Source organism: Serratia sp. JSRIV002 (genome assembly GCF_019968725.1).
In the GTDB taxonomy this organism is placed as follows: domain Bacteria; phylum Pseudomonadota; class Gammaproteobacteria; order Enterobacterales; family Enterobacteriaceae; genus Chania; species Chania fonticola_B.
Genome location: NZ_CP074143.1, coordinates 1,439,919 through 1,497,589, shown reverse-complemented (window position 1 = coordinate 1,497,589; position 57,671 = coordinate 1,439,919). Strand labels below are relative to the sequence as shown.

General features: G+C 54.5%; 50 protein-coding genes and 1 other annotated feature (1 of these 51 only partly in view). Of the genes, 20 read left to right on the top strand and 30 right to left on the bottom strand.

Annotated elements, in window-relative coordinates:
- Positions 1-25: 25 nt before the first annotated feature.
- Positions 26-1,291, bottom strand: a complete 1,266-nt coding sequence (locus KGP26_RS06790) for a DUF1116 domain-containing protein (protein ID WP_223499058.1) — start codon at positions 1,289-1,291, stop codon at positions 26-28.
- A gap of 9 nt (positions 1,292-1,300) precedes the next feature.
- Positions 1,301-2,968 (bottom strand): acyl-CoA synthetase FdrA, encoded by a 1,668-nt coding sequence (locus KGP26_RS06785; RefSeq protein ID WP_223665181.1) that lies wholly within the window; start codon positions 2,966-2,968, stop codon positions 1,301-1,303.
- A 364-nt stretch (positions 2,969-3,332) separates the two neighbouring features.
- On the opposite strand from KGP26_RS06785, the gene allD reads away from it, so the two are divergent.
- The 4 genes from allD to allE all read left to right on the top strand — a co-directional run bounded on the left by allD (position 3,333) and on the right by allE (position 7,854).
- Positions 3,333-4,382 (top strand): ureidoglycolate dehydrogenase, encoded by a 1,050-nt coding sequence (allD, locus tag KGP26_RS06780; RefSeq protein ID WP_021805428.1) that lies wholly within the window; start codon positions 3,333-3,335, stop codon positions 4,380-4,382.
- Between the two features lie 120 nt (positions 4,383-4,502).
- A complete protein-coding gene (allC, locus tag KGP26_RS06775) occupies positions 4,503-5,750 on the top strand; it encodes an allantoate deiminase (protein ID WP_021805429.1) in 1,248 nt (415 codons plus the stop codon).
- Positions 5,747-7,024 carry an MFS transporter gene (locus KGP26_RS06770; RefSeq protein WP_059200049.1) on the top strand — a complete coding sequence of 426 codons (1,278 nt, stop codon included), beginning with the start codon at positions 5,747-5,749 and terminating at the stop codon, positions 7,022-7,024. The genes allC and KGP26_RS06770 overlap by 4 nt, the downstream gene beginning before the upstream one ends.
- A 44-nt stretch (positions 7,025-7,068) precedes the next feature.
- Complete coding sequence (gene allE, locus KGP26_RS06765) at positions 7,069-7,854, top strand: (S)-ureidoglycine aminohydrolase (protein WP_024486475.1); 786 nt, start codon at positions 7,069-7,071, stop codon at positions 7,852-7,854.
- Positions 7,855-8,120: 266 nt separating this feature from the next.
- Here the strand turns inward: allE and KGP26_RS06760 are convergent, their stop codons facing one another.
- The 9 genes from KGP26_RS06760 to KGP26_RS06720 form a co-directional block, all read right to left on the bottom strand.
- On the bottom strand, positions 8,121-9,467 hold the full coding sequence (locus tag KGP26_RS06760; protein WP_021805432.1) for an MFS transporter: 1,347 nt from the start codon (positions 9,465-9,467) through the stop codon (positions 8,121-8,123).
- A 131-nt stretch (positions 9,468-9,598) separates the two neighbouring features.
- Entirely contained in the window at positions 9,599-10,906 is a 1,308-nt protein-coding gene (locus KGP26_RS06755) for a uracil/xanthine transporter (RefSeq protein ID WP_059200047.1), read from the bottom strand.
- Between the two features lie 71 nt (positions 10,907-10,977).
- Positions 10,978-12,339, bottom strand: coding sequence for an allantoinase AllB (allB, locus tag KGP26_RS06750; RefSeq protein WP_223665180.1), 1,362 nt, complete (start codon positions 12,337-12,339; stop codon positions 10,978-10,980).
- Positions 12,340-12,413: 74 nt separating this feature from the next.
- On the bottom strand, positions 12,414-13,868 hold the full coding sequence (locus KGP26_RS06745; RefSeq protein WP_223499056.1) for a putative allantoin permease: 1,455 nt from the start codon (positions 13,866-13,868) through the stop codon (positions 12,414-12,416).
- Between the two features lie 205 nt (positions 13,869-14,073).
- A complete protein-coding gene (gene glxR / locus KGP26_RS06740) occupies positions 14,074-14,955 on the bottom strand; it encodes a 2-hydroxy-3-oxopropionate reductase (protein ID WP_021180090.1) in 882 nt (293 codons plus the stop codon).
- A 10-nt stretch (positions 14,956-14,965) separates the two neighbouring features.
- Positions 14,966-15,745 carry a hydroxypyruvate isomerase gene (gene hyi / locus KGP26_RS06735; protein ID WP_021805436.1) on the bottom strand — a complete coding sequence of 260 codons (780 nt, stop codon included), beginning with the start codon at positions 15,743-15,745 and terminating at the stop codon, positions 14,966-14,968.
- 11 nt (positions 15,746-15,756) lie between these two features.
- A complete protein-coding gene (gene gcl / locus KGP26_RS06730) occupies positions 15,757-17,538 on the bottom strand; it encodes a glyoxylate carboligase (protein ID WP_223665179.1) in 1,782 nt (593 codons plus the stop codon).
- A 134-nt stretch (positions 17,539-17,672) separates the two neighbouring features.
- A complete protein-coding gene (gene allR, locus KGP26_RS06725) occupies positions 17,673-18,488 on the bottom strand; it encodes an HTH-type transcriptional repressor AllR (RefSeq protein ID WP_021805438.1) in 816 nt (271 codons plus the stop codon).
- Between the two features lie 69 nt (positions 18,489-18,557).
- Entirely contained in the window at positions 18,558-19,049 is a 492-nt protein-coding gene (locus tag KGP26_RS06720) for an ureidoglycolate lyase (RefSeq protein ID WP_037375311.1), read from the bottom strand.
- A 352-nt stretch (positions 19,050-19,401) separates the two neighbouring features.
- On the opposite strand from KGP26_RS06720, the gene allS reads away from it, so the two are divergent.
- From allS to KGP26_RS06705, 3 genes are all read left to right on the top strand, one after another.
- A complete protein-coding gene (gene allS, locus KGP26_RS06715) occupies positions 19,402-20,325 on the top strand; it encodes an HTH-type transcriptional activator AllS (RefSeq protein WP_021180095.1) in 924 nt (307 codons plus the stop codon).
- A 183-nt stretch (positions 20,326-20,508) separates the two neighbouring features.
- Positions 20,509-21,414, top strand: a complete 906-nt coding sequence (locus KGP26_RS06710) for an SPFH domain-containing protein (RefSeq protein ID WP_021180096.1) — start codon at positions 20,509-20,511, stop codon at positions 21,412-21,414.
- Between the two features lie 2 nt (positions 21,415-21,416).
- Positions 21,417-21,875, top strand: a complete 459-nt coding sequence (locus KGP26_RS06705) for an NfeD family protein (RefSeq protein WP_223500987.1) — start codon at positions 21,417-21,419, stop codon at positions 21,873-21,875.
- On the opposite strand, the gene cueR is transcribed toward KGP26_RS06705, so the two are convergent.
- Positions 21,872-22,273, bottom strand: coding sequence for a Cu(I)-responsive transcriptional regulator (cueR, locus tag KGP26_RS06700; RefSeq protein WP_223665178.1), 402 nt, complete (start codon positions 22,271-22,273; stop codon positions 21,872-21,874). The two genes, KGP26_RS06705 and cueR, sit on opposite strands and share 4 nt — an antisense overlap.
- 224 nt (positions 22,274-22,497) lie before the next feature.
- Between cueR and KGP26_RS06695 the strand changes: the two genes are divergently transcribed.
- The 5 genes from KGP26_RS06695 (at position 22,498) to ybaK (ending at position 27,775) form a co-directional block, all read left to right on the top strand.
- Positions 22,498-22,701 (top strand): type II toxin-antitoxin system HicA family toxin, encoded by a 204-nt coding sequence (locus KGP26_RS06695; protein WP_094981177.1) that lies wholly within the window; start codon positions 22,498-22,500, stop codon positions 22,699-22,701.
- A 37-nt stretch (positions 22,702-22,738) separates the two neighbouring features.
- Entirely contained in the window at positions 22,739-23,146 is a 408-nt protein-coding gene (locus KGP26_RS06690) for a type II toxin-antitoxin system HicB family antitoxin (RefSeq protein WP_021180099.1), read from the top strand.
- A gap of 263 nt (positions 23,147-23,409) precedes the next feature.
- On the top strand, positions 23,410-26,121 hold the full coding sequence (gene copA, locus KGP26_RS06685; RefSeq protein ID WP_094981178.1) for a copper-exporting P-type ATPase CopA: 2,712 nt from the start codon (positions 23,410-23,412) through the stop codon (positions 26,119-26,121).
- A 149-nt stretch (positions 26,122-26,270) separates the two neighbouring features.
- A complete protein-coding gene (locus KGP26_RS06680; protein WP_071682995.1) occupies positions 26,271-27,074 on the top strand; it encodes a TraB/GumN family protein in 804 nt (267 codons plus the stop codon).
- 221 nt (positions 27,075-27,295) lie between these two features.
- Positions 27,296-27,775: a Cys-tRNA(Pro)/Cys-tRNA(Cys) deacylase YbaK gene (ybaK, locus tag KGP26_RS06675; protein WP_094981179.1), complete on the top strand. Its 480-nt coding sequence runs from the start codon at positions 27,296-27,298 to the stop codon at positions 27,773-27,775.
- Between the two features lie 40 nt (positions 27,776-27,815).
- On the opposite strand, the gene ushA is transcribed toward ybaK, so the two are convergent.
- Positions 27,816-29,468 (bottom strand): bifunctional UDP-sugar hydrolase/5'-nucleotidase UshA, encoded by a 1,653-nt coding sequence (gene ushA, locus KGP26_RS06670; protein WP_223665177.1) that lies wholly within the window; start codon positions 29,466-29,468, stop codon positions 27,816-27,818.
- Between the two features lie 252 nt (positions 29,469-29,720).
- On the opposite strand from ushA, the gene KGP26_RS06665 reads away from it, so the two are divergent.
- Positions 29,721-30,941, top strand: coding sequence for an MFS transporter (locus KGP26_RS06665; protein WP_223665176.1), 1,221 nt, complete (start codon positions 29,721-29,723; stop codon positions 30,939-30,941).
- A gap of 225 nt (positions 30,942-31,166) precedes the next feature.
- Positions 31,167-32,858: a YbaL family putative K(+) efflux transporter gene (ybaL, locus tag KGP26_RS06660; RefSeq protein ID WP_024484415.1), complete on the top strand. Its 1,692-nt coding sequence runs from the start codon at positions 31,167-31,169 to the stop codon at positions 32,856-32,858.
- 50 nt (positions 32,859-32,908) lie between these two features.
- Here the strand turns inward: ybaL and KGP26_RS06655 are convergent, their stop codons facing one another.
- From KGP26_RS06655 to KGP26_RS06605, 11 genes are all read right to left on the bottom strand, one after another.
- Entirely contained in the window at positions 32,909-34,213 is a 1,305-nt protein-coding gene (locus KGP26_RS06655) for an inosine/guanosine kinase (protein ID WP_059200036.1), read from the bottom strand.
- 111 nt (positions 34,214-34,324) lie between these two features.
- Positions 34,325-35,287, bottom strand: a complete 963-nt coding sequence (gene hemH / locus KGP26_RS06650; RefSeq protein WP_024484413.1) for a ferrochelatase — start codon at positions 35,285-35,287, stop codon at positions 34,325-34,327.
- A gap of 127 nt (positions 35,288-35,414) precedes the next feature.
- Positions 35,415-36,563, bottom strand: a complete 1,149-nt coding sequence (locus KGP26_RS06645) for a glycerate kinase (RefSeq protein WP_223665627.1) — start codon at positions 36,561-36,563, stop codon at positions 35,415-35,417.
- 135 nt (positions 36,564-36,698) lie between these two features.
- The gene (locus tag KGP26_RS06640) at positions 36,699-37,832 is read right to left on the bottom strand and encodes a sugar diacid recognition domain-containing protein (RefSeq protein ID WP_021805451.1); all 1,134 of its coding nucleotides are present in this window, start codon (positions 37,830-37,832) and stop codon (positions 36,699-36,701) included.
- A 112-nt stretch (positions 37,833-37,944) separates the two neighbouring features.
- Positions 37,945-38,589, bottom strand: a complete 645-nt coding sequence (gene adk / locus KGP26_RS06635) for an adenylate kinase (RefSeq protein WP_021805452.1) — start codon at positions 38,587-38,589, stop codon at positions 37,945-37,947.
- Positions 38,590-38,836: 247 nt separating this feature from the next.
- Positions 38,837-40,702, bottom strand: coding sequence for a molecular chaperone HtpG (gene htpG / locus KGP26_RS06630; protein ID WP_037375256.1), 1,866 nt, complete (start codon positions 40,700-40,702; stop codon positions 38,837-38,839).
- Between the two features lie 142 nt (positions 40,703-40,844).
- Complete coding sequence (gene recR, locus KGP26_RS06625) at positions 40,845-41,450, bottom strand: recombination mediator RecR (RefSeq protein WP_024484410.1); 606 nt, start codon at positions 41,448-41,450, stop codon at positions 40,845-40,847.
- A complete protein-coding gene (locus KGP26_RS06620; RefSeq protein WP_021180123.1) occupies positions 41,450-41,779 on the bottom strand; it encodes a YbaB/EbfC family nucleoid-associated protein in 330 nt (109 codons plus the stop codon). The genes recR and KGP26_RS06620 overlap by 1 nt, the downstream gene beginning before the upstream one ends.
- Positions 41,780-41,819: 40 nt before the next feature.
- Positions 41,820-43,772 carry a DNA polymerase III subunit gamma/tau gene (dnaX, locus tag KGP26_RS06615; RefSeq protein ID WP_059200033.1) on the bottom strand — a complete coding sequence of 651 codons (1,953 nt, stop codon included), beginning with the start codon at positions 43,770-43,772 and terminating at the stop codon, positions 41,820-41,822.
- Positions 42,423-42,487, bottom strand: a sequence feature (DnaX frameshifting element). Its footprint overlaps the gene before it by 65 nt.
- Positions 43,773-44,124: 352 nt before the next feature.
- Complete coding sequence (gene apt, locus KGP26_RS06610) at positions 44,125-44,676, bottom strand: adenine phosphoribosyltransferase (RefSeq protein ID WP_021180126.1); 552 nt, start codon at positions 44,674-44,676, stop codon at positions 44,125-44,127.
- Between the two features lie 147 nt (positions 44,677-44,823).
- On the bottom strand, positions 44,824-45,204 hold the full coding sequence (locus KGP26_RS06605; RefSeq protein WP_059200032.1) for a DUF454 family protein: 381 nt from the start codon (positions 45,202-45,204) through the stop codon (positions 44,824-44,826).
- A gap of 147 nt (positions 45,205-45,351) precedes the next feature.
- Here KGP26_RS06605 and priC point away from each other — a divergent pair, with 147 nt between their 5' ends.
- Both priC and rsmS read left to right on the top strand, forming a co-directional pair.
- Positions 45,352-45,888 carry a primosomal replication protein PriC gene (gene priC, locus KGP26_RS06600; protein ID WP_024484404.1) on the top strand — a complete coding sequence of 179 codons (537 nt, stop codon included), beginning with the start codon at positions 45,352-45,354 and terminating at the stop codon, positions 45,886-45,888.
- Positions 45,889-46,020: 132 nt separating this feature from the next.
- Positions 46,021-46,200 (top strand): pleiotropic regulatory protein RsmS, encoded by a 180-nt coding sequence (rsmS, locus tag KGP26_RS06595; RefSeq protein ID WP_021180129.1) that lies wholly within the window; start codon positions 46,021-46,023, stop codon positions 46,198-46,200.
- A gap of 30 nt (positions 46,201-46,230) precedes the next feature.
- On the opposite strand, the gene mscK is transcribed toward rsmS, so the two are convergent.
- From mscK to acrR, 3 genes are all read right to left on the bottom strand, one after another.
- Positions 46,231-49,623: a mechanosensitive channel MscK gene (gene mscK, locus KGP26_RS06590; RefSeq protein ID WP_223665175.1), complete on the bottom strand. Its 3,393-nt coding sequence runs from the start codon at positions 49,621-49,623 to the stop codon at positions 46,231-46,233.
- 97 nt (positions 49,624-49,720) lie between these two features.
- The gene (locus KGP26_RS06585; protein ID WP_223665174.1) at positions 49,721-50,074 is read right to left on the bottom strand and encodes a DsrE/DsrF/TusD sulfur relay family protein; all 354 of its coding nucleotides are present in this window, start codon (positions 50,072-50,074) and stop codon (positions 49,721-49,723) included.
- Between the two features lie 21 nt (positions 50,075-50,095).
- On the bottom strand, positions 50,096-50,743 hold the full coding sequence (acrR, locus tag KGP26_RS06580) for a multidrug efflux transporter transcriptional repressor AcrR (protein ID WP_021180132.1): 648 nt from the start codon (positions 50,741-50,743) through the stop codon (positions 50,096-50,098).
- 142 nt (positions 50,744-50,885) lie between these two features.
- On the opposite strand from acrR, the gene sdeX reads away from it, so the two are divergent.
- The 4 genes from sdeX (at position 50,886) to ykgO (ending at position 55,800) form a co-directional block, all read left to right on the top strand.
- Positions 50,886-52,067, top strand: coding sequence for a multidrug efflux RND transporter periplasmic adaptor subunit SdeX (gene sdeX / locus KGP26_RS06575; RefSeq protein WP_021180133.1), 1,182 nt, complete (start codon positions 50,886-50,888; stop codon positions 52,065-52,067).
- 17 nt (positions 52,068-52,084) lie between these two features.
- Positions 52,085-55,231, top strand: a complete 3,147-nt coding sequence (gene acrB / locus KGP26_RS06570; RefSeq protein ID WP_094981187.1) for a multidrug efflux RND transporter permease subunit AcrB — start codon at positions 52,085-52,087, stop codon at positions 55,229-55,231.
- Positions 55,232-55,389: 158 nt separating this feature from the next.
- Positions 55,390-55,647 (top strand): type B 50S ribosomal protein L31, encoded by a 258-nt coding sequence (locus tag KGP26_RS06565; protein ID WP_223665173.1) that lies wholly within the window; start codon positions 55,390-55,392, stop codon positions 55,645-55,647.
- 12 nt (positions 55,648-55,659) lie between these two features.
- Positions 55,660-55,800 carry a type B 50S ribosomal protein L36 gene (ykgO, locus tag KGP26_RS06560; protein WP_021805462.1) on the top strand — a complete coding sequence of 47 codons (141 nt, stop codon included), beginning with the start codon at positions 55,660-55,662 and terminating at the stop codon, positions 55,798-55,800.
- A 107-nt stretch (positions 55,801-55,907) separates the two neighbouring features.
- On the opposite strand, the gene KGP26_RS06555 is transcribed toward ykgO, so the two are convergent.
- The 3 genes in view from KGP26_RS06555 to KGP26_RS06545 are tightly spaced (at most 25 nt apart) and all read right to left on the bottom strand, a layout consistent with a single transcriptional unit that may run on beyond the window.
- The gene (locus tag KGP26_RS06555) at positions 55,908-56,786 is read right to left on the bottom strand and encodes a metal ABC transporter solute-binding protein, Zn/Mn family (protein ID WP_059200029.1); all 879 of its coding nucleotides are present in this window, start codon (positions 56,784-56,786) and stop codon (positions 55,908-55,910) included.
- Between the two features lie 25 nt (positions 56,787-56,811).
- Complete coding sequence (locus KGP26_RS06550; RefSeq protein ID WP_094981189.1) at positions 56,812-57,669, bottom strand: metal ABC transporter permease; 858 nt, start codon at positions 57,667-57,669, stop codon at positions 56,812-56,814.
- On the bottom strand, positions 57,669-57,671 hold the end of the coding sequence (locus KGP26_RS06545) for a metal ABC transporter ATP-binding protein (protein ID WP_223665172.1). It continues 690 nt past the right edge of the window; 3 of the gene's 693 nt are visible here — the last part of the coding sequence; the start codon falls outside the window, past its right edge — the gene reads right to left on this strand; it ends in the stop codon at positions 57,669-57,671. The genes KGP26_RS06550 and KGP26_RS06545 overlap by 1 nt, the downstream gene beginning before the upstream one ends.

Sequence of the window (57,671 nt, the reverse complement as noted above, 5' to 3'; positions counted from 1 at the left end):
GAGTTACCTCCGGGCGAACCGGTTGTTACGCGCTGATGCCCAGCTTTTCTGCCAGCGCTTCGATGGCTTTTTCAAAGCAGCCTAATGGAGCACGCACGGTACCGGCACCAATCTGCCCAACCCCGGCTTCACGGTGGGCAATCCCGGTGTTGATCAACGGCGTAATACCGGTTTCCACCACCCGACGGGCATCCAGCCCCAAGCAGGCGCCTTGGAAGTCCCAGGTTGGGATTTGCAGCATCATGTTGCGTTCCAGGTAAATCTCGGCCATCTCTTCGGAGATATCGGTCGCGGCACTCATGCCACCGGCAGCACCGACAAAGCGGGTCACGCCTGGTGCAGCGACCATGGCCGCGCCGCCAATGCCGAAGGTCTCGGTAATGGCGCTATCGCCAATATCCGGGTTGGCGTCGGCCTGGCTATAGCCGGAGAAGAACAGGCCTTCCGGCGTATTGACCGGCGCGGTAAACCATTGGTCGCCCATGCCGCTGATCTTGATGCCAAAGTTTTTGCCGTTACGGGTCATCACCGTCACGATGGTGCCTTGTTTAATCTCGGCCCCGGCATCCATGGCCGCCTTGCAATAGGCCATCGCCAGGTTGAGGAAGAACTGATCGGTGATGCTGAGGAATTGCATGACCTTGGCCAGTTCAACGTTGTCCCGCTCAAGCAGGCTGATTTTCGGGGCCAGCAGACGCATCAGCAGCGCCGACGCTGCGATATTACGCTGGTGGAACTCGTCCCCCATGGTGATGGCCTGAGCCATGACGGCGGTGAGGTCAATCCCCTCATCGAAGGTGGCCAGCACTTCTTTCAGTACCGGTGCCAGTGAGTCACGCATCCAGCGCAGGCGCGCCTGCACGTCTGGCCCATAGGCACCAAAGCGCATCACCTTACCGATCCCTTCGTTCAGGTTGCAGTAGGCATGGTTGCCATGAACGGTGTTTTTTACCACCACCAGCGGCATATGCGCCGAGGTGATCCCCCCCATCGGGCCAACGGCACTGACGTTATGGCAAGGGATAAACTCAATTTCGCCGTTCTCCAGCAGCGCCAGCGCCTGTTGCTCGCTGTCAGCCCATTGCTCAAACAGGCAGGCCCCAATGCAGGCACCGCGTACCGGGCCACTCATTTCCGCCCAGGTGACCGGCGGCCCGGCATGCAGCAGTTTTCTCCCCTGCGCCAACTGCGGGATCAGGTTTTTCGCTAAATCAACATCCTGCCAATGTGGGCGGGCTTCACGGATCCTGGCGATAACGGCAGCGTTTGCTTGTTCAATAGTTGCGGTCATATCAATCCCTTACTTTAAATTTTTCAGTATGTTAGCCAATCGTTGATTACCACCGGCCACCGGAGCCCATTGGTAATGCACCACTGAAATTTCGTTGGTTTGCAGATCGTCGGCAAAGCTACGCAAGCCTGCATTGATCACGGAAACACCGGCCAGCATGGCGGGTGCGGGTTCGTTAGTACCCTGCGCTGGAGGGGCGATTAACTGGCAGGCAAGCGCTACCGCTTCAGGCAGCGAATTCATCACGGCAATGCCCGCCTCGTTGAGCGTGGCAATCTGTTTGGAACGCTGCTGGGGATCTTGTTCGGTGCCTGTCACCGTGGCGATAACTGCCAGCGGATGGGCCGTACCACGCTGTTCGCGTACGCGTTTGACTTCAATAGCCAAAGAATCTGCGGGATCTTCCTGGGCGCCATAGCCAATCACCACATCCAGCAGCAACACGCCAATCTGCGGCTGCTGAGCAAGGCGAGCGATTTCCTGATTACGGGTAGATGGGTCGATCATCGGGTGCGGTTTACCCTGGGTGTAGAAATCGTCCCCCATATCGATAATGCGGTGTCCATCGGCGTTGAGCATTGAGCCATGCTGGTGCTTGCTGTCGGCCTCCACGCCCAACCGATCGGCAAGCAACATGGCGCATTCCGCCGCCAGCGTGCCACCGGCATACAGACCGGAGATTTTGCCACCGCATACCGCAGGTTGCTGTGCGGCCATTTGCTGCACGTTTGCCAACATCGCTGCCAGGCGGGCGGCTTCATCCAACGTCGCGGCAAAGGTGATGTTATCTTCCTGCTTCAGTGCGTTCTTGGCACCAAGGAACAACGCGATAACCGGCTTGCCAAGGGTCTTCATCTCATTGATAACCCGTTGGCGTACCGCTTCGGCCGGAGGCTTGGAGACAAACGCCAACACCTGGCTTTGCGGATCGGCCGCCAACATACGCAGTGCGCTGATAGCGCTGATGCCACCGATTTCGGCGGTTAAATCACGCCCACCCAAGCCAATGGCGTGAGAGACACCCTGCCCGGCCAGGGTAATTTGTGAGGTCAGCTCCTGGATACCCGTTCCCGAAGCGCCAATGATGCCGATCATGCCTTTAGGAGCGACGTTGGCAAAGGCCAGCGGTGCCCCGGCAATATTGGCCGTGCCGCAGTCTGGCCCCATCACGATCAGGCCCTTGTCACGCGCCTTGGTTTTTAGCGCCACTTCCTGCTCAACGCTGACGTTGTCGGAAAACATCATCACGTTGCAGCCATCGTCCAGTGCCTGATCGGCCAGTTGCGCGGCATATTCCCCGGCAATGGAGATCAGCACCATATTGGCATCCGGCAGCTTCTGCCGCGCCATGCGCCAACTGCGTGCCTTGAGCAGGCGTTTACCCCCCTGCTGCCCCTGGGCGATGGCTTTCAACGCCAGGTCTAACGCTTCACCGATTTGTGCGGTGATGCTGTCATCGGCAGATTCCGCCTTGATCGCCACGCAAATATCATTGGGAGTCGCTTCACTAAATTGCGGATGCCAGAAGCCGGTCGCTTCAAGTAAGGATTTATTGGCCGGCGTCCCCATCATGACCGATATTTCTTCGACGTTGGGTGATTCACTGAGCTTACGGGAAATTAGCATCAGGCTGACGGAATCCTGAAAGCTCCCTTTTTTTATAAAAGCATGGATCATAGTGATATCCTTAAAACAGCATGTGAACTTCGCAATGGGCGTTCTCAGATATTTTTAGTCACCTAGTTATTTCAAACCCCATATTCTTATTGGCCAAGCTACAAATAAAACCCGTTGACGAAGGTGAGTCTCATCACACTTTGCCCATTGTTAGAAAAAATCATCAAGTCCGGCGGGGATTAATTGAATTCAATCGTCAGAAAGACGGCGCTTTGTTAAAAATAATCTAACAATGGTAATGCCATTCAACGAAAATTTAAGCCAATAAAATAATAGCCGTCTGGATCACATTATTACAGCCCCAGGTTTATACAGTAGGCGTTAGAGATAGTTTAAATAAACCGTAGTAATGAAAGGACTGTCTATGAAAGTCTCTAAGCAGCAACTGCATCAACTGATTCAAAATAAAATTCATTCTGCAGGCCTAAGCCAGGAACACGCCGGGATTGTCGCGGACGTTTTGGTCCATGCGGATGCGCGCGGGATCCATTCCCACGGCGCGGTGAGGGTAGAATATTATTCTGAACGCATCAGCAAAGGCGGCACCAATAACAACCCGCATTTCACCTTTGAAAAAACCGGCCCTTGCAGCGCAGTTTTTGATGGCGACAACGGTGCCGGGCACGTCGCGGCCAAACTGAGTATGGATCGCGCCATCGAAATGGCGAAAGAGAACGGCGTAGCGGTGGTAGGCGTTCGCCGCATCGGCCACAGTGGTGCGCTGTCTTACTTTGTGCAACAGGCCGCCCATGCGGGCATGATTGGCATCTCAGTGTGTCAGTCGGATCCGATGGTCGTCCCTTATGGCGGCGCAGAGGTCTATTACGGCACCAATCCCATCGCTTTCTCGGCACCGGCCGAAGGCGACGACATCATGACCTTCGATATGGCCACCACGGTTCAGGCCTGGGGCAAGGTGCTGGACGCCCGCTCACGCAACGTGCCAATCCCGGATACCTGGGCGGTAGATAGCGAAGGCAATAACACCACCGATCCTTTCGCCGTCAGCGGGCTGTTGCCTATCGCCGGGCCAAAAGGTTACGGCCTGATGATGATGGTCGATATTCTATCCGGCGTGTTGCTTGGCCTGCCGTTCGGTAAACACGTCAGCTCGATGTATCACGATTTAAGCGCAGGCCGGGAGTTGGGCCAGCTGCATATCGTACTCAACCCAAGCTATTTCACCAATGAAGTGACCTTCCGCAAACATATCAGCCAGGTAATGAGAGAACTGAACGAAATCAAACCGGCACCTGGCGTGAAACAAGTGCTCTATCCTGGCCAGGGTAGCCATATGCGTGAAATAGAAAATGAAAAGAATGGCATCGATATTGTTGACGACATTTATCAATATCTGATTTCTGACGATATTTACCAGCGTTCCTACGACCATAAAGATCCGTTTGCCAGTTAATCGTCAGATTAATTAAATCAGGCGGAGAAAAGCTATTTTCACCGCCATTTTCCTTATCAACCCTCACGACAAAGCTGAATTGGCGCATGTCTCAGGGACGTTACAAGCAGGCAGATAAATATGAAGAATTTCCAACAAGAAATTAGTGAAACTTCTGGCTGGTTATCCAAGATCGGGGCAGATCCCAGCGGTGGCATGACGCGCTTGCTGTATACCCCTGAGTGGGTGGAAGCCCAACGGGCGCTGAAGCAGGCTTTTGAAACCGCCGGTCTGACAACCTCTTTTGATGCCGTCGGCAATTTATCCGGCCGCCTGCAGGGCAGCAAATATCCCGATCAGGTGATCCTTTCTGGCTCGCATATCGATACGGTCGTCAACGGCGGCAACCTTGATGGTCAGTTTGGCATCGAAGCCGCCTATCTGGCGATCAAACATCTGAAAGAGACCTACGGCGCGCCGTTGCGCACGCTGGAAGTCATCTCGCTGGCCGAGGAGGAAGGCAGCCGTTTCCCTTACGTTTTCTGGGGCAGTAAAAACATTATCGGCTCCGCTCGCCCGGAAGAAGTCAAAAGCATCTGTGATGCCAAAGGCGTGAATTTCGTTGACGCCATGCATAGCGCAGGCTTTGACTTCCGCCCGCAAGACCAGCCGCTGCGCAAAGATATCGCCGCCTTCGTTGAACTGCATATCGAGCAGGGCAAAGTGTTGGAGACCGAAGGAAAAACCATTGGTGTGGTCACCAGTATCGTCGGCCAGCGCCGCTACGATATCAAACTCAAGGGCGAGGCCAACCACGCGGGCACCACGCCGATGGGCTACCGTAAGGACACCGTTTATGCCTTCAGCCGGATCTGCTGCGAATCCATCGCCAAGGCCAAAGCGGAAGGCGACCCGCTGGTGCTGACCTTTGGCAAGGTCGAGCCCAAGCCTAACACCGTCAACGTCGTGCCTGGTTTCACTCATTTCACCCTGGATTGCCGCCACACCGACAAAGCGACGCTGCTGCGTTTTACCCAAGAAATCGAAGCCGATATTCAGCGCATCTGTGCCGAAATGGGCATTGAGGTCGAGATCGACCTGTGGATGGATGAAACGCCGATCCCAATGGACAAACAGCTGCTGGCCTGCGTCAGCCATCTGTGTGAAAGCCATAAGATGAACTACCGCATGATCCACAGCGGTGCAGGTCACGACTCACAGATTTTTGCCCCACACGTGCCGACGGTGATGATGTTTGTGCCAAGCATTGCCGGTATCAGCCATAACCCGGCGGAAAAAACCGAACTGTCCGATCTGGCCGAAGGGGTGAAAATTCTGGCGCATACCTTATATCAACTGGCCTATACCGAGCAGGGAGCCCGCCTATGAGCAACAGCAAAACCGCCTCCAACACCGGGTTTGATCCGCTGTACTGGAAAAAAATCGTGGTGGTCCTGTGCCTGGGCTGGGCGGTGATCTGGATTTACCGCACGGTGCTGACACCGATCTTCCCTGAGATCCAGGCGACCATCGGCTCGCATTCCAACGCCGAGATGGGCCTGATCGCCAGCTTCTACTTCTTTGCCTATACCGGGATGCAGATCCCGGCCGGGATCCTGGTGGATAAGTTCGGCAAAAAGGTGGTGCTGATCCCAGGCTTTTGCCTGTTCATCATCGCCACCTTGCTGATCGGCAACGCCACCAGCCTGACTATGATCTACGCCGGTAGCCTGCTGGCCGGCATGGGCTGTGGCTCTTACTATGGCTCGGCTTACTCGCTGTCATCAGAAAACATTCCGTTGGAACGCCGTGGTTTAGCCACCGCCATTATCAACAGCGGTTCTGCGCTGGGGATGGCCATTGGCCTGATCGCCTCCAGCCTGCTGGTGAAAAGCATGGGGATGGACTGGCAAATCATGCTGTTTATCATCACCGGCCTGCTGGTGGTAATGACGGTAGTGTTCTTCCTGGTGATCAAGGGGGGCTCCTACACCGCTTCTCTGGCCGCCAGCCCGGCGGCCTCTGCGGCCACGCCAGTGGAAGAGACCGAAGAAGCCAGCGGGTTGTTCAGCCTGCGGATGATTTCCGCCTACGTGATGTATTTCGCCACCTGCTATGGCTACTACATGATCGTGACCTGGCTACCTTCCTTCCTGCAACAGGAACGGGGGTTCGAAGGCGTGGCCATCGGCTTCTCTGCCGCACTGGTGGCCTTTGCCTCCGTGCCCGGGGCGCTGTTCTTCAGCCGTATGTCTGACCGTTTCCGCGCCAAGAAAGTGCAGTTGATCATCTTCTTGCAAATCTGTGCCGCCGTGACGCTGGTCTGCACCGTGATCTCACCGGACTCCACTACCCTGCTGGTCAGCCTGATCCTTTACGGCCTGCTCGGCAAGCTGGCGGTGGATCCGATCATGATCTCCTTCGTGGCAGATAACGCTCCGAAGAAAGGCTACGGCACCAGCTTTGGCGTGTTTAACTTTTTCGGCATGTCCTCTTCGGTGATTGCTCCATTCCTCACCGGGGTGATCTCCGACAGCACCGGCTCCAAGGTGATGGGCTTCTATATCTCGGCCGCCATCCTGCTGATCGGCACCGTGATCTTCTTTACTGTCAACGTATTGATGAAACAGAAAAACAATCGCCAAACGGCGGCACAAGCATAATTTTTGTTGTAGGGCTGCGGCCCTGACTAATCAGGAGAATTAACGTGGGTTATATCAATAATCAGATTGGCTATCCAAAAGATATCCTGGCTTCGCGCTCCATTATCAAACGCGACAACTATGCCGTGATCCCACCCGATGGCCTGGTGCGTAACATCATTCCTGGCTTCGAGAATTGCGACGTCACCATTCTTGCCACCCCGAAACTGGGCGCCACTTTTGTCGATTATCTGGTGACGCTGCATGATGGCGGCCGTAACCAGCAAGGCTTTGGCGGTGAGAATATTGAAACCTTGGTCTACGTTATCGAAGGTAACATCACCGCGTCAGCCGACAGCACCGATTATCCACTCACCACCGGCGGCTATCTGTATTGTCCTGCCGGCGTGATGCTGCGCCTGGAGAATACCAACGGCGGCAAGCCAAGCCAGCTGTTCCTCTACAAACGTGTCTACAACCGTATCAAGGGCTATGAAGCCCATGTGGTGAGCAACAACGTCAACAAGCTGGAAAGAATTCACTATGAAGGGATGAGCGATGTGATCCTGCAAGATCTGCTGCCTAAGGATCTGGGGTTCGATATGAACATCCACATTCTTTCCTTCAAACCAGGTGCCAGCCATGGCTACATCGAGACCCACGTGCAGGAACATGGGGCATATATTCTCAGCGGTGCTGGGGTGTATAACCTGGATAACGAGTGGATCCCGGTCAAGAAAGGGGATTACATCTTTATGGCTGCCTACGTTCCGCAAGCCGGTTATGCGGTGGGCCAGGAAGAGTTTAGCTATATCTACTCGAAAGACTGCAACCGCGACGTCGATTTCTAACCCCGCTTCAAGGCCACGTTGAGTTTCGCGTGGCCTATTTGATTGAATCAGAGTCTTATTGTTCATTCAGCAATCAATCTTCCCAACACCGGGTCACCTATTACTCATCCCACTTTTAATATCACCACCATAACATTATCCTCTTCACCATTAGGCAATAAAAAAACCATACCCATCTGCCAATGAAATAGATCACCACATAGGCAGAGAGAGCATGGTTTTTTATCAATCGGAGCGACTATCAGTAACCGATATTCTATCGGCTATTATTTATTAACCAGTTTTGCCGGAACGCTATAGGTCAGTATTGCCCCCAGTATCATCATACTGGATAGCACACACATCGCGACCAGATTACTTTCCGTAGTATTTTTAAAGTAACCAATAATATAAGGAGAAATAAAGCCCCCTATATTGGCAATCGAGTTAATTAACGCTATCCCAGCGGCAGCGCAGGTACCGGTAAAGATAGCATTTGGCAAACTCCAGAAAAGGGGCGAAGGCACCAGGCTGGAGGCGACGGCAATACATAATGCCACCATTACGATGACTTTATTATCTGGGAACAGGCCGATAAAGATCAACGAAACCGCAGCAATACAGAAAGGAACAATAATATGCCAACGCCTTTCTCGATGTTTGTCAGAGCTGCGCGCAGCCATTAGCATAGCGACAACGGCCAGCATATACGGCAGCATGGTCAGCAAACCGATATCCAACACCGAGCTTACCCCCGTATCACGGATCATGGTTGGCACCCAGAAGGCCAATCCCCCTTGCCCCATCACCGTGCAGAAACAGATCAACCACATTTTCGTGAAGGCGGAAGACTTCAGCATGGTCTTCATTGTCCACTCCTGTGCAGTACCATCAGCACCCACTTTTTTCGATGTTCCCTGCGCCATATCTTGAGTGATCATCTCTTTTTCTTGTGGACTGAGCCACTTAGCACTCTGATAGGTATTATCCAGGAAGAAGAAAATGACGACCGCAATCAGTAATGCACGCGGCCCACTGATAAAGAATAACCATTGCCAACCGGACAGCTCAAACATGCCATTCATGTTTTCAATAATCCAACCGCAAAGTGGCCCACCAATGATGTTACTTACCGGTATCCCGCAAACAAACAACGCCGTCATTTTTGCCCGCTGGCTTGAAGGGAACCACAGTGTCAGATAGAGGATCACCCCCGGATAAAAGCCGGCTTCGGCTAACCCCAGCAGGAATCGTGCCAGATAAAACTGTGTGGGATTGGTAATAAAAATACTCAGCATTGAGATCGTGCCCCATACCAACATCAACAGGGCAATGACCTTCCGCGCACCATACTTACTCAGTAAGATATTACTGGGTACACCGGCGATAATATAACCAATAAAAAATACGCCGGCACCGAGGCCATAAACCGCCTCCGCCATCGACACATTACCTTGCAGAATATCCGGCATCATTTGGAACTTTGAAAATGATATCCCCACGCGATCAAGATAACCGACGATATAGCTAATCAGTAATATCGGCATAATTCGCCAGGCTATTTTACGGTAGAGTTTAGCCTTGTCGGGACTGGCCAGAATAGCTTGATCAATCGCAGCATTATTGGTCGCCATATCGGATCTCCTTGGTTGGCATCCTGCTATTTCAGATTTTATTTCACTGTCATTGGATTAACTCGCCCTGGTTATTAAAGACAGGGCGGTGGGAATTTAAACAATATTGATTAATTGCTGTATTATAAATGCTAACGTGGTTTTACCTTATCCCACGGAATACTATTCTCAACCAACACCGCCAGCAGCACACCAACCAACAGGCCATTGCTGAATAGCGGCCTGATGGTGATCGGTACCCCCTGCCAGAAGGAGGAAGGCATACTCATCAGGAATACGCCCAAAAACAGCGGTAGCGCCAGCCGATAAATGTTGCGGCTATTCAATTCGATCTTGTTGATAAACAGCACCGAGGAGAACAGCAGAGGCAGATAAGAGGCCAACATAACGGCACTGCTGACCGTGAGCGGAATACTGCAAAAAAATTGCGCTAGCGGCGTCAACATCCCCACCAACAGGAATACCACGCTGCCAATAATAAACGAGCGCTGGCTGCTGTCTTGTGTCTGGGTCAGCAGGCCAATGGAAGAGACAAAAGGCGAGAAAGGCACCACGCCCAGTGGAGCAGCCAGGCAAGTCAGTCCGCCTGAAACCATAAAGCTACGCCGGAACAGGCTTCTGCCCGCCGGGCCGTCCGCATAAAAAATATCGGTGCCGCGAATGGCGGCAAAGTTATTCGACACGTTGACCAAACCGGTCAGGACGGCGCTGATCACAATTCCCCCATGTAATTCCTGCGGCCACCCGAGTGGGAACAGCACCCAATCGCTGCCCGTGATAGGCGTTCCGGTAGGTGCAAACCACCAGCTGTAAACGCCCCAGCCAACCAGGGTGCCGATTAACAGCGCATATTTGCCGATGGCCCGCGGTAAAAAGGCAATAATGGCGATAATCAGCAGCAACACCGTCAACGCCCAGTAAAAGGCCGGGTAGTTAATGGTCACGACGCCGGTATAAACGCCAAAAGGTAACCCCAGCATCCCTTTCATAAAGATGGTGATTAACTGCGCCCCCAGCAAAAACATAAACGTAGCCATCACCGCCGGACGGAACAGGCGTGCCAGGTGAAACCCCAAGCCGCTAACCCCAATCAGGATGGTCAAAATGCCAGAGATCAGGATCCCCACCGCAAGGCTGCCACCAATTTCTGGCAGCGGCGTGCCGTTGGCCGCTTCCGCCAGGGTCAGAGTTAAAATGGTCACCCACCATAACCCCGTTGGCCCTTCCATAATGGCTCGCCGATGGCCCAAAAACACCTGCGCCAGGCAGGCCAGCGCCGTTGAGATAAAGGTATATTGGGTAATACAAAAGGTCACGCCGGCGGAGAGGTTGAATGCCGATTGCAGGGTCGGCGGGATCACCACCGTATTGCAGAAAATGAAAAAGAACCACTGCAAGCCCGATAACCAACTGCTACGACTGGCACATAACCCGTTCATGGGTGCTTCCTTCATATCCAATATCTCATCATTCATGCGCCCGCCCGGTGACGGGCGCTGATTAACATCTGTTATTGCTGATGTTTAAGCACAAATTTACCGATCGGACGAACGCCAAAGCCCGCCTTGATATCGTAAATCACTTCGCCACGCAGGAGGGTTTTGGCCACCCGGGCGTTGATTTTCCGCCCCACATACGGGCTGACCTTATGGCGATACTCGAGATCGCCGCTAGCCAGTACGTAGCTACTGTTGGGTTGAATGAACACCAGATCGGCATCTTTCCCTACAGCAATGCGCCCCTTATGCTTCAAACCAAAAATATCGGCGGCGTTGGTCGCCATCAATTTGGCAAACACCGGCAGTGACATGCCCCTTTTCTGCACCGCTTCATCGAACATGATATCGACGCAGTTTTGTATCCCGGCGATCCCGCCCCAGGCCTGCATGATATTGCCCGCTTTCATATCCGGTGGGCATGGCGAGTGGTCGGACACCAGGCAATCGATCTCACTGTTAAACAGCTTATCCCACAGCCCTTTTTGGTTCTGCGCATCGCGGATCGGCGGTGAACACTTGGCCAGGGTGCCAATTTCCTCAAACTGGTCGGTATCCAGCACGAAGTAGTGCGGACAGGACTCACAGGTGACCTGTTGCCCTTCCAGACGAGCGCGAGTCACTTCCGCCACCCCTTCCGGGCTACTGACGTGGCATATATGCAAGCGGCAACCCGCGACCTTGGCCAGATACAGCACCCGGCGGATCGCTTCAACTTCGGTAAATACCGGGCGAGAGGCAACATAATCGTGTGCCGTTACGCGTCCTTCCGCCTTGGCCTCTTCCCCCAACGCATCGCAAATCAGGGCGTTTTCGGCGTGTACCGCCACCAACTGATCCAGCTTGGCCAAGGTCTGCAAACCTTTGAAGTATTCAAAGTCGTTCACGTCGCGGAAGTCATTGCTGACGCTGCGATCGCCACAGGTCGCTACAAAGCATTTATAGGCCACCACGCCAATCTCATCGAGTTCATGCAGCCGATCCAGGTTGTAGGAAACCAGGCCACCAAACTGGGCCGCATCGATGGTGAGCTTGCCTTCTGCGGCCGAGAACTTCATTTCTATCGAGGCTCTGTCCACCGTGGCTGGCAGCTGGTTGAGCGGCATTTCGACCATGGTGGTGATACCACCCTTGGCCGCAGCACGCGTACCGGTTTCATACCCTTCCCAATGGGTACGGCCCGGTTCGGACATATGCGCATGGGCGTCGATCATGCCCGGTGCCACCACCATTCCGCTGGCATCAATCTCCGTTTTAGCGCCGGTAAGACCATTGCCGATGGCAGCAATCTTACCTTCTTTAACCGCGATATCGGTAATGATGGCATCATGTTCTAAAACAACCTTACCGTTCTTGATAATTAAATCGTATGACATAATCATGCTCCTTCGTGAAATTAAAGTATCATATTATTACGCTTAGGGTTATTGACTTCTTTCTCATATTCACTTCAGGTATATTCTTGCCGATTAACTACTGTTCTACTTTTGAGTAGCGCATATAAACAGAATGCGCTGATAACGCCAACAAACCAGGAAACCCGTGATAAAGGTTCGAGTATCTCAATGAACTTACCGCCCAACGACAGCAACACGGCAAACAGCGTTACAATAAACGCCACGCTGTTAAAGCCGTTATCGTAGTATTTATAATTACCGGGTTCGATATATAAGGTGTCTAGGTCGATCTCGCTGCGCATCACGATGAAATAATGCGCCATCATCACGCCAATCACCGGCCCTAAAATTCCGCCGATCACATCCAGGAACAGGTAAATACTTTCCTGATTCTCCATCAGTTTCCACGGGCAGATAATCAGGCTGATGATGCTGGCAATCACCACGCCATTTTTGTAGGTGAGTTTTTTCGGTGCGATGGCGGCAATCTGGTAGCCCGCAGGAATGATGTTACCGGTCGCGTTGGTTGAGATGGTCGTCATCAGGATCACCAGCACCGCAAACACCGAGGCGAAAATACTGTCCCATTTCTGCACGATATCCAGCACGTTCCAGGTATCAACCCCGTAATGAATACTGGCCCCGGCCAGGATACAGACGCTGGCGACGGCAAATAATAGATATCCCACAACCAGACCCAGCGTTTGCCCCCAAGCCTGCTGGCGGAAGCTGCTGGCATTCTGGGTAAAGTCCGAGGCGCTGACCGCCGGAGCGGCCCATACCGCCACCACCGCATTGATCACCACCAGGAACATGAAGCCGCCGTTGTTAGTCGTTATAGCATTGGCTGGAACATAGGCGATGATGTTGTCCAGGCCAGCGATGGAGATAGCCCAAATGGCCATGCCGCCAAACACCACGTAGATGCAGGGGTTGAGGATCGCGGTAAACTTGTTAAGAATGCTGCCACCACCCAGGCCGATAGCCACGTTCACCGCCCAGAAAATCAGGAAGGCAATCAGCCCAGGCAGGCCGATCCCCAACAGGTTGAAATCCCCACCCAAGGTCAGAAACTGTGGCCACAGTTTGCCAATCAGGATCAGGAAGGCCAGCGAGCCTGCGTAACACTGCAAGCCAAACCACATGATGGCGGCCACGCAGCCTCTGAGGATCCCTGGAAACAACGCGCCACGCACGCCATAAGAGGCACGTAGGATCATGGCAAAAGGAATACCGTATTTCGAACCGGCAACGCCGTTCATCACCATCACAAAGGCAATAATAAAGGCGCTGAGAATAATGGCGGCCATAATGCTTAAGGTGGAAAGCCCAAGAATAAAGAAGCCCCCGACGGCCACATAGTTGGGAACGTTATGTACCGAACCCATCCACAAGGTAAAATAGTTAATTCCCTTCCAGGTTTTTTTATCCGCTTCTTTGGGTAATAGATCCTCATGATAGCCGCGCCGTTGGTAAATCTCTCTCTGCTTATTGCTAATAGATTCCATGACAGGTCCTTCTTATATTATATAAGAAAATAGCGTAGGTAATTTTTTGCTTATTATCATTGCAACAAACTGATGTTCTAATCTTTATATTAGTCAAATACCAATACGGCCAAGACAGACAGGAATATAACCATTAAACAAATATACGATAGCCAGAATTCAAGTTGCAGGCGGAAGGCACCTGCAACTTGTTAAGCCTTACTCTTTAGCCAGCCACTTTATGGTTAGCCATAATTTCCAACGCCTGTACCAACGCGGAATGGTCGAGATCTTTGGCCCCATTGGCCGCACAGAGATTGAACAGTTCCTGGCAAGTGGCGGTATTTGGCAAACTGAGCGCCAACGACTTCGCACCCTGTAGCGCCAGATTGAGATCCTTTTGATGCAGGGAGATACGGAAGCCCGGCTCAAAGGTCCGTTTAATCATCCGCTCACCGTGCACTTCCAGAATGCGCGATGAGGCAAAGCCGCCCATCAGCGCTTCACGGACCCGTGCCGGATCGGCACCCGCTTTGGCAGCAAATATCAGCGCTTCGGATACCGCTTCGATCGTCAGGGCCACAATAATCTGGTTGGCGACCTTGCAGGTCTGGCCGTCGCCATTGCCGCCGACCAGCGTAATGTTTTTCCCCATCAGGGCCAGCAACGGTTTTACCCGCCCAAATACGCCTTCGTCACCGCCGACCATAATGGTCAAGCTGCCCTGCTTGGCCCCGACTTCGCCACCGGAGACCGGCGCATCCAGGTAATCGGCGCCCAGTTGGTTGATGCGTTTGGCAAACTCCTTGGTCTCCAGCGGCGAGATAGAACTCATATCCACCAGGATCTTGTTTTTGAGCGGCGCTTCGGCACAGCCATTGGCCGCAAATAACACCTCTTCCACCTGAGGCGTATCGGGCACCATAATGAAAATGACGTCAGCCTGCTCGGCCACCTGCTTGGGAGTAGCACAGGCGATGGCCCCTTTTTCCACCAGCTCCGGCGGAACCTGATGCAAGGTGTTGGCATACAGCTGATGGCCGCCTGCGATCAGCTTATCCGCCATTGGCGTGCCCATGATCCCTAAACCAATAAAGCCTACTTTCATGATGTGTCCCTCAATGTTGATATTGCTTAATCCATGACAGGCCGGCAGCGGTCGTTGTCGCAGGTTTGTATTCGCAGCCAATCCAACCGCGATAGCCCATCTTGTCCAGCGCGCGGAACAGATAGTCGTAATTGATTTCCCCGGTGCCTGGCTCATGGCGCCCCGGATTATCGGCAACCTGGATATGCGCGATTTTCTGTAACAGCGTTTCCATGGTTTGGGCCAGTTCGCCCTCCATGCGCTGCATGTGATAGATATCGTATTGAATAAACAGGTTAGGGCTCGCGACCCAATCCATCAGCTCCAACGCCTGACGAGTGGTTTGCAGATAGAAGGCGGGCATATCGTATTTATTGATCGGTTCCACCAACAGACGGATATTGGCCTTGGCCAACTCCCTTGCTGCATAGCTCAGGTTAGCGACCACGATCTCATCGGTCTTATGTTGGGCGACGGACTTATCCGAGTTACCGATCAGGCAGTTGATCTGCGCACAGCCCAGCGCACGGGCATATTCCACCGCCAGACCTACGCCATCACGAAACTCGGACTCGCGCCCAGGCAAGCAAGCGATGCCACGCTCACCCGCGGCCCAATCCCCGGCAGGCAGGTTTTGTAATACCTGCGTGAGTTGATTCTCTTCCAGAGCGCCCCTCAAGGCCTGCACGGAATAATCGTAGGGAAACATATATTCAATCGCGGTGAATCCCTGCTCTTTGGCACAGCGAAACCGCTGCATAAAATCGACTTCATTAAACAACATCGATAAGTTGGCTGAAAACTTCGGCATGAGCCTGCTCCTTACTGATAGTTGAAGTAGCTGACCGAGGTCGGCGCATCTTCTGGCGACTCGGCAACGGGTTCGAATTCATTGACGTTGTCCAGCTCGTTCCCCATCGAGATGTTGGTGACCCGCTCGAGGATAATCTCCACCACCACCGGAACCTGATGCAGACGCATCAACTCTTGCGCCTGTTGGAAGGCCGTAGCGATATCCTCAGGCTTAACAACGCGGATCGCTTTACATCCCAGCCCTTCGACTACCTTGACGTGATCCACACCGTATTCGCCCACTTCCGGGTTGTTGATGTTTTCATAGGACAGTTGGACGCAGTAATCCATATCAAAACCGCGCTGCGACTGGCGGATCAGCCCCAGATAGGCGTTATTGACCACCACGTGGATGTACGGCAGCTTGAACTGCGCACCAACGGCCAACTCTTCGATCATGAACTGGAAGTCATAGTCACCCGACAGCGCAATCACTTTGCGCTGCGGATCGGCGGCACACACGCCCAAAGCAGAAGGAAGAGTCCAACCTAATGGGCCCGCCTGCCCGGCATTAATCCAATGGCGTGGTTTGAACACGTGCAGCATCTGTGCCGCCGCGATCTGCGAAAGCCCGATAGTGGTGACGTAACAGGCATCACGCCCGAACGCCCGGTTCATCTCTTCGTAAACGCGCTGAGGTTTGATTGGCACGTTATCGAAATGCGTTTTACGCAGCAGAGTTTGTTTGCGCTGGAGGCAGGTTTCCACCCACTGTGAGCGATCTGGCAGCGTCCCTTGATCCGCACGTTCACGAGCTCTTGCCACTAACATTTGCAGAGCGATTTTGGCATCGGAAACAATGCCCAGATCCGGGCAGATCACGCGGCCAAGCTGGGTTGGTTCGATATCGATGTGGATCACCTTACGCCCGGCGGTGTATTTATCTACCGAACCGGTATGGCGGTTAGCCCAGCGGTTGCCAATGCCAAACACCAAATCGGAATCCAGCAGGTTGGCGTTACCGTAACGGTGTGAAGTTTGTAACCCGGCCATCCCTGCCATCAACGGGTGATCGTCCGGGATACAGCCCCAGCCCATCAGCGTTGGGATCACCGGTACGTTGCAGGTCTCCGCCAGCTCTTGCAGCAGGTCGGCCGCGTCCGCGTTGAAGATCCCGCCACCGGCAATGAACAAGGGTTTGCTTGCGGCACACAGCATGTCCATGGCTTTGTCGATCTGCGCTTCAGTGGCCGCCGGTTTGTAAGCCCCCAGCGAGGAATAGGTTTCCGGATCAAACTCAATCTCGGCCATCTGTACGTCATAAGGCAAATCGATCAGCACCGGGCCAGGGCGGCCAGAGCGCATCAAGTGGAAAGCCTGCTGCAACACGCGGGGCACCAGCGCTGGTTCCATGACCGTCACCGCCATTTTGGTGACCGGCTTGGCGATGGATTCAATATCTACCGCCTGAAAATCTTCCTTATGCAAACGCGCCCGGGGAGCCTGGCCGGTGATGCACAAAATGGGAATGGAATCGGCAGAGGCGGAGTAAAGCGCAGTGATCATGTCCGTTCCCGCAGGCCCCGAAGTCCCGAGACACACCCCGATATTGCCGGCTTTGGCTCTGGTGTAACCTTCCGCCATATGGGAAGCGCCTTCAACATGACGCGCCAGATAGTGTTTGATGCCGCCGTGTTGACGCATCGCGTTATAGAAAGGGTTGATCGCCGCGCCAGGCACGCCGAATGCGGTATTCACGCCTTCCTTTGCCAACACGTACATTGCCGCATCTACTGCTCGCATAATTGCCATCTCAACGTTCTCCTAAATTTTGGAAAAATTTTCCAAACTTAAAATGAGTTCAAAAAAACCCGTTCAGGTAATAAACGGGGAGGTAACCTCATCCTGCAGCCGCGATCGCGGCTACAGGTTTTGCTTTAAACGTGCTATTTCTTGCTGCGCGACTCGCCTAGCGCGGTACTGATGTCGTTGGCTACGTCACGCACCAACTCCCCCAGTTCCTTGAAACGATCGCTGCTAACGCGCGAACTAGGCCCTGAAATAGAGATGGCCGCAATGACGTTGTTGTTACGGTCAAAGATCGCCGAAGCCAGGCAATTCAGGCCAAGAGCGTGCTCTTCAGCATCAACGGTATAGCCCTGCGCCTGCGATTGCGCTAAATCCTTACGTAATAGATTTACGCTGGTCAGGGTCTTCGGGGTAAACGAGTGCAGCCCCGAACGTACAAACAAATCCAGCATCTCCTCTTCCGCCAGCGGATACAGCAGTGCTTTCCCTGCCCCGGATGCGTGCAGCGGTAAGCGGCTGCCAAGTGGCGCGCACATCCGCACCATGGCCTGGCACTCACATTGACGGATCAGCACGGCGTCAAAGTTATTCCTGATGGCCAGATTGGCGGTTTCCCCTGATAGCAACATCAGCCGCCGCATGTAAGGGCCCGCCACCGATACCACATCCCTGTCATTCATATAAGCCGCACCGACGGTAAACGACTGGATGCCGATATGCCACCAGCCAAGCTGGGGATCCTGAAAAACGAATTCCGATTTCTCTAATACTTTCAATAATCTGAAAGTCGTTGATAGCGGTAACTCCAACTTCTCGGATAGCACGGAAACGGACGAGCTTCCTCCGGCATTGGCCAGAAACTGCAGGATCTCCAACCCACGATCCAACGCCTGCGCGCCTTTCGTCGCCCCTGCTTCTGTCGTTGGTCTTCCCTTTCTGCGTACTTCGTTCATTCAGGCTTTCCTTTATTTAGCTCAAGGTTTCTCCGCTATAATAAACAGCCTGTGCGCCTGGGGACAGCGCTATCCAAGCACAACCCGGTAAGTCTCTGGCAATGTTTTGACGATACAGTTGTCGGCACCGCCACGATCGACCGTGAAAAAGTCGGTGATCGCGCCATAAGCAAACAGCGGATGGTGCCAAACATTGCGGTGATAATTCACCCCTTGCTTACCGTTGGTGATAAAGGCGCGCAAAGTATGTAACGGAATTTCATCCCCTTCCCCGGCTTCAGCAACAATCACCACAAAGCGTTCTCCCTTCATCGGCATAAAAGCCTGCGAGGACAACGGGTGTTTCTCCAACACGGAGAACTCCAACGGCAGATCGCAAGGCTCAGATCGGTTGATGCTGACCAGCACCCGATGGTCATCGGCGACCTCCACCTTGGCAAGGTCATGATATCGTTCTGTTTTCCCACCATTAATATGGAAAAAGGGCGCGCCCTCGATCTGCAATACATTCCCATAAGGTGCAAAGGCTTCAGGCGTTAACTCAACGGCAATCAGGTCCATCAGTTTCTCCAGGATCGTTTCAAAAAGGAACATGACTGAATGGGTTCACTCTAGACAGGTCGCCTGAATTTTAAAAGTTAATATTGGAAAAATTTTCCACAACACGATCTACTGCACATTTTTTGTGCCGAGCAGAAAATATTTAATTAATAATCAAGGCATTAAAAAAAACACCTCCGCGATACAGTTCGTTAACAGAGTTGTCACTTTCAGCGGTATTCAGCAGAGGAAGGGCAATAAAACGTGAGCGAGATCACGGTAAGCGGCTTTATGACTAACCCAAGGCAACTAAGGTAAGTAAATTCTTTTGCAACACTAGGAGAACGATGGCCGCACCGGTTAAGGAATCGATATGCTGGATCACGAAACAATTCGATCGTTTATCAAAGTCGCGGAATGCCAGAGCTTTTCCCGCGCCGCCGAATTACTGCACAAGACCACTGCCACCATCAGTTACCGCATCAAAACGTTGGAAGAAAGCATCGGCACCCAGCTGTTCATCCGCACCACCCGCAGCGTAAACCTGACACCCGCAGGTGAATACCTGCTGGAACGTTGCCGCCAATGGCACAACTGGCTCGACTCCATGCCCGATGAGCTACGCCAGATCAACGACGGCGTGGAGCATCAGGTCAACATCGTAATCAACAACCTGCTGTACAACCCGCTAAGCGTCGCCCGGCTGTTGGCCTACCTGCAACAGCGTTATCCCTTCACGCAGTTTCATATCTCGCGTCAGGTGTATATGGGAGTATGGGATTCGTTGTTACACGGGGATTTTCAGCTGGCCATTGGCACCACCGGCTCTGAATCACTGGCCAATGACGTCAGCGTCTTGAAATTGGGGGGGATCAGTTGGGCTTTTGTGGTCACGCCAGATCATCCGCTCGCGGCCTGCCAGGACACGGCACTGCACGAAGATCGGCTGCGCAGCTACCCGGCAATCAACGTGGAAGATACTTCGCGCAACCTGACCAAACGCGTTGCCTGGCTGCTGCCCGGCCAAAAAGAGATCAAGGTGCCTGACCTGCGCAGTAAACTCGAATGCCACCTGCAGGGGCTGGGCGTCGGGTTCTTGCCGAAAAATCTGTGCCAACCCTATCTGGATAGCGGCCAGTTGATCACCCGTGACGTCGTCAATCAGCGGCAACCGTCACCGCTCTCTCTGGCCTGGCGTAACGACTGTGGTAAAGCCGTGGAAGAAATTGTCACGCTGTTCCAACGACGCGATGAACGCATCACCGGCTTTCTGCAAAGTATTGATTTACCCGTTTAACACGCGATTTTATCGCTTCTGGGTCTGAAGTTACCTAATCGGCAGCAAACCTGATAGAAACGGCGTATTCGCCGTGAGATCCTGAGGTTTTCTGCAAAAAACAGTCTTATCCTGGTGATGTATTAGGCATTCCCTCTGTCACTGGCGTAATATCTAGCAATATGTCTGACAGGAGGTTGTGCCATGTTTACCATTATTCCGATCGTGATCGTTGTCGCGCTGATTATCGTCTTTTCAAGCATCAAAATTGTCCCGCAAGGCTTCCAATGGACGGTAGAGCGCTTCGGCCGTTATACCAAAACGCTGATGCCGGGTTTAAACCTGGTAGTGCCTTTTATGGATCGTATTGGCCGCAAGATCAATATGATGGAGCAGGTGCTGGATATCCCTTCCCAGGAAATTATCTCGCGCGATAACGCCAACGTGTCAATCGATGCCGTTTGCTTTATCCAGGTGGTCGATCCGGCTCGTGCCGCCTATGAGGTCAGTAACCTCGAGCAGGCGATCGTTAACCTGACCATGACCAACTTCCGTACCGTGCTTGGTTCCATGGAGCTCGACGAAATGCTGTCACAGCGCGACAGCATCAACAGCCGCCTGCTGCATATCGTCGATGAGGCCACCAACCCTTGGGGCGTCAAAATTACCCGTATCGAAATCCGTGATGTGCGTCCACCGGCCGAACTGATTGTGGCGATGAACGCCCAGATGAAGGCCGAACGAACCAAACGTGCCGACATTCTGGAAGCGGAAGGGGTACGCCAAGCCGCGATCCTGCGCGCCGAAGGGGATAAGCAATCGCAGATCCTGAAAGCCGAAGGCGAGCGCCAGTCGGCGTTCTTGCAGGCAGAAGCGCGTGAACGTGCTGCCGAAGCAGAAGCACGGGCAACCCAGCTGGTGTCTGACGCCATCGCCACCGGTAATATCCAGGCGATTAACTACTTTGTAGCCCAGAAATACACCGACGCATTGCAGAAGATTGGCTCGGCCAATAACAGCAAAGTGATCATGATGCCGCTGGATGCCAGCAGCCTGCTGGGCTCTATCGGCGGTATTACTGAATTGCTGAAAGACAGCAAAGGTAAGTAATTATGTTGGAACAGATCGCAGCAAACCCACAATGGTTCTGGGTCTCGCTAGGCGGGCTGCTGTTGGCCGCGGAAATGCTTGGTGCCAGCGGCTATCTGCTGTGGAGCGGTGTTTCTGCGGTGATTGTCGGGGTGATTATCTGGCTGCTGCCGGAGTTGAGCTGGGAGTGGCAGGGGGGCCTGTTTGCCGTGATGACCATCGCCGTGGCCTATCTATGGTGGTACTGGCTGCGCAAGCGGCCAACGGCAACCAGCGGTTCGCCGGTACTCAACCAGCGCAACCGTCAACTGATCGGCACCCGCGCCACGCTGACCGAGGCGATGCATAACGGCCATGGCCGCATCAATATCGCCGACAGCAGTTGGCGCGCGCAAGCCAACGAGGATCTGCCAATCGGCACCGAAGTTGAAGTGGTGGCGGTCGAAGGCACCACCTTGGTGATCCGCGCCATTATCCGCTAGCCTTGGTGGCAGCAGCCTGCCAGATTATTAATGATCGGGCAGTCTGCGCCTTCATCACCAGGGCATTGTTCCGCCAGCGCCAGCAGGCGTTGGCGCATTTCCCCCAGTTCGCTGATGTGCTTTTCGATATCGGCGACTTTCTGCAACGTGCGGGCTTTGACATCGGCACTGTGCCGCGCCGGATCGTTGAACAACGCGACCAGTTCACGGCACTCATCGAGGTTGAAACCCACCTGACGAGCCTGGCGCAATAACGTCAGTTCTTCAATATGCCTGGCACTGTAGCTGCGGTAGCCGTTGTCCGTACGGATCGGGGCGGTCACCAATCCTTTCTCCTCATAAAAACGGATGGCTTTTCTGGTCAAACCGGTTTTTTTGGCAACGTCGCTGATATTCACTTTATCCCCCTTGACCTTAACCCTTGCACACGGCCACTCACGTGACCGTGTGAAATCGATAAATCATAACCTCTTTATCCCACAATTACCGCTTTAGAGCTGCAACACAAAAATCATGCGAACCAGGATAAGAACAAAATAGTGGGCGCTATACCCACAAAATATTGACCACTCGATTAAAGATGGGCATTATACCCACAAAAGGAGAGACGCAGGGGAAAGGGATGGAAAGTGGAGAACTCATCAAACGATTGCAGGCTGACGGATGGATTATCAGGAAGTCGAGAGGCAAGAAGGCAACAGGAAGCCACGTAACAATGACAAAACCGGGGGTAGCAAAAATCATCACCATCCCCCACCCCAAAAAAGATCCTTCAAAGGGCATATTGAGGCAAGTACAACAGATATCCGGCCTCAAATTGATTTAACGCAAAACGCCTCAGCAGCTTTACTGGAGAAGTAACAATGATTTATCCAATATTCATCTTTAAGACGTCAGAAGGCTTTGATGGCTACTTTCCCGATGTAGAAGGCTGTTTTTTTGCCGGTGAGAAAATGTCAGATATCCCAAAAAATGCAGAAGAGGCCTTTGGGGTACATATGGAAGCACTCATCGAAGAGGGGTTCCCTGTTCCAGCCGCCCCCCAAGATCCGCAATCCTATCTCAATGATAGTCGGCTGCGAGAAGACGGCGGCATTTTGGGATTTGTTGAGATAGATCCGGCCAAGTATGAGGATAAATCGATTAAGTTTAATCTGACGATGCCACGTAACTTACTAACGGCAATCGATAAGTACATCGAAACCACACGCGGCTACAAAAACCGCAGCCAGTTTCTAGCGGAATTAGCCCGCGAAAAAATATCCCATTAAAGGGTGCAGCATGTGCGCATGCTGGTAGAGGAATGTCTGCAGTCTACAGCCAGCCTTTGGGCTGGTTTTTTTATGCCCAAAGAAAACCCCGTAAAATTCGGGCCTGATGTCGGAGCGTGGCCGAGTTGTAGACAGCGTTAATACAAATCCTTTTCTATCAAAATAATATTCTATTGACCTTCCCCTTGCTGGAAGGTTTAAGATCATTCTCAATCAAAAGAACCTAGGCGGTCCACCGCCATTATTTTGCGAGGAAAACCATCATGTCACAAACTACCGTGCTGGCGTTGCAGGGGCTCTCCTGCATGAACTGCGCGCAAAAGGTGAAAAAAGCCTTGGAAAGCCGCGCGGATGTCGAGCAGGCCAACGTCAACGTTCACTACGCTAAAATCACCGGTGCAGCCCCGGCTACCGAGCTGATTGACAGCGTCGTTGCCGCAGGCTACCAGGCAGAAATCGCCCATCAGGCAGACACCGAGTTACAACTTTCCGGCCTCTCCTGCATGCATTGCGTGGGCAGCACCCGTAAAGCGCTGGAAGCGGTGCCGGGCGTGATCGCCGCCGATGTGACCCTTGAGGGAGCCAAAGTCTATGGCGATGCCACTCCAGATCAGCTCATCGCTGCGGTCGAGGATGCGGGCTATCACGCTAGCCAGGCGGGGGCCAATAGCCACCCAAAAACTGAGCCGCTGACTGAATCTGCCCCAACCTTGCCGGAAACCCAGGCAGCGGCCCCCTCCTCCCTTCCGGCAAGCGAGAGCGACGACAGCATCCAGCTGTTGCTCAACGGCATGACCTGTGCCAGCTGCGTCAATAAAGTCCAGACGGCGTTACAAAACGTGCCCGGCGTTGAGTTGGCGCGGGTAAACCTGGCAGAGCGCAGCGCCCTGATCACAGGTAAGGCCACACCGCAGGCGTTGGTCGCAGCAGTAGAAAAAGCCGGTTATGGCGCGGAGATGATCCAGGACGAAACCAAGCGCCGTGAACGCCAACAACAAACCGCACAGGCTAATATGAAACGCTTTCGCTGGCAGGCCGCATTAGGCTTGGCAGTGGGTGTCCCGTTGATGGCCTGGGGCGTGTTTGGCGGCAGTATGTCGCTGACGCCAGAAACCCAGCGGCCGTGGCTGATGGTTGGCATCATTACCCTGGCGGTAATGGTGTTTGCCGGTGGCCACTTCTACCGCAATGCCTGGCGATCGTTGATGAACGGCAGCGCCACCATGGATACGCTGGTCGCCTTGGGGACCGGTGCAGCCTGGCTGTACTCCATCAGCGTCAACCTGTGGCCAGACTTCTTCCCGATGGAGGCACGGCATCTGTATTACGAAGCCAGTGCAATGATCATCGGCCTGATCAACCTTGGTCATGCCATGGAGCAGCGCGCGCGGCAGCGTTCTTCCCAGGCGCTGGAACGGCTACTGGATCTCACTCCGCCAACCGCCAGGCTAGTCACAGAACTGGGTGAGCAAAGTATCCCGCTGGCAGAGGTGCAATTGGGCATGACGTTGCGCCTGACGACTGGCGATCGCATCCCGGTTGACGGCGAAATCGTGCAGGGCGAGGTGTGGATCGATGAAGCCATGCTGACCGGCGAAGCGTTGCCGCAGCAAAAAGGCGTCGGCGATACGGTGCATGCCGGTACGGTGGTAGACGACGGCAGCGTGCTGTTTCGCGCGGCCGCCATAGGCACTCAAACCACGCTGGCACGTATTATCAAGCTGGTGCGCCAGGCGCAAAGCAGCAAACCGGAAATCGGTAAGCTGGCAGACCGCATCTCGGCGGTATTTGTGCCCACCGTGGTCGCCATCGCTCTGTTCAGCGCCGCTATCTGGTACTTCTTTGGCCCACAACCGCAGTTGGTCTACACGCTGGTGATCGCCACCACGGTGCTGATCATCGCCTGCCCATGCGCTTTGGGGCTGGCAACGCCGATGTCAATTATCTCTGGCGTTGGCCGGGCCGCGGAGTTTGGCGTGCTGGTGCGTGACGCCGATGCGCTGCAACAGGCCAGCAATCTCGATACGCTGGTGTTCGATAAAACCGGTACTCTGACGGAAGGCCAGCCGCGCGTGGTGGAAATCATCACCTTTAACCAGGTGGATGAGCAGCAGGCCTTACGTTGGGCCGCCGCGCTGGAACAAGGGGCTAACCACCCACTGGCGCGCGCCATCGTCGAGCACGCTAAAGGGCAGACACTGCCTACGGTAGAACAATTCCGGACGTTGCGCGGTTCCGGCGTCAGCGGTGAGGTTGAGGGCGTACAGCTGTTGCTGGGTAACGCCAAGCTGTTGCAAGAAAATCAGATCGCGACCGATGAGCTCACTCAGCAAATACAGCAACAGGCTGAACGCGGTATCACGCCGGTGCTATTGGCCGCCAACGGCAAACCTGCCGCGCTGATTGCCATCCGCGATCCGTTACGCAGTGACAGCGTGAGCGCACTACAGCGCCTGCATCAGCAAGGTTATCAACTGGTAATGTTGACGGGCGATAACCCGGTGACCGCCAATGCGATTGCCAAAGAGGCCGGTATTGACCGCGTGATCGCTGGCGTCTTGCCCGATGGTAAGGCCGAGGCGATCAAGCAGTTGCAGGCTCAGGGCCACCGGGTAGCGATGGTCGGTGACGGCATCAACGACGCCCCTGCTCTGGCTCAGGCCGATGTCGGGATCGCCATGGGCGGCGGCAGTGATATCGCCATCGAAACTGCGGCGATCACCCTGATGCGTCACAGCCTGAACGGCGTGGCGGACGCGCTGGCCTTGTCGAAGGCAACGCTGCGTAATATGAAGCAGAACCTGCTCGGGGCATTTATCTACAACGCACTTGGCATTCCCATTGCCGCCGGTGTGCTCTATCCGCTGACGGGCACCCTGCTCAGCCCTGTGGTCGCTGGCGCGGCAATGGCACTCTCCTCCATTACCGTGGTCAGCAACGCCAACCGATTGCTGCGTTTTAAACCCAAGCAGTAACCTTCAACCGGAGCGCACCCCATCGCGCTCCGGCCTTTTGAGATAATTCCTCTGCCCTCGGGGTTTATTGTCAGCCACTTAGCGTTTAGCATGGGGAAAAGCCAGCAGCCATCCTGCACGCTGGAGGAAAGGATCAGGAGCCACGCTGTATGGGTCAACTGTTACGCCGCATTGCTACCTTTCTCGGTATTATTTCCCCGCAGAGCTACACCTACCCGGCCTTGGACATCAAGCTGACGGGAAATCGCCAACTACATTTGGTCGGTAGCATTCATATGGGCACCGTCGATATGTCGCCGCTGCCTGCTCGGCTGTCAGCACGCCTGCGCCAGGCCGATGCGTTGATCGTTGAGGCCGATATAACCGGGTCCTCCTCGCCATTTGGCCACGCTGAACCCCAACTCGAACTTGAAGAGCGTCTTGGCGATGAAGAATTCCAACGGTTGCAGGTGCTATGCCAGGAGCTGGGGGCGGATGTAGAGAGCTTCTCTGCTCTTCCCGGCTGGCAGGTAGCGCTGATGATGCAAGCACGGCAGGCACAGCGGCTGGGTTTACGCGCCGAATACGGAATTGATTATCAGCTATTGCAAGCCGCTAAAGTACAGCAGATGCCAGTGATCGAACTGGAAGGGGCCGAAGAACAGCTAAGCATGCTGGAACAACTGCCAGAAGGCGGTATGGCCCTGCTGCACGATACGTTAGAGCACTGGCACACCAACGCCCGTTTGCTGCAAACCATGGTGAGCTGGTGGCTGGACGCCAAACCGAACGCCACGTTGGAAACGCTACCCTCCACCTTCAGTGCCGAGTTGTACGACGTCTTGATGCACCGCCGCAATCGCCACTGGCAGCAAAAGCTGGAAGCGTTACCGCCGGGCAACTATGTGGTGGCAGTCGGTGCTTTGCATCTGTATGGCGAAGACAATTTACCGGCCATGCTGCAGGCACGATAAAAAAGTGGCCAATATCGCTATTGGCCAGTCAAAGAGGAATTTTTCATATTTTAGTTATACGCATTGTAACCGTGTTAACGATTACAATAGACAGGGTAGCAACCTGACGAACCTATTGGCAACTGCCTTTCATCCTCCTTGGCACAGGTTGCTCATTCGGCTACATTTTTATCGTTTCGTTGCCACCGATGACAACTTCCCACAGTTTTGGAAAAGAAATTATGACACCCGCAGTGGTTCTGCTTGAAAAACAAAAGGTGGCCTTCACCCTCCACGCGTATCACCACGATAGCGAAGAAACCAACTTTGGCGACGAGGTGGTAAAAAAGCTGGGGCTGAACGCCGAACAGGTCTACAAAACGCTGTTGGTGTCCCTCAATGGCGATGCGAAAAATCTGGCCGTAGCGGTCACGCCAGTCGCGACCCAGTTGGATTTGAAGAAGGTGGCGAAAGCGCTAGGGGCCAAGAAAGCCGAAATGGCCGATCCGGCAGTCGCTCAACGTGTGACGGGGTATCTGGTTGGTGGGATCAGCCCGCTCGGGCAAAAGAAACGCTTGCCCACGGTGATCGACAGCCCAGCGCAACAGTTTGCCACCATTTTCGTTTCCGGCGGCAAACGCGGGTTGGATATTGAATTGGCGGCCAGCGATCTGTGCCACTTGCTGTCCGGCACCTTCGCCGAGATCGCCAAGCGGGATTGAAAAAGCAGGCCGTTACCTTCCTCTGCAACGGCCTAGTACCTTACTTGTAAACGATCTCGCCTTTAGGCTCGTACGCCGCCGCATCCAGCGGTGAGTGCTTTTCGATATACTGCTTGAGCACTTCCGCATCGATAAAGCCGGTGTTGACGTAGCTTGGCAGGGTATCAATCTTCGGATAACCATCGCCGCCCAGGGCGTTGAAGTTCAGCGTCGCCATACGATAGGTCTTGTCTGCCTGTAAGGGTTCGCCCTTGATCTTGACGTCGATAACGCCTTTGCCGTCCGCCACCAGGCTGACGTTGGCGAACTGCGCATAGGCCCCGGAGTCCACCTTCATATTGGCTACCGCTGCCAGATATGGCTCAACCTCGCTGCCTTTCATATCGACATACACCAGCGTGTTGCCAAACGGCTGCACCTTGAGCACGTTTTTATAGGTGATGTCACCGGCCTCGATCGAGTCACGCACGCCACCACCGCTCATCACGGCGAAGTCTGCGTTGGCGCGTTCCATCTGCGCAGCTAACAGCACGCGCGAAAGGTTGGTCTGCACGAAGCGGACTTTACTGCGGTCCCCTTCCAGTTTGCCGTTGACGCTGCCCACCTTCACTTCTAACTGAGCCTTGCCTTTGTCCTGGAACGGCGTCAGCAGCTTCATCATCGACGGATCTTCCTGGATCTGCTCGGTGTAATACACCCGCTCGCTGGTGCCGTCGGCTTTCTCTACCTTTTTCTTCAGGTTGACCGGGATCAGTTGGTAATGCACCAGTTTCAGCTCGCCGTTGCGGAACTGGAAGTCGGCACGGCCGACGTATTTACCCCATTCGTGGGCCTGGACGATCCAGGTACCGTTTTGGCGATCTGGCGCGCAAGGCGTGCCCGGTACGTAATCCACCTGTTTGTGGTTTTCACTCGCCATACAGACCGGATCTTGCGAATGCCCACCGACAATCATATCCAGGTAGCCCGTAGGCAGGCTACGTGCCATCTCCACGTCCCCCGGCGCGTTAGAGCCATGGTTACCATCGTCGTAGTGGCCCATGTGGGTAGCGGCGATAATCACGTCCGGCTTTTCATCTTTGCGCAGCTGTTCCACCACCAGCTTGGCTTCTTGCGCCGGAACACGGAATTCGATATCGGTAAAGTATTCCGGGTTGCCGATTTTTGCAGTGTCATCGGTGGTCAGGCCGATCACCGCAATCTTCACCCCTTGCTTTTCAAACAGGGCATAAGGCTTGAACAGGCGTTGCTGAGTGCTTTTTTGATAAATGTTGGCGGACAATAGGGGGAAAGAAGCCCACTTCTCCTGCTGGCGCAACACGCTGAGCGGGTTGTCGAATTCGTGGTTGCCGATCGCCATCGCGTCGTAGCCGATCAGCGTCATACCACGGAAATCGGGTTCTGCATCCTGCAAATCCGATTCTGGCACGCCGGTATTGATGTCCCCACCGGACAGCAACAGCACGCTACCGCCTTTCGCCGCCACTTCCTGACGGATGCTGTCCACCAGCGTCTTTTGCGCCCCCAGGCCGTACTCGCCATGATCGTTCTGCCAGAAATGGCCGTGATGATCGTTGGTGTGCAGGATGGTGATATCGTAGGTTTTATCCTTTTCCCAAGCACTGACTGTTCCTGAAAACAACGTCAGGGAAACAGCCAACGCACATGCGGTGGTGTGAAGCGAAAAGCGCATGGCAGATCTCCATGGTTAATAATGGGTATTTTTTGATAAGGACGAAATTGTAACGCGAATCGGCTGCAACTAATTTCAAATTTTTGCGACATACGTCAAATTATGTCGGAAAGGCACGGCCGGTTCGAATTTTATCGGCACTCCCAATAGCACATAATGATCGAGAGAGAATCAGCTACCCCGTTGTCGGACGAAAGATGAACGTTATAAGATGTCGGCTCTCCCTCTCTCACTTACCAGGCTAATAATAATATGACTGACCGTAGTGAAACGGATATTCCACCGGTAACCCGCAGCGCGGCCAAAGGCACTGCGTTCTCTATTCTCGGTGCTATCAGCGTTTCCCACCTGCTCAACGATATGATGCAATCGCTGATCGTGGCGATTTACCCGATTTTGCAAGCCGATTTTAGCCTCAGCTTTGTGCAGATCGGGATGATCACCCTGACCTATCAGCTCACCGCCTCACTGCTACAACCGCTGATTGGTTATTACACCGATAAACACCCGCAGCCTTATTCGCTGCCTATCGGCATGGGATTCACCCTGTCGGGCTTACTGCTGCTTTCGGTGGCCAACACTTTCCCTCTGGTGCTGCTGGCGGCCGCTTTGGTGGGCACCGGTTCCTCCGTATTCCATCCTGAGTCATCCCGCGTGGCGCGCATGGCATCCGGTGGACGGCACGGTTTGGCCCAGTCGCTGTTCCAGGTGGGCGGCAACTTCGGCAGTTCCCTCGGCCCGCTGTTGGCCGCGCTGATTATTGCCCCCTATGGCAAGGGCAATATCGCCTGGTTCTCACTGGCTGCGCTGCTGGCCATTGTGGTCTTGTTGCAGGTCAGTAAATGGTATAAGCAGCAACATCGGGCGGCCCAAGGCAAGCCAAAAGCCGCTTCTCTGGTCAAACCGCTGCCAAAACGTACCGTGGTGTTCTCCTTAAGCATCCTGCTGGTGCTGATCTTCTCCAAATACTTCTACTTGGCGAGCATTAGCAGCTATTACACCTTTTATCTCATACATAAGTTCGGCATTTCGGTACAGAATGCCCAATTCCATCTGTTTGCCTTCCTGTTTGCCGTAGCGGCAGGAACCATCATTGGCGGGCCTTTGGGTGATAAGTTTGGACGTAAATATGTCATTTGGGGCTCCATCCTGGGTGCTGCTCCCTTTACCTTGGCTTTACCCCATGCTTCTCTCTACTGGACCGGGGTTTTGACGGTGATCATCGGGGTTATTCTGGCCTCGGCCTTCTCGGCCATTCTGGTGTATGCGCAGGAGCTGATCCCCGGCAAAGTGGGGATGGTTTCCGGGCTATTCTTCGGTTTTGCTTTCGGTATGGGCGGGTTAGGTGCGGCAGTTCTTGGTTATGTCGCCGATTTGACCAGCATCGAGCTGGTTTATCAAATCTGTGCATTCCTGCCGCTTATCGGCATTATCACCGCATTGCTACCAAATATGGAGCATAACCAGCAATAACCCTGATACAACCCCGGTTTAGCGCAGAAGTTAAACCGGGTTATCCACTCCAAAACCCCATTTAATCCGGTCAATTACGCCATAATTCCCCTTCCTTCTGCCAAAATAGACGAATAGTCTGGTTTTTTACACAAAACCCTAAATTAGCTAAGCAATGAAAGCACAAATGCAATAAACTAAATGTATCCTTTCGTAACACCCGTGAGCACAACCAGAGGAGTATGGATGCATAATTCAACACCCTTGATCACCACTATTGTTGGAGGGTTAGTACTCGCCTTCCTCTTCGGAATGCTGGCAAACCGCCTGCGCATCTCCCCGTTGGTAGGGTATCTGGCCGCAGGCGTTCTTGCCGGCCCGTTTACCCCCGGTTTCGTCGCTGATACCTCGTTAGCGCCGGAACTCGCGGAGATTGGGGTGATCCTGCTGATGTTCGGTGTTGGTCTCCATTTCTCGCTTAAAGATCTCCTCGCTGTAAAAAATATCGCTATCCCTGGGGCCATTGCCCAAATCGCCGTCGCGACGGTGTTGGGGATGGGGTTGTCCAAACTGATGGGCTGGGATTTGGTTTCCGGCCTGGTGTTCGGCCTGTGTCTGTCCACCGCCAGTACCGTGGTACTGCTGCGCGCCCTGGAAGAACGGCAACTGATCGACAGCCAACGCGGGCAGATCGCCATCGGCTGGCTGATTGTCGAAGATTTGGCCATGGTGTTGGCCCTGGTGCTGCTGCCGGCATTTGCCAATATGCTCAACAGCGATACCGCCAGCACCACACAGCTGCTCACCGAGTTGGCCATCACCATTGGCAAGGTTATCGCCTTTATCGCGCTGATGATTATCGTTGGCCGCCGAGTGGTGCCTTGGATCCTGGCAAAAACCGCCAGTACCGGCTCGCGCGAGCTGTTTACGCTGGCAGTGTTGGCACTGGCGCTGGGTATTGCCTACGGCGCTGTCGGCCTGTTTGACGTCTCGTTTGCCCTGGGTGCCTTCTTTGCCGGTATGGTGCTGAACGAATCGGAACTGAGCCACCGCGCAGCACACGATACGCTGCCGCTGCGTGACGCCTTTGCGGTGCTGTTCTTTGTCTCGGTCGGTATGCTGTTCGATCCGATGATCCTGATCAACCAACCGCTGGCGGTGTTGGCAACGCTGGCGATTATCCTGTTTGGTAAATCGGTGGCGGCCTTCGCGCTGGTCAAAATGTTCGGCCACTCCAAGCGTACCGCGCTGACCATTTCCGCCAGCCTGGCACAGATTGGTGAGTTCGCCTTTATCCTAGCCGGATTGGGGGTCACGCTAGGCATGATGGATCAGCATGGCCGTAATCTGGTGCTGGCCGGGGCGATCCTGTCAATCATGCTCAACCCGCTACTGTTTACCTTGCTGGAGCGCTATCTGGCCAAGACGGAAACCATCGAGGATCAGATCCTGGAAGAAGCGGTGGAGGAAGAGAAGCAGATCCCGGTCGATATCTGCAATCATGCCGTCGTAGTCGGTTATGGTCGTGTTGGCAGCCTGTTAGGGGCCAAGCTGACCGAAGAAGGCGTGTCGATGGTGGTGATAGAAAACTCTCGCCCACGGGTTGAAGCGCTGCGCGCTCAAGGGATCAAAGCGGTGTTAGGCAATGCGGCCAATCCCGAGATCATGGAACTGGCGCGGCTCGACTGCGCACGCTGGCTGCTGCTGACCATTCCCAACGGTTATGAAGCCGGTGAGATCGTGGCCTCGGCCCGCACCAAGCGCCCTACTCTGGAGATTATCGCCCGCGCTCATTACGACGACGAGGTTTCGTATATTTCCGACCGGGGTGCCGATCAGGTGGTGATGGGTGAACGCGAGATCGCCAACAGCATGTTGAATATCCTCAAGCTGGATTCGCTGTCGGACGAAGAGAAGCTGGCCGCCTGCCCAATCTGACGCCATTAAGCCGGTAAGAGCGCTAAAACAGCGCTCTTACCGGTTGTTGGTTACCGTTCCCAGTAAGACTCTTCCAGACTGTCTTCCCGCTCCGGCAACCCACGGGTCAAACGTGGCGAGTGCTGGTTAAGCACCTGATAGCTAACGCGGTTGGCATATTTGCAGACCTGCGCCAATGAAGAATAGGTCAGATAGCTACGCACATGCTTGCTGGAGTTTGGCACGTTGTTACGGTGATAGCCGTTAGCGGCGATATCATGCAGCAGCGCAGACAGCGCACCGTCGCCCGCACCGTTGGTATTCATGATCTTTTCCGGGCCACCCATATACGGGGCGATATGCGAATAGACCTTGAGTGCGTTTTCGCAGCTTGCACGGCGCATCGCACGGCTGAATTCAAAGCGGTTAAACTCGGCGATATGGCCCGGCAACAGCGGATGCTGGGTTTCACGCTTGTTGGCCTCTTCGGTGTAACCTGCCATATACAGACCGTTTGGCCCAGCGGTACACAACACCAAATCTACCCAGTCCAATGCCATCTCTGAGGCCATCAGCGGATCGCTCAACCCAGTGAGTTCCAACGCCTCATCTTCGTTCATCGCCAGAATGGAGACATGCTCTCTGAGAAAATCACGCCACCACACCGGATTATCCGCAATGACGTACTTGGTGCCCAGCGTCAGCACCACCGGTACATCATGCTTTTTGGCAAACTTTATCGCCTGCATGGTGGCTTCCGGCATGGGTTCACCGGGTTTGCAACGCACCAGATAGGAGGTCAGTACCAACGCGGCAGCCCCTGCGATCACCTCTTCAGGAATGCTTTCCGGGCGTAGCTGGTTCATCTGGCCTGGGCTGATGGCAAAGGTGCGCTCGCCGCTCTCGCTAATCAGCGTAAAGCAGCGGCCAATGGCTCCATCCACCGCTTGCAGGTAGTTGAGATCGGTACGGCTGGAGGTGTTGCACAGATAGCGATAGGCATAGCTGCCAATTTTGACGTTGCTACACATCACGCCGAGCAGCACGGAACGATCGTCCGCCAGTACCGAGTAGTTGTGCAGGGTGTTACCGATGGTGCCACCGGCAAATTGATGAGTGATCAGGTTATTGTCGCTCAGTTCCTGATACAGCGCCTCGGCAACGTCGTCTTCAATGACCAGCGAATGGCCCAGGCTAAGGCCGTAGCGTTCGACAAACGCGTCATCCACTTTCGCTTCGATATCCACCAGCGTCTGATCGATACCGACGACATAAGAGGTACTGACTTCATTTTCAGGCTGTGTCTGCTGCAATAACGGATCGCGAGCGTTGACCGGAAAATAATGTTTGGATTTACGTTTACCAGGAAATTTCATGTGATTGGCGGTGAGTTGCGGTGAACAGGCAGGAATGTTAGCACATTCCTGCCTGATTGCTGCGTTTTCACGTGAGCATTTTGCCAGCCGAGCGGTGAAAAGCCGGCTTGATTACAGGCGTTGCCCCACCAACTGTTGCATCATATCGATATGGGCGGCGTCATCATTGAGTGCCGGGATGTATTCAAACTTCTCGCCACCCGCCTCCAGGAAGATTTCGCGGTTCTGCTCTTTGATCTCCTCCAGCGTTTCCAGGCAATCCGCAGAAAAGCCGGGGCAGATCAGTTGGATATGCTTCACGCCTTGCGCTGGCAGACTCTTCAGGGTTTCGTCGGTGTACGGCGTCAGCCAGGGCTCCCGACCGAAGCGCGATTGATAGGTCATCATCACCCGATCTGGGGCCAGCGGTATGGCCGCCGCCAACGCGCGGTAGGTATCTTCGCAACGTTGCGGATAATCATCACCCAGCGTGGCGTAGCGTTTGGGAATACCGTGGAACGACATCACCAGGCGGTCGGGCTTACCGTGTTCGGCGAACGCCCGCTCAACGCTTTGCTGCAAGGCCAGGATATACGCTGGGTGCTCGGCATAGTCACGGATAAAGCCAATCGATGGCAGGCGGCGATAGCCTTTCAGCACCCGCGCAACACCATCCCAGACTGCGGCGCTGGTCGAGCACGAATATTGCGGATACAGCGGCAACACCACCAGATTGGTCACGCCCTGTGCCAATAGGCTGTCGATCGCCTGTGCCAGACTGGGTGATCCGTAGCTCATACCTAGTTCCACCGGCGTATTCGGCATACGCGCCGCCAGCTCCCGCTGTTGGCGACGGCTGTAGACCAGCAACGGTGAACCTTCGTCCATCCAGACAGATTGATAAAGCTTTGCCACACGCGGTGAACGGATCGGCAGAATGATGCCGTTAAGAATTGGCCACCAGATCAGCGGCGCAGTGTCGACCACCCGGTTGTCACTGAGAAATTCTTTCAGATAGCGTTTTACCGCCTGCGGGGTAGGTGCCTCTGGCGTACCCAGATTCACCAGCAATACCCCGTGTTTCTCTTGCTTCATTCCGATCCCCTTGTCCTTCCCGGCAAATACCCTGTTATTTCTCAGCGTATTAACAGCCACTCATGCGGCCTATTGTAACGGAAAAGCGCCGGACCGGAACCTATATCAGTAACAGGTAAAACGGGGGTTATTTTTGCGCCAACTGCCAGACGGCAGCCACGTTGCGCGCCGTGACTTCCAGGTTATGGGCCGCGTCCGCCAGCGCCTCTGGCAGCGTCACGATGCGGTCGATCACCGAGAAAGCGGCGTCGATGCCGTGTTGATGCACCACCTGATAGTCTTTTGACAGGCTACCGGCAATGGCAATCACCGGTAATTGGTGGCGCTTGGCTACCCGCGCAACGCCGATCGGGGTTTTGCCGTGGATCGACTGGCTGTCGAGCCGCCCTTCGCCAGTGATCACTAAGTCAGCATTACGTACCGCGTCTTCCAGATGCAGCGTTTCGATTACGATTTCGATGCCTGGCCGCAGCTCAGCTGCCAGAAAACCGATCAGTGCCGCTCCCATGCCCCCGGCAGCACCCGAGCCGGGCACCTGCAATACCTTGCGCCCGGTGCTCTGCTCCAGGAGCGTGCCGTAATGATGCAGCGCCTTGTCCAGTTGCCGCACCTTCTCCGGCGTGGCCCCTTTTTGTGGGCCGAAGATTGCTGAAGCCCCGTGATCGCCACACAGCGGGTTATCCACGTCGCAGGCTACCGTGATCTTCACCTGCTGCAAGCGGGGATCCAGTTGGCTGAGATCGATATGCGCCAGTTGCGCCAACGCCGCGCCACCGGGCCGTAATTCTTGATTGTGCTGGTCGAGTAGCTTAGCGCCCAGCGCCTGCATCATGCCCGCCCCGCCATCGTTGGTTGCGCTGCCGCCGATCCCCAAAATGATCGAGTCTACACCTTGTTGCAGTGCCGCCAGGATCAGCTCGCCGGTGCCAAAACTGCTGGTCACTAACGGATCGCGTTCGTCACCCGCCACCAGATGCAGCCCGGACGCGGCTGCCATTTCGATCACTGCGGTTTTCCCTTCCCCCAGCAGACCATAAAATGCTGCTGTAGGTTTGCCCTGCGGCCCGCTAACCTGCACATTGATGATTTCCCCACCGGTGGCGGCCACCATCGCATCGACGGTGCCCTCGCCTCCGTCCGCCATGGGCAGCAACACATAGTGCGCCTGCGGATAGATTTGCCGGAAACCACGCTCGATCGCTTCTGCGACACCCTGAGCACTCAGGCTCTCTTTAAAGGAGTCGGGGGCAATTACCACTTTCTGTAGGGTGTTCATCGACAGCGCCTTAATCTTCAGAGGATGCCACTGCATCGGTTAGTGAATACCATACCCTGCCGACAACGGAAATTCTTTAGCGATAAACACAAACAAAAGGGTAAAATTAAACGTTATTTTGTGCATTCACACAATTCAATCCTGCATTAACATCCCGATATACAATTGCAAGACGTCCGCCAATTGATTGATCTTCAGGCCAGTCGTTTTCTCTACGCGCTGTAGGCGGTAACGCAGGGTGTTAACGTGAATATGCAGCTGTGCCGCAGTCTTGGTTTGGTCACAATTCTGATTGAAATAGTGGCGCAGCGTATTTCTCAGCATCCCTTTTTCATCCTGGGCGCTCAATTGCCGCCAGGGCCGTGAAAGCTCCTGCGCTCGCCAATCCTCTCCTAAATCGCACAGCAGCGAGGGCAGCGGGTAGTCATCATAAAACAGCGTGTGCTGGACCAGTTTGAGACGGTGCGCCATGGTTTGCACTGCTCTTGCGGTCTGAATGGAGCGATAGACGCCCTCCTCACCACTGTAAAAGCCCCCGACGATCAACCGTAGGCCAAAGCGTTGCTGGATCTCATTCTGGAGCTGCTGGGCCAGCTTGCGCTCCTGCTGTACGTCCCACACGCCCTGTTTCATACAGGCCGGGCGCAAGAGCACCAGTTCATTAAAGCTGGTCATGGTGATCAGCGCCTCACGCTGGGTGATCTCCAGCTCTGCCAGCAAGCCTCTCAGTACCTGCGGCTGCGGTTCATACAGCTCTAGCAGCCAGACAATGCGTGGCTGTTGCAGATCCAGCTCTAAATAGGCCGCCATCGCCTCGCGCGAACCAGGTTCACTGTGCCCTTGCAGCAGTTGGTTGGCCAGCTCTTCCCGGTAACGCTTTTCCCACTGATGTTGATCGAGCATCGCAGCCTGTTCCACCATCAGCTCTGCCGCCATTTTCACCAGCTCACCATAGGCTCGCACCTGGGCCGGATCGCCGGAAACCCCAATCGCTCCTACCAGTTGATTACGAAAGCTGAACGGCAGATTGATGCCGGGCTGCACGCCCTTCAGATAGTGTGCCGTTGCCTCATCAATCTCCACCACCCGGTTTTCGGTCAGGGCCAATACCGCCCCTTCGTGTCGCTGATACAGGCGCGAGGCGTTGCCGGAAGCAATAATGACGCCGTTGCTGTCCATCACGTTGACCGAATGGTGAATGATGCTCATCGCACGTTGCACGATCTGGCGCGCGGTCGCTTCTTGCAAAAAATTTGTCTGCCTGGACATGCGGCTCTTCCTGTCGAGCGAAACGGTAGCACTGATAACCTAGCATGAAGCGGCAAAAAAAAACGCCAGGCAGCAACCGCAAGCCCAGCGTTTTCTACAGCCTTGACACCGATTAGCCCAGAATGGCCGCCAGCTCAGCGCTCACTTCCGTCACCTTACGGGTGCCATCGATCTTGTGGTAAGACGTATTACCCGCCTCGGCTTCTTTATGATAGTAAGACACCAGCGGCGCGGTCATCTGATGGTATTCCACCAGGCGCTTACGCACGGTCTCTTCCTGATCGTCTTTACGGGTGGTCAGCTCTTCGCCGGTGGCGTCGTCTTTCCCTTCTACCTTCGGCGGATTGAATTTGATGTGGTACACGCGGCCAGATGGCGCATGCACGCGGCGGCCAACGATACGATCGACGATCAGTTCGTCCGGCACGTCGAACTCCAGCACGTAATCCACTTTAATGCCGGCTTCTTTCATCGCATCGGCCTGTGGAATGGTGCGTGGGAAACCGTCCAGCAGGAAACCGTTACGACAGTCTTCCTGGGTAATACGCTCTTTGACCAGCGCAATAACCAGCTCATCGGTCACCAGTTTGCCGGCGTCCATGATTTCTTTCGCCTTTTTGCCCAGCTCAGAACCGGCCTTAACGGCTGCGCGCAACATATCGCCCGTGGAGATTTGCGGAATGCCGTATTTCTCCATGATGAATTGAGCCTGAGTGCCTTTACCAGCGCCTGGAGCGCCCAGCAGAATGATACGCATTGCGTAAATCCCCTTGCTATGTATTTCCCTTCATTCTTCAGGCCGCGGCCGGAAGTCTATCGGGTTTGAGTTTTTATTAAATTTCGAAAACACTCAACCTTACCATTTCTGAGGGGGGTGGCTCAAGGTAGCGAGAGGAAATCGGTTGCGGAAAGATCGGGCTGAAACGAGGCAAGCAGGAGAAAAATTTGACGGGAATAGAAGAGATTACGCCCCAAACCCTAAGGTCTGGGGCGTATTTTGCTGATTAAGCGGACAACAGCTTATTCATGCGGCGGATAAACTGGTTTGGATCTTCCAGCGTCCCACGCTCTGCCAGCAGGGCCTGATCCAACAGCAGATCGATCCATTCGGCAAATTGTTCGTTATCGCCCACATCGGATGCGCGTTTGACCAACGCATGCTCCGGGTTCAGCTCGAAGATATACTTCACTTCCGGCGCAGCCTGCCCCGCAGCGGCAAACAGTTTGGCCATCTGGGTGCTCATCTCGTCGGCATCGGTGGTAACGATGGCCGGGGTATCCGTCAGGCGGTGCGTCAGACGCACGTCCTTCACGCGCTCACCCAGCAGCGTCTTGACCCGCTCGATAAACGGCTCCAGCTGCTTCTCGGCTTCTTTCTGCTCTTCGGTTTCATCCGCCAGTTTATCCAGCGCTTCATCCGCTTTGCTGACCGACTGGAACACCTTACCGTCAAACTCGGTCAGGTAGCTCATCATCCACTCATCGATGCGGTCAGACAGCAGCAGGACTTCGATGCCTTTCTTGCGGAACAGCTCCAGGTGCGGGCTGCTCTTGGCGGCGGCATAACTGTCGGCGGTAATGTAGTAAATCTTGTCCTGGCCTTCGGTCATGCGGCCAACGTACTCTTCCAGCGAGACGGTTTGCGCCGAGCTGTCATTGTGCGTAGAAGCAAAGCGCAGCAGTTTGGCGATGGCCTCTTTGTTGCCGCCGTCCTCCGCTGGCCCTTCTTTCAGTACCATACCGAACTGCTGCCAGAACTTCTGGTAGGCTTCCGCGTCGTCTTTGGCCAGCTTGTCCAACATCTGCAACACGCGTTTGGTCAGCGCGCCACGCAGGTTTTGGGTAACACGGCTGTCCTGCAGGATTTCACGCGAAACGTTCAGCGGCAGATCGTTGGAATCGATCAGGCCACGCACAAATCGCAGGTAGTTCGGCATGAACTGCTCGGCGTCATCCATGATAAACACGCGCTGAACGTACAGCTTCAGGCCGTGTTTATGATCGCGATTCCACATATCCCACGGCGCCTGGGCCGGGATGTACAGCAGGCTGGTGTACTCCTGCTTACCTTCCACCCGGTTGTGGCTCCAGCTCAGCGGATCGGTAAAGTCATGGGCAATGTGCTTGTAGAACTCTTTGTACTCTTCTTCGGTCACGTCAGCTTTGCTGCGAGTCCACAACGCTTGCGCCTTGTTGATTTTCTCCCAGGTGACGGTGCCGTCTTCTTCATTCTTGGTTTCAATCTCTACCGGCAGTGCAATGTGATCGGAATATTTACCAATCACCGAGCGCAGACGCCAGCCGTCGAGGTATTCGTCTTCGCCTTCACGCAGGTGCAGGGTAATTTCGCTGCCGCGATCGGCCTTGCTGATATCGGCGATGGTGTAATCACCTTCACCGGCAGACTCCCAGTACACCCCTTGATCTTCCGCAGCACCGGCCGCGCGGGTACGCACGGTGACTTTGTCCGCCACGATGAACGCCGAGTAGAAGCCCACGCCGAACTGACCGATCAGTTGGCTGTCTTTCGCCTGATCGGAGCCGATAGACTCCAAGAAGGCCTTGGTACCAGACTTGGCAATCGTCCCCAGGTTTTCGATCACTTCTTCGCGGCTCATACCGATGCCGTTATCGGCGATCGTCAGGGTACGCTTCTCTTTGTCAAAGGACAGACGCACACGCAGCTCGCCATCACCTTCATACAGTTCCGGCTTGGAAAGCGCGCGGAAACGCAGTTTGTCCGCCGCATCGGAGGCGTTGGAGATCAGCTCACGCAGGAAGATTTCTTTATTGGAGTACAGCGAATGGATCATCAAATGAAGCAGCTGTTTGACTTCAGACTGGAACCCACGGGTTTCTTGACCTTTCATACTCATTGATTACCTCAAAGACAGTAATGACCAAATCATGCAATGAGGATCAAATGGGGTTAACTCTGTGGTTTTTCAAGCGGCTGGCGGGGAATTTTTTGTCAACGGATTACGGGGCAGAGGACTGCCCCGTACAGAATCATCAGAATTTGATCGCGTGCCGTCCGGCCAGGGAGTGCGACAGCGTGGTGCCATCCACCATTTCCAGTTCACCACCCACCGGAACCCCGTGGGCAATGCGGCTGGCAAGTACGCCATATTGGCCACACATCTCGGCGATGTAGTTGGCCGTGGCGTCTCCTTCCACCGTTGGGTTGGTGGCAAGGATCACTTCAGTGATGGTTTCCTTCTCCAGCCGTTGCTCCAACCGATCCAGGCCGATATCGCCTGGGCCAATGCCGTCTAACGGTGACAGATGGCCCATCAGCACAAAGTAGCGCCCGGCAAACTGGCCGGTCTGCTCGATGGCGTGAATATCCGCCGGGCTCTCCACTACGCAAATCTGGCCGTTTTGCTGGCGGCGCACATTATTGCAGATGGTGCAGGTATCCTGCTCGGTGAAGGTACGGCAATCGGCACAGTGTCCGATCTCCGACATGGCACGGGTCAGCGCCTGTGCCAGCCGCATACCACCGCTGCGATCGCGCTGCAGCAGTTGGAACGCCATACGCTGCGCCGACTTCGGGCCAACGCCCGGCAGGCAGCGCAGTGCCTCCATCAATGATTCAAGGAGCGGGCTGGTTTGCATCAGAACGGCATCTTAAAGCCTGGCGGCAACTGCATCCCGCTGGAAACCGACGCCATCTTCTCTTTCTGGGTTTCTTCGATGCGACGTGCTGCGTCATTGAAAGCGGCAGCGATCAGATCTTCCAGCATCTCTTTGTCGTCTTCCATCAGGCTTGGGTCGATTTCTACCCGGCGGCAGTTATGTGCCCCGTTGATGGTCACTTTCACCAAGCCAGCCCCGGATTCACCCGTCACTTCCAATTTGGCAATTTCTTCCTGCATCTGCTGCATCTTTTCCTGCATTTGCTGGGCTTGCTTCATCAGGTTACCCATACCGCCTTTACCAAACATAGTCGTCTCTCATAGCATTGGCCGCGCACCGTGCGCCGCGTTAAATAGGGCGAATACTCTCTTCATCCAGATCTGCATCGAAGAACCGACGCAGGGTCTGGATATTGGTATCCGCAACGATGGACTGGCGAGCCTGCGCCAGTTTTTCTTCATAAATGGCTTGCCGCCACTCCAGCGGAGTCCGCTCCGCCGGATTATCGTCTTCCACCACGCTGAGTTCAACCGTGCGGCCATGTAACTCACTGAGTGCCTGCGCCAGAGTCTTCTGTGCCGAAGGCGAATTCAGATGACGCTGCGAAGACCGCAGGTGGAGACAAATGCTGTCCGGAGCCAGCTGCTGCTTAAAGGCGTTTAACGCCAGTTGCTGCACCAGTTTCGGTATTTTTAGCTGGTCGATCTCTGCCGCCCAAGGATCGCGCTCGATGGACTCAACCACCAGTTTAGCCGACAGCTCAGGCGTTTTTTCATGTTCGAGCGCCGTACGCAACGCTTTTGGCGTGGCCAGCGGTTCCGGCGCGGCTTCAGGTTCGGTAAGCGCACGCCAGCGATAGGCCTCCGGCTTGGCCGGCTTCTCCGTCACGATCTTTTCGGCCTGACGCTTCTGGCTGCGTTCGGTTACCGAGGCTAAACGCTCTAGTGCCGAGTTAGCCGGCCGCGCTATTCCTGGCGCCGCCGGCTCATTCTTTTTTGCGGTGGATGCCCCCTGTTGCCGCAGCAACTGGGTTCGCGCTTTAAGTAACTGCGCGGTAGCATCCGGTAAATTTGTTGGTTGAGTATTCTGCACTGACGCAGCCTGCCCCAAGGGAGGTGGGGCATCTGGATAGGGAGAAGGTGGCGCAACGGCCATATTCCCCTGCGGCTGTGCGGGCGCGGTCTGTACCATGGCCACCGGCTCTGGGATCACCGCTTTGGGGTGAAACGCCAGCGCGCGCAGCAGGGTCATCTCTACGCCCATACGGCGATCCGGGGCAAAGGCCAACTCTTTGCGGCCAACCAGCAAGGTTTGATAATAAAGCTGTACGTCCGTTGGCGGCAGGGTACGCGCCAGCTCACGTAACCGCTGCTCAATCGCAGCGTAATGATTGTCCAGCACCGAGGGCAGCAGTTGCACCATCGCAATGCGGTGCAGCAGCGCCAGCGTCTCCACCAGCAGGTTTTCCCAATCCACGCCGCGTGACGCTGCCTGGGCGACCTGCGCCATCACTTTTTCACCGTCGGCACTCACCAGGGCTTCCAGGATGGCCAGCGGCTGCTCATCATCCAACGTCCCCAGCATCTGGCTGACGGTGTCGGTCGTCACCTGCCCCTGCCCCATGGCAATCGCCTGGTCGGTCAGGCTGAGGGCATCGCGCATACTGCCATCGGCGGCGCGTGCCAACAGTTGCAACGCGCGGGCATCGCTGGTGATGTGCTCTGCCAGCAAGACGGTTTCCAACTGGGTGCGGATTTGTTCCACGTCCATCGCTTTAAGATGGAATTGCAGGCAGCGAGAAAGAATAGTGACCGGCAGCTTCTGCGGATCGGTGGTTGCCAATAGGAACTTGACGTGCGCAGGCGGCTCTTCCAGCGTTTTCAGCAACGCATTGAAGCTGTGGCGCGAGAGCATGTGGACTTCATCGATCAGGTAAACCTTGAAACGGCCACGCGCCGGGGCGTATTGCACGTTATCGAGCAGATCGCGAGTATCTTCCACTTTGGTTCTGGAGGCGGCATCGATCTCGATCAGATCGACAAAGCGCCCCTGCTCAATTTCACGGCAGTTATCACATTGGCCGCAGGGCGTCGCAGTGATGCCTGTTTCGCAGTTCAAACCTTTGGCCAACAGACGCGCAATGGTGGTTTTACCCACGCCACGCGTGCCAGAGAACAGATAGGCGTGATGGATCCGCCCCAGAGAGAGGCCATTAGCCAGCGCCGTCAGGACATGCTCTTGTCCGACAACCTCTGCAAACGTTTGGGGGCGCCACTTACGGGCAAGAACCTGATAGCTCATTAAGACTTCATCACTGATTTATGGAGTAATTTCAACCCAAGTAGTACACCACAACGTCGAGGACATTGCCATGTGGGCGGCCTGCTGGTACCGAGGTTGAACCGATACCCTTTATCGTCCGATGGCCACTCACACTTTAGTGTAACAGTACGCCCGCCGTCATTCCTATAACTTTGCATCATGCCTGCCAGGTGCAAACCTGTTAGCCCGTCAAGATAGGGAACGCTTTGGCATTTTTAGCAAGGAACTGATGGGGGCGAAACAGAAAATGTCAGAATACAGCAGAGAATACGGGGAAGTAGTGATTCTACGTCAACCCCGCAGCGAACCACGGGGTTGTCTATCGAAGCTATCAATGCCCGGCGAAGTCGAGCAGGCAGTAGCAATTAATACCCAGATTATTCAGGCGCGTTTCGCCCCCGAGGTCCGGCAGGTTGATGATAAATGCCGCATCTGTCACTTCACCACCCAAACGGCGGATCAGCGTGGCGGTGGCTTCGATCGTGCCACCGGTGGCCAGCAGATCGTCAACGACCAGTACTTTGTCGCCAGCAACGATGGCATCGGTGTGAATTTCCAGCTTGTCGGTGCCGTATTCCAGCTCATAGCTTTCGCTCAGCGTCGCACGCGGCAATTTGCCCGGTTTGCGTACCGGCACAAAGCCAACGCCCAGCGCCAACGCCACTGGTGCGCCGAACAGGAAACCACGCGCTTCAGTACCCACCACCTTGGTGACGCCCGTATCGCGGTAACGTTCGACCAGCAGTTCAATACTGGAAGCATACGCCAGCGGGTTTTCCAACAGGCTGGTCACATCACGGAACAGAATACCCGGCTTCGGGTAGTCGGGAATGGTTTTGATACTGTCTCTAATATACTGAAGCTGTTGCGCAGTCGCGGTCATAGTTATTGCCTGATAAAACTACCTGATAACTTCCACACAGGCCTGCAACCACCACGCTTTGAACAAAAAAACGTCGGGAGGAAACCTGCGCACGAAAACGCCCAAATCTATGCAAAAAGGCGGATAAATGCAACTGACGCCGCACGATCAGCGCTGTTTTTGTTGCGGCAGGTCAATAACTGGCAGCCTGAGCATAAAGGTCAGCAAAATAACCAGGATCGCCAGCAGTACACCTCGCACCCACCAAAGGTTCACCAACCAGAGGGAAGCGGCAAAAGTCAGGACAATAACCAGCACCGCTTTCCACTTGGCTCCTGGCGGTAACGCCTTATGCTGTTGCCAATGCCGCAAATAAGAACCGAACCAGGACCGATACAGCAACCAATGATGAAACCGCGGTGAAGAACGTGCAAAGCACCAGGCAGCCAACAACAGAAATGGGGTCGTTGGCAGCAGTGGCAGCACCACGCCCAACGTTGCCAGCACCACGGCTAACCAACCCAGTATAATCAACAACCAACGAGTCATGCCTGTCCTTACCTATCATGATGGCCCGTTTACTGTAGCATCCTTGGCCATAATGCTGCCAGTTGGCGGCTTTATCCATCCGAAGCTTGTCTGATCTCTCTTTCACGGGCAAGCTTAGGCACTTACTGCCTTATCAAAGGATCTCACGTGACTACGCACCGCTTATTACAGGCGCTTGAACAACAGATCGCCGCCCTGGCCAGCGAAATCCAACCGCGAGGTGATACTCCGATCTCGCAGGCGCGGTTTGACGTTGCCCTGTTCTCCAACCACGGCACGCGGTTACGAGATTATCTGGCCGAGATACAAAAGAACTTTGCCCAGCTACAAACGGCGGTCAAAGACAACCGTACCGCCCACGTCGCCTTTCTGGCAGAAAAGCTGGTGGCACAGCTCACCGCGTTACAGCGCGAAATGGCAACCCAGACGATACGGCGTAAAAATCAGCCGAAGGAAGTGGCGGTGGTCGATTTGTACCATAAGCTCGCCGAACATCAGGATTATGAACGCCGCCTGATCGCCATGATCCAGGACCGCGAAAGTCTGTTAGGGCAACAAACCACCTTCGCCGCGCAGAAGAAACTACAACAGGAACTGGCCGCATTCGAGGGCAGATTAGTGCGTTGTCGGCAAGCGTTGGCGCGCATAGAGCGCAGTATCGAGCGAAAAGAAAACGGTTTTTGAATATTTGTCACAATATTTTAATGATTATTCCCCTCCCCGCGCCAGGTTCACTATACTCAGCCAAAGCACAATCTCGTCTCTCCTGCGTTTAAAACACGGGAAGATCCCTTTACTCACACCAACGTTGGACTTATGTCGCTAGAGAATGCCTCCCCAGAATTACAACTGGCGGTAGACTTGATTTACCTGCTGGAATGCAACGAGATCGATCCGGCAACGGCGCTGGCCGCGCTGGACATTGTCAGAAAAGACTATCAGGAAAAGATGCAGCGTGCAGGCATCACCTCACCATATTTGCCCGCGGGCCAATGATCATGGCCCGCTAGCGTTATCACCAGGTTCCTACACCGCAGGGTGATCACCGATGCCTGGAACCTGCGCCCGCTTGACCTCCTGCACTTCGTTGCCCTGCTGGTTATGCAGGTACACTTCCAACTGGTTGAAGGCGATATTAATGTCGTTCTCACGGCATAGGCGGTCAATCGCCCGGTTCAGTTCATCCACGGTATAGCTGCGATCGCGCAGCTCACGCACGTACAACCGCAGCTCATGATCCAGCGTGCTGGCACCAAAGTTGAGGAAAAAGACCATCGGCTCAGGATCCGTCATCACGCGCGGGTTTTCATGCGCCGCCTGCAACAGCACCGCCTTGACCTTGTCCAGATCGGAGCCATAGGCCACTCCCACTTTAATCAGCACGCGGGTAATGGTGTCTGACAGTGACCAGTTAATCAGCCGCTCGGTGACAAACGCTTTGTTAGGAATGATCACTTCTTTACGGTCAAAGTCCGTAATGGTGGTCGCACGAATACGGATCTTGCTGACCGTCCCGGAGTACGTGCCGATGGTGATGGTATCGCCGATCCGCACCGGGCGTTCAAACAGAATGATCAGGCCGGAAACGAAGTTGGCAAAGATTTCCTGTAAACCGAAGCCCAAACCTACCGACAGCGCCGCCACCAGCCACTGGAGCTTGTCCCAAGAGACGCCCAGCGATCCTAACGCAGTGATGGTCCCTACCGCCGTGATCAGATAGGTCAGAATGGTGGTGATGGCGTAAGACGCCCCCTGCCGCAACTGCAGGCGGGATAACACCAACACTTCCAGCAACCCCGGCAGGTTACGCGTCATGACGTAAGCGACGATCACCGCCAGGACGGCCACCATCATATTACCCAACGTTACCGCCTGCGGTATCACACTGCCCGCCACGTTGCTGGAGTAATGCCATAGGGTAACGCTGTCGAGGTAGGAGATCACCGTGACCAGATCCGACCATATCGCATAAAACGCACTGGCGAAGATCAGAAACAGCACCATGGTGGTCAAACGCAGAGACTGCTGGTTGATTTGATCCAGCGCCAGTGGGGGGTCCTCTACCGGCTCGTTACCTTCGGCCCCCTCTTTCTCTTTGGCCTGGTTTTGGCGGCGCGCAAGGGCACGTCGATAGGCCAACCGACGAGCGGCCACGCTCAGGCCACGGATCGCTGCCAGATAAACGATATTCCACAGGAAGTACAGATAGAGGCTATCGATCCAACGGCCAGCCAAACGTAACGTGGTATAGAAGTAACCGGCAAACATCAGCCCTAGCAGGATCACCGGTGTGGCAGCCAGCGCAGTGACCATCAGCAACCGCACTTTATGGGAGTCTTTTTCACGCCAATGGTCGCGGCAGATAGGGAACACCAACACCGATAATAGCGCCAATGTCAGGATCACCACCACCTGGCCAATAACATCTTCGACCAATCTCAGCGGGGCTTTTTCGCCCAGCACTGACCAGAAGATCAGTGGTAACAGGGCAAGTCCCAACCTGAAGGTCTGGCGGCGATAGTGCGCACAGCGATCGGCCGGGATATTAAAATGCCGCTGCGAAATACCTCCCGGGGCCAGCATGCGGAAAGTGAAGCCAAACACCAACCAGAATAACGCCAGCTGTTGTGACAAGGCCCAGATAAAATCGCTGATGCTGAAATCGGCCCGATAGAACCAGAACCCGGCACCGAGCAACAGTAAAGAGCCCGGTAACACCTTTAATAAGGTGAGCAGAATGGCTTTCGGCGTATGCAGTTGGCTATCGCGCTTTAGCTGGCCGACATCATTGGCCAGCTTTTGCAGATGCCTGTCAATCAGGCGGTAGCGCCAGCGCAGTAGGCCAATCACTACCAGCAACGGGATCAGGAACACCAGGGCATGCAGTCCGCCCAACATCAACTGTCCGGGTTCGAATTTAAAATCCAGCCCGGCCAGCTGTTCTTTCACCGCGCCAGGCAGCCCCTTGAGCCAAGCGAAATCGATAGGCTTGTTGCTGTTAACCCAGAAAATCTGCTGGGTCAGCGTGTCCTGTACCGAGTTATAAACGCTGGTCAGTTGCTGCTGATTAATCTGCAGGTTGATGGCCAACGACAGTTGGTTATTGAGCTGTTTATTCAGTTGATCGAGCAGCTCACGGCGCATATCGACAATTTCATTCAACGCGTCAAGCACGTCGCCGTTGGCCTTTTCCTTACTGTCCGCCACCAGCTTATTGATGAAGTCATCGCCCTTGAACAGCTCATCGCGCTGCTGGTTGATCTCAAACTGCTCCAGCCGTAAATCCGCGATCTGGGTGCTCATGTCCGCCACCAATGTGCCCGGCGGCAGGTTTTGCTGCTGCTGATAAAGAATGCGCGATAACACCAGGCTGCCCTTCAGCACCTGGATCTGCTCTTTCAGGTTTTGTTCCGATTGCAGGCCGCGATCGAGCCAGTTTTTCACCTGAATATTTTGCTGGAACAGGGTATTACTTTCTTGCGTGGCGGTGATCAGCCGCTGGCTGATTTGCCGGTTGATGTTCAGCTCTTTGCTCACCAGTTTGTCGCTCTGGATATCGCTGGTATCCTCCGGATTCTGCGCCTCTTTCGCCGTTTTTTCCGACAGCGTCAGCCGTTTGCTGTTTACCACATCCTGCAACACCTGCACTCGGTGATCCAGGGCATCGATGTTCATGGTGGTGTAATCACGCTGCTTCTGGAGCAGGTCTTGTAACGTTGTGTTGGCATCCAGGCTTCTGCGTTGCAGGTCTATCTCAGCATTGAGCAACACCTGCTCCGTATTGAGCATGACCTGCTGGGTGCTGCGTAATACCTGCTGCCCCGGTGCACGATCGCTTAGCAGGTTACGGATTTCCTGCAGGCGTTGGGAAGCCGTGTACATACTGCTCTGTACGCGCTCTGGCTGGGTCTGCAGTGAGATAAGCTGGCTGTTGTAGGTGGAGAGGCTTTCCTGGGTGTCCTGCAGTTCGTCCAACGTCTGATACAGGCGGCTTTCCAACTGACGCAGGGAAAGCGGTAGCAGTTCGGCTCGCGTCACCGCTTCATCAGCCGGATTTTTCAGCGACTCCAGAGCCCGTGTGACCTGTTGTAACTTGGCCGGGGCCTGCTGAACCTGCTGTTTAAGCTGATTGACCTCTTGCTTGATACGATCGATGCCGTCAAGCAGTTCCAGCGTGCGATTTAAGTCCTGTAGAGAGAGCTTTTCGACCGGCGTCAGGTTTTTCTGTTTGTTCAGCGCCTCTATCTGGCTCTGAATGTCACTGCGCGCAGGGAGGTCGCCGCTTTGTGCCGCGAACGCGCCCAAAGGCAGAACCAGCGCCGCCAACAACAAAAACCATAGCGTAATAATGCGGAATTGGCCCGCAGCGTAAGACAGGGAAACAGTTTGTACTACGGGGAGAATACGCCTGCGACTCATGATTTAGCGTCGGTTTAACCATCAAGCGTCAAGGTTATCACGATCGCAGGTCGGCGATGAATAAGAAAAGCATTGCAGGACATGAATCGCCTGGGACTCAGAAAGTCAGCACTTTCTCTGCCGCCAGCGTCCACTGGGCCAATTCCACCAGCGTGCCAATTTCTACGCCATCGGCCAGCTTCAGTTGGCTGACGCCACGGGCATCGGCACAGGTTTTACAGAGTTTGACCGGTACCTGCTGCGCCGTCAGAATTTCCAGCATCTGCTGCAAATGATAACCTTCACGCGGCTGCTGCCCGGCAATGCCCGCCACGACCGCATCGGACATCAGAAATAGTTTTAACTGCAGCTTGGGCTGCTGTTCTTTCAGGGTGATCGCCAGACGTAGCGCATTGAACAACGATTCCTGGCCATAAGCCGCACAGTTGGCAATCAGTAACAGAGATGACATTGGGATTCTCCTTATCGAGGTCTACCGGGCTGGCGCGTTCACACGTAGGGAAGGGCTAAGCTGCGCCATTTCTAGGAAGCTGTCGACCAAGATACTCGCCTCTGCTTTGAGATCAAAGCTTTCCGGCATAAACAGCCAGTTCTCCATCAGGCCGGTGATGTAAGCACGCAGGATGATTGCGGCCCGGCGGGTATGCAGATCGGCAGGGAGTTGCCCGTGATCCATACTGTTGCGTAAAACGCGCTCGATACGATCATAGCCTTCAAGGTAAAGCACCTTGCGAGCGTCATGTAACGGCATCATTTCGCCAATAAATTCGCATTTATGGAACACGATCTCCATCAATGCCCGGCGCCGACAGTCATCGACCGTAGCGGTCAGAATATAAATCAGAATTTCTCTTAAAATACGCAGTGGATTATCGGGATACTTTGCCTGATACTCTATCTCCAGATCGCCTATTTTCGACTCTGAGAGCTCCCAAACTTCATTAAACAGGTCTACCTTGTTCTTGAAGTGCCAGTAAATTGCACCACGCGTAACCCCGGCAGCGGTTGCGATATCAGTCAAAGAGGTTGCCGAAACGCCACGCTCGGAGAATTCCCTCACTGCGGCGTCGAGGATCTGTTGTCGTGTTTCTTGCGCCTGCTGTTTGGTTTTTCGTGCCATGATGTTGTTTTTTAGGGGCGGTGTGATTTACATACATTCGCGAATGTATGTACCATAGCACGCAGATAAAATTAACGCAGCAATGGGTTTTAAAGCTTGTGATCCATTGATCAATTTGAAATCGGACACTTGAGGTTTTTCTATGAACAAAAACAGAGGGTTAACGCCTCTGGCGGCAGTTCTGATGCTTTCAGGCAGCTTAGTGCTTACAGGATGTAACGATAAAGAAACCCAGCAACAGGCCCAACACCAGGCTCCTGCCGTGGGTGTGGTGACGCTGAAGGCTGAACCTCTCAATATTACTACCGATCTTCCTGGCCGTACCGCAGCATACCGCATCGCCGAAGTTCGCCCTCAGGTTAGTGGCATCATCCTGAAACGCAACTTTACTGAAGGCAGCGACATCAAGGCGGGTGTTTCACTGTATCAAATCGATCCAGCGACCTATCAAGCCGCTTATGACAGTGCCAAAGGCGACCTGGCCAAAGCCCAGGCCGCGGCAGAAATCGCGCGTCTGACGGTCAACCGTTACAAGCCTTTACTGGGTACTAGCTACATCAGTAAGCAAGACTTCGATAATGCCAACTCCACCCTGCTGCAGGCTAACGCTTCCGTGATCGCTGCCAAGGCCGCAGTGGAAACCGCGCGTATCAACCTGGCTTACACCAAAGTGACTTCCCCAATCTCTGGTCGTATCGGCCTTTCATCGGTAACCGAAGGGGCGCTGGTGACTTCCGGTCAGGCCAATGCGCTGGCTACCGTGCAACAACTGGATCCGATGTATGTCGACGTGACCCAGTCAAGCAACGACTATCTGCGCCTGAAACAGGAATTGGCTAACGGCACCCTGAAACAGGAAAACGGCAAGGCCAAAGTGAAACTGCTGCTGGAAAACGGCCAGGCCTATGCGCAAGAAGGAACGCTTGAATTCTCCGACGTGACCGTTGATGAAACCACCGGTTCCATCACTATTCGTGCCATCTTCCCTAACCCGAACGATGCCTTGCTGCCGGGTATGTTCGTGCGCGCCCGTCTGGACGAAGGCGTGCGTACCGATGCCTTGCTGGTTCCGCAACAGGGCGTCACCCGTAACCCGCGTGGCGAAGCTACCGCGATGGTTGTCGGTGCGGACGATAAAGTGGAAGTACGTACGCTGACCGCCGCGCAGGCGATTGGCGACAAGTGGTTGGTGACGGCTGGTTTGAAACCGGGCGATCGCGTCATTGTTTCTGGCCTGCAGAAAATCAGACCTGGCGTTCAGGTGAAAGCGCAAGAAGTTGATAGCAAGCCACAGACTGCGTCTGAACCCGAGAAGAAGTCATAAAAAGGAGCCGGTAATACATGGCTAAGTTCTTTATAGATCGCCCCATATTTGCATGGGTAATCGCCATCATCATTATGTTGGCGGGCATCTTGTCGATCATGAAGCTGCCTATCGCGCAATATCCGACCATTGCGCCACCAGCAGTCACGATCTCCGCCAACTACCCGGGCGCTGACGCCAAAACGGTGCAGGATACCGTAACGCAGGTTATCGAACAGAATATGAACGGTATCGATAACCTGCTGTACATGTCCTCCAACAGTGACTCGTCCGGTAACGTCCAGATTACGTTGACCTTCAACTCTGGTACTGACCCTGATATCGCTCAGGTACAGGTACAGAACAAGCTGCAGCTGGCAATGCCGCTGCTGCCGCAGGAAGTACAGCAACAGGGCGTTAGCGTTGAGAAATCAAGCAGCAGCTTCCTGATGGTAGCGGGCTTTATTTCCGAAGACGGTAGCATGACGCAGGAGGATATCGCGGACTATGTAGGTTCCAACATCAAGGATCCTATCAGCCGTACCTCTGGTGTGGGTGACGTTCAACTGTTCGGTGCCCAGTACGCGATGCGTATCTGGCTTGATCCCAACAAACTGAACAACTACCAACTGACCCCGGGCGATGTTATCGCTGCGATCAAGGTTCAGAACAACCAGGTTGCTGCAGGCCAGCTCGGTGGGACTCCACCGGTGAAAGGCCAACAGCTGAACGCCTCGATCATCGCGCAAACCCGCCTGACCTCACCGGAAGAATTCAGCAAGATCCAGCTGAAAGTCAACCCGGACGGCTCGCAGGTACGCCTGAGTGATGTGGCCAAGGTTGAACTGGGCGGTGAGAGCTACAACGTCATTGCCCGTTATAACGGTAAGCCTGCTGCCGGTATCGGTATCAAGCTGGCAACCGGTGCCAACGCCCTGAACACGGCGTCAGAAGTGAAGGCAGAACTGGCCAAACTGGAACCGTTCTTCCCTGCAAGTCTGAAAGTTGTTTACCCTTATGACACAACCCCATTCGTTAAGATTTCCATTAACGAAGTGGTAAAAACCCTGATTGAAGCGATCATCCTGGTGTTCCTGGTGATGTATCTGTTCCTGCAGAACTTCCGCGCTACGCTGATCCCAACGATCGCCGTACCGGTAGTATTGCTAGGGACGTTCGCCATCCTGGCAATGTTTGGCTTCTCGATAAACACCCTGACGATGTTCGGCATGGTGTTGGCGATAGGCCTGCTGGTGGATGACGCCATCGTGGTGGTAGAAAACGTCGAGCGTGTCATGGCTGAAGAAGGCCTGCCGCCAAAAGAAGCCACCAAGAAATCGATGGAACAGATCCAGGGCGCATTGGTGGGTATCGCCATGGTGCTGTCAGCGGTATTTATCCCGATGGCCTTCTTCGGTGGGTCAACCGGGGCAATCTATCGCCAGTTCTCGATCACCATCGTTTCCGCCATGGTGCTGTCGGTATTGGTGGCGTTGATCCTGACGCCTGCGCTGTGTGCCACCATGCTCAAACCGATCCCGAAAGGCGATCACGGCATCAAGACCGGCTTCTTCGGCTGGTTCAACCGCCTGTTTGAGAAGAGCACCCACCACTATACCGATAGCGTAGCGAACATTTTGCGTAGCACCGGGCGTTATCTGGTGATCTACCTGCTGATCGTGGTTGGTATGGCGGTGCTGTTCATGCGCTTGCCTTCCTCGTTCCTGCCGGACGAAGACCAGGGCATCCTGCTGACCATGGTACAAATGCCAGCGGGTGCCACTCAGGAACGTACCCAGAAAGTCCTGGACGAAGTTAACCGCTACTACCACGAGAAAGAAGGTAACAACATTAACTCGGTGTTCACCGTTAATGGCTTCGGCTTCAGCGGCCAGGGTCAGAACACCGGTTTGGCGTTTGTCAGCCTGAAAGACTGGTCTGAGCGTAAAGGTGAAGAGAACAAGGTACCGGCAATTGCTGCTCGTGCAATGGGAGCTTTCTCGCAGATTAAAGACGGCTTGGTATTTGCCTTTAACCTGCCAGCGATTGTGGAACTGGGGACGGCGACCGGCTTCGACTTCCAGTTGATCGATCAGGCTAACCTGGGTCACGAAAAACTGACCGCAGCACGTAACCAGCTGTTGGGCATGGCGGCAGAACATCCTGATTTGCTGGTCGGCGTACGCCCGAACGGCTTGGAAGATACGCCTCAGTTCAAACTGATCGTCGATCAGGAAAAAGCACAAACGCTGGGTGTTTCCCTGAGCGATATTAATACGACTCTCGGCACCGCACTGGGCGGCTCGTATGTGAACGACTTTATCGACCGCGGTCGTGTGAAGAAAGTGTACGTGCAGGCTGATGCTCCGTTCCGTATGCTGCCTGATGATATCAATAACTGGTATGTGCGAGGTAGCACCGGGCAGATGGTTCCGTTCTCCGCCTTCTCCACGGCGAAATGGGAGTTCGGTTCACCGCGTCTGGAACGCTACAACGGTCTGCCATCAATGGAAATCCTTGGCCAGGCTGCCCCGGGTAAGAGTACCGGTGAAGCGATGGACATGATGGAACAACTGGCGGCGAAACTGCCAAACGGCGTCGGCTATGACTGGACCGGTATGTCCTATCAGGAACGTCTGTCCGGTAACCAGGCTCCGTCACTGTACGCCATCTCACTGATCGTGGTGTTCCTGTGTCTGGCCGCTCTGTATGAGAGCTGGTCGATTCCGTTCTCCGTTATGTTGGTTGTGCCACTGGGCGTCATCGGTGCTCTGTTGGCCGCGACCATGCGCGGGCTGGAAAATGACGTTTACTTCCAGGTAGGCTTGTTGACAACCATTGGGTTGTCGGCGAAGAACGCGATATTGATCGTGGAATTCGCCAAGGACCTGATGGATAAAGAAGGTAAAGGGCTGATCGAATCAACGTTGGAAGCGGTACGTATGCGTCTGCGTCCAATCCTGATGACGTCACTGGCCTTTATCCTCGGGGTTATGCCGCTGGTTATCAGCAGCGGCGCAGGCTCCGGCGCTCAGAACGCGGTAGGTACCGGCGTAATGGGCGGGATGGTGACAGCTACCGTCTTGGCAATCTTCTTCGTACCGGTGTTCTTCGTGGTGGTTCGCCGCCGCTTCAGTAAAAAGACTGAAGATATGGAACACGCCCATCCGGTTAAGCATCACTGATGCTTTCCTACTGACAACCAAGGCCGCGCAAGCGGCCTTTTTTATGCCTGCTAGTTAGCCAATAGACCCAACGCTGATCCACGCAATTTTGAGGTTGATCCCGATCCCAGAGAGGTGCATAATAATTGTTATAGTATAACATAACAATTGAGGTCATCATGAAGGCAAGCATCCATCCAGACTACCGCACCGTGGTATTTCACGATCTTAGCGCCGATACCTACTTCAAGGTGGGGTCGACCATCAAAACCGATCGCACTATCGAGCTTGAAGGTAAAAGCTGGCCCTACGTCACCATAGATGTCTCTTCCGCTTCGCATCCGTACTACACCGGCAAGCAGAAAGAGTTCTCAAAAGAAGGCAGCACCGCGCGCTTCCAGCAGCGGTTTGGCCATTTGGTTAACAGCAGAAAATAATCGGGGTTGATGATGCAAGTATTGAGTTCACTGCGTTCGGCGAAGGGTCGCCATCCGGATTGCAAAGTTGTGCGCCGTCATGGCCGCGTCTTTGTGATTTGTAAGTCCAACCCGCGTTATAAAGCGGTACAGGGACGTAAGAAGAAGCGTTAAGCCAAAGTGTCACTGGTAACCAAAGCCCCGTTGCTGCTCAACGGGGCTTTTTTATTGCCAAATGCCACTGCAAAGGAAAAACCCACCGCATGCGGTGGGAGGAAAATTTACTTCATGCTGCCAACAATGGCCTCGACGTTGTGTTTGAATGCCTGCACATAGCTGGCTGCCGGGCCTTGCGGTTTGGATAGTGCTTCAGGATACAACTCACCTCCCGCTTTCGCCCCCGTTGCCGCCGCGATCTGCTGTACCAAGCGCGGATCCGTTTGGTTCTCAATAAAATAGGCTTGGACTTTTTCCTGCCTGATCTGCTTGATCAACCCGGCGACATCGCTGGCGCTGGCTTCAGCCTCGGTAGAAAAACCGACCGGGGCAAGGAAAGTGACGCCGTATTCTTGGCCAAAATAGCCGAAAGCATCATGGCTGGTCAGCACCTTGCGCTTTTGCTGTGGCACCGCTGCGAACTGTGCTTTGGCCCAACCATCGAGCTGCTGAAGCTGTTGAATATATTCACCACCACGTTGGCGGAAATAGGCGGCATCTTCAGGATCCGCAGCGATCAGCGCATGCATCACGTTGGTCGCATACTGCACGCCATTGTTCATGCTGTTCCAGGCGTGTGGATCGGTGACCTGTTTGCCCTCTTCTTCCATGCTGCGCGACTCGATCCCTTTGGATGCGGTGATCACCGGCCCCTGATAACCGGAAGCCTTCACCAACCGATCGATCCAACCTTCAAGCCCCAATCCGCTGACAAACACCACATCGGCCTGCGCCAGCTGCTTGCTGTCTTGCGGCGATGGCTCAAAACTGTGCGGATCGCCATCAGGGCCAACCAGCGTGCTGACCTTTACATGTTCACCCCCCACCTGTTTGACGATATCGCCAAGAATAGAAAAGCTGGCCACGGCCTCAACGGTTTTTGCCTGCGCTAACGGGCTGGCGAGCAGAGCAGCTGCCACCAGCGTTATGGGTAAAGATTTCATGTTTTCTCCTTGCAGATAGCACTTCTCAATGACGCGCACGGCGCAACATCCCGCCACGCGTCCCAAACAAAATCGACATTAAAAACATCACGCTGGCACTGAGGACAATCGCCGGGCCTGCGGGCAATGAAGCGTAGTAGGACCACTCCAGACCAACCAGGCTAGCGAGCAGCCCAATCCCCATAGCCACGGCTAATGTCTGCGGTAAATCTCGCGCCCAAAACCGGGCGCAGGTCGCCGGTAGCATCATCAGACCTACCGACATCAGGGTGCCAAGGATTTGAAAACCGGCCACCAGGTTGATCACCACCAAAGCGAGAAAAAGCCCGTGGATCCACGCCAGCGAGCCTGGTGCACTGACGCGTAAAAAAGTGCTGTCAAAGGATTCAATCACCAGAGCCCGATACAGCACTGCCAGCATCATCAACGAAATACTGGCGATAATGCCTACCATAACCAACGCCTGCGCATCCACCGCCAGGATCGAGCCAAACAGTACGTGCAGCAGATCAACGCTCGAGCCGCGTAAAGAGACCAACGTGACGCCCAACGCCAGCGACCCCAGATAGAAACCCGCAAAGCTGGCGTCCTCTTTTAACGGGGTTTTGCGGCTCACCAGCCCGGACAGCATGGCTACGGCCAACCCGGCAATAAATCCCCCTACGCCCATGGCTACCAGTGACATGCCAGAAATCAGATAGCCGATTGCTGCACCGGGTAATACCGCATGGGAAAGCGCATCACCCACCAGGCTCATCCGGCGCAGCAATAAAAACACGCCTAGTGGTGCAGCGCTCAGCGATATTGCCAGACAGGCAACCAATGCCCGGCGCATAAAACCGAAAGAGATAAAAGGATCGAGCAACAGATGGAGTAGCGTCATTA

Bases quoted from the DNA above. Each gene is read 5' to 3' on its own strand.
- KGP26_RS06720 (WP_037375311.1), bottom strand. From the start codon at position 19,049: ATGGACCTGATTGCCGTTGAGTTAACGCCTGAAGCCTTTGCACCTTAT.
- allS (WP_021180095.1), top strand. From the start codon at position 19,402: ATGCTGGATCACGAAACAATTCGATCGTTTATCAAAGTCGCGGAATGC.
- rsmS (WP_021180129.1), top strand. From the start codon at position 46,021: ATGTCGCTAGAGAATGCCTCCCCAGAATTACAACTGGCGGTAGACTTG.
- KGP26_RS06585 (WP_223665174.1), bottom strand. From the start codon at position 50,074: ATGTCATCTCTGTTACTGATTGCCAACTGTGCGGCTTATGGCCAGGAA.
- KGP26_RS06745 (WP_223499056.1), bottom strand. From the start codon at position 13,868: ATGGAATCTATTAGCAATAAGCAGAGAGAGATTTACCAACGGCGCGGC.
- KGP26_RS06555 (WP_059200029.1), bottom strand. From the start codon at position 56,786: ATGAAATCTTTACCCATAACGCTGGTGGCAGCTGCTCTGCTCGCCAGC.
- hemH (WP_024484413.1), bottom strand. From the start codon at position 35,287: ATGAAGCAAGAGAAACACGGGGTATTGCTGGTGAATCTGGGTACGCCA.
- copA (WP_094981178.1), top strand. From the start codon at position 23,410: ATGTCACAAACTACCGTGCTGGCGTTGCAGGGGCTCTCCTGCATGAAC.
- KGP26_RS06710 (WP_021180096.1), top strand. From the start codon at position 20,509: ATGTTTACCATTATTCCGATCGTGATCGTTGTCGCGCTGATTATCGTC.
- mscK (WP_223665175.1), bottom strand. From the start codon at position 49,623: ATGAGTCGCAGGCGTATTCTCCCCGTAGTACAAACTGTTTCCCTGTCT.
- ybaK (WP_094981179.1), top strand. From the start codon at position 27,296: ATGACACCCGCAGTGGTTCTGCTTGAAAAACAAAAGGTGGCCTTCACC.
- KGP26_RS06645 (WP_223665627.1), bottom strand. From the start codon at position 36,563: ATGAACACCCTACAGAAAGTGGTAATTGCCCCCGACTCCTTTAAAGAG.
- hyi (WP_021805436.1), bottom strand. From the start codon at position 15,745: ATGCCGAAGTTTTCAGCCAACTTATCGATGTTGTTTAATGAAGTCGAT.
- apt (WP_021180126.1), bottom strand. From the start codon at position 44,676: ATGACCGCGACTGCGCAACAGCTTCAGTATATTAGAGACAGTATCAAA.
- KGP26_RS06550 (WP_094981189.1), bottom strand. From the start codon at position 57,669: ATGACGCTACTCCATCTGTTGCTCGATCCTTTTATCTCTTTCGGTTTT.
- ybaL (WP_024484415.1), top strand. From the start codon at position 31,167: ATGCATAATTCAACACCCTTGATCACCACTATTGTTGGAGGGTTAGTA.
- KGP26_RS06640 (WP_021805451.1), bottom strand. From the start codon at position 37,832: ATGTCCAGGCAGACAAATTTTTTGCAAGAAGCGACCGCGCGCCAGATC.
- KGP26_RS06620 (WP_021180123.1), bottom strand. From the start codon at position 41,779: ATGTTTGGTAAAGGCGGTATGGGTAACCTGATGAAGCAAGCCCAGCAA.
- recR (WP_024484410.1), bottom strand. From the start codon at position 41,450: ATGCAAACCAGCCCGCTCCTTGAATCATTGATGGAGGCACTGCGCTGC.
- htpG (WP_037375256.1), bottom strand. From the start codon at position 40,702: ATGAAAGGTCAAGAAACCCGTGGGTTCCAGTCTGAAGTCAAACAGCTG.
- dnaX (WP_059200033.1), bottom strand. From the start codon at position 43,772: ATGAGCTATCAGGTTCTTGCCCGTAAGTGGCGCCCCCAAACGTTTGCA.
- KGP26_RS06690 (WP_021180099.1), top strand. From the start codon at position 22,739: ATGATTTATCCAATATTCATCTTTAAGACGTCAGAAGGCTTTGATGGC.
- KGP26_RS06565 (WP_223665173.1), top strand. From the start codon at position 55,390: ATGAAGGCAAGCATCCATCCAGACTACCGCACCGTGGTATTTCACGAT.
- KGP26_RS06755 (WP_059200047.1), bottom strand. From the start codon at position 10,906: ATGAACGGGTTATGTGCCAGTCGTAGCAGTTGGTTATCGGGCTTGCAG.
- glxR (WP_021180090.1), bottom strand. From the start codon at position 14,955: ATGAAAGTAGGCTTTATTGGTTTAGGGATCATGGGCACGCCAATGGCG.
- KGP26_RS06790 (WP_223499058.1), bottom strand. From the start codon at position 1,291: ATGACCGCAACTATTGAACAAGCAAACGCTGCCGTTATCGCCAGGATC.
- allR (WP_021805438.1), bottom strand. From the start codon at position 18,488: ATGAACGAAGTACGCAGAAAGGGAAGACCAACGACAGAAGCAGGGGCG.
- KGP26_RS06785 (WP_223665181.1), bottom strand. From the start codon at position 2,968: ATGATCCATGCTTTTATAAAAAAAGGGAGCTTTCAGGATTCCGTCAGC.
- KGP26_RS06695 (WP_094981177.1), top strand. From the start codon at position 22,498: ATGGAAAGTGGAGAACTCATCAAACGATTGCAGGCTGACGGATGGATT.
- ykgO (WP_021805462.1), top strand. From the start codon at position 55,660: ATGCAAGTATTGAGTTCACTGCGTTCGGCGAAGGGTCGCCATCCGGAT.
- KGP26_RS06705 (WP_223500987.1), top strand. From the start codon at position 21,417: ATGTTGGAACAGATCGCAGCAAACCCACAATGGTTCTGGGTCTCGCTA.
- KGP26_RS06665 (WP_223665176.1), top strand. From the start codon at position 29,721: ATGACTGACCGTAGTGAAACGGATATTCCACCGGTAACCCGCAGCGCG.
- KGP26_RS06655 (WP_059200036.1), bottom strand. From the start codon at position 34,213: ATGAAATTTCCTGGTAAACGTAAATCCAAACATTATTTTCCGGTCAAC.
- KGP26_RS06605 (WP_059200032.1), bottom strand. From the start codon at position 45,204: ATGACTCGTTGGTTGTTGATTATACTGGGTTGGTTAGCCGTGGTGCTG.
- acrR (WP_021180132.1), bottom strand. From the start codon at position 50,743: ATGGCACGAAAAACCAAACAGCAGGCGCAAGAAACACGACAACAGATC.
- adk (WP_021805452.1), bottom strand. From the start codon at position 38,589: ATGCGTATCATTCTGCTGGGCGCTCCAGGCGCTGGTAAAGGCACTCAG.
- KGP26_RS06680 (WP_071682995.1), top strand. From the start codon at position 26,271: ATGGGTCAACTGTTACGCCGCATTGCTACCTTTCTCGGTATTATTTCC.
- gcl (WP_223665179.1), bottom strand. From the start codon at position 17,538: ATGGCAATTATGCGAGCAGTAGATGCGGCAATGTACGTGTTGGCAAAG.
- allD (WP_021805428.1), top strand. From the start codon at position 3,333: ATGAAAGTCTCTAAGCAGCAACTGCATCAACTGATTCAAAATAAAATT.
- ushA (WP_223665177.1), bottom strand. From the start codon at position 29,468: ATGCGCTTTTCGCTTCACACCACCGCATGTGCGTTGGCTGTTTCCCTG.
- allC (WP_021805429.1), top strand. From the start codon at position 4,503: ATGAAGAATTTCCAACAAGAAATTAGTGAAACTTCTGGCTGGTTATCC.
- allB (WP_223665180.1), bottom strand. From the start codon at position 12,339: ATGTCATACGATTTAATTATCAAGAACGGTAAGGTTGTTTTAGAACAT.
- acrB (WP_094981187.1), top strand. From the start codon at position 52,085: ATGGCTAAGTTCTTTATAGATCGCCCCATATTTGCATGGGTAATCGCC.
- sdeX (WP_021180133.1), top strand. From the start codon at position 50,886: ATGAACAAAAACAGAGGGTTAACGCCTCTGGCGGCAGTTCTGATGCTT.
- KGP26_RS06770 (WP_059200049.1), top strand. From the start codon at position 5,747: ATGAGCAACAGCAAAACCGCCTCCAACACCGGGTTTGATCCGCTGTAC.
- KGP26_RS06760 (WP_021805432.1), bottom strand. From the start codon at position 9,467: ATGGCGACCAATAATGCTGCGATTGATCAAGCTATTCTGGCCAGTCCC.